We start from the raw sequence: 46452 nt of genomic DNA, 5'->3' as shown, positions 1-46452 counted from the left end.
CCTCCCGATACCCCGCCGCCCCCATCCCCACGGTGTCCCGGGATGAAGCGCTGCCGCTGTCGTTCGCGCAGCAGCGCATGTGGTTCCTGGATCGGATGGAGCCCGGCCAGGCCCTCTACAACATCCCCCTGGCCCTGCGGCTCTCCGGCCCCCTGGACGTGGAGGTGCTGCGCCGCACGTTCGCGGAGATCGTCCGCCGACACGAACCGCTGCGCACCACGTTCGAGGAACGTGAAGGCCAGCCGCTCCAGCGCATCCACGCGCCGCCTTCGGACGGGTCCCTGCCGGTGGAGTCCCTCCCCGAAGGCGCCGAGCGCGACGCCACCCTGCGACAGCGCATGCAGGAGGACGCGACCCGGCCGTTCGATCTGGGCACCGGCCCGTTGCTGCGCACGAGGCTGCTCCGGCTGTCCCCGGACGAACACGTGCTGCTCCTGTGCATGCACCACATCGTCACGGATGGCTGGTCCATGGGCGTGCTCGTGCACGAGGTGGCCAGTCTCTACCCGGCGCTCGCGGCGGGACGTCCGTCGCCACTTCCGGAGCTGGAGGTGCAGGCCGCGGACTTCGCCGCATGGCAGCGCCAGCAGGACGATTCCGAGACGGCACAGGCCCGGCTGGACACGCTCAAGGAGTCCCTGAAGGACGTGCCCGTACTCACCCTGCCCGCCGAGCAGGGACAGCCCGGGACCCGGTCGACGCGTGGGGACAGCCATGTCTTCACGCTGCCCGCGTCCCTGGTGCATTCGCTGGAACAGGTGGGCCGCGACCGCGATGCCACACTGTTCATGGTGCTGATGGCCGGGTACCAGGCCGTGCTGTCGCGCTACTCCGGGCAGGACGACTTCGCCGTGGGCACGCCGGTGGCCCACCGGACCCGGCCTGAGTTGGAGCCCCTCATCGGCGTGTTCCTCAACACGCTGGTGCTGCGCGCCCGCCTGGACGGAGCGCCTCGCTTCTCCGAACTCCTGGATCGCGTGCGCGAGTCCTCCCTGGCCGCGTACGCGCACCAGGACGTGCCCTACGAGCGGCTCGTGGAGGCCGTGGCCCAGGCGCGCGGCGGAGACCGCACCTCGCTGTTCCAGGTGATGTTCGTTCTCCAGAACGCGCCGCTGTCCACGCCGGCCCTGCCCGGCGTCCGAGTGGAGCGGCTGCACACCTCGACGGAGACCGCGCGCTTCGACCTCCTGCTCTCGCTCACCGCGAGCGACGGCGGCCTGGAGGGAACGCTCGAATACAGCCGGGACCTCTTCTCCGAGGACGCGGCGGCGCGGTTCGCCACCCACTTCCAGGTGCTGCTGGAGGCCGTGGCCCGCGATGCGGCGACACCCGTGCACCTGCTGCCGCTGATGGATGACGCGGAGCAGCGGCGGTTGCTGGTGGATTGGAATGCCACCGCACGCGACTACCCGCTGGAGGGCACGCTGCACGGGCTGGTGGAGGCGCAGGTGGCGCGCACGCCGGACGCCATCGCGGTGGACTTCGAGGGCGCGCGGCTGACGTACCGCGAGCTGGACGGCCGGGCCAATCAGCTCGCACGTGCGCTGCGGGCGCGCGGCGTGGGACCGGAAGTGCGCGTGGGCATCTGCGCGGAGCGGTCACTGGAGTTGGTGATCGCACTGCTGGGTGTGCTCAAGGCGGGCGGCGCGTACGTGCCCATCGATCCGTCCTCGCCAGCGGACCGGCGGACGTACCTGGTGGAGGACTCCGCGGTCGCGGTGTTGCTGACGCAGCAGCACCTGCGGCCGGTGCTGTCGGTAGGCAGCACGCCGGTGCTCTGCCTGGACTCGGACTGGCCCCAGGTGGCGACCCTTTCGCCGGAGCCCGTGGAGTCGGGCGTGGGCGCCGAGCACCTGGCCTACGTCATCTACACGTCGGGCAGCACGGGGCGTCCGAAGGGCGCGATGAACACCCACGCGGGCATCCGCAACCGGCTGCTCTGGGGGCAGGAAGCCTACGGGTTGGAGCCCCGCGACGTCGTGTTGCAGAAGACGCCCTTCAGCTTCGACGTCTCGGTGTGGGAGTTCTTCTGGCCGCTGATGACGGGCGCGCGGCTGGTGGTGGCGAAGCCGGGTGGGCACCAGGACGCCGCATACCTGGTGGACCTGATGGCTCGCGAGGGCATCACGACGGTGCACTTCGTGCCGTCCATGCTCCAGGTGTTCCTGGAGGAGCCAGGGCTGGAGCGCTGCACGGCGCTTCGCCGCGTCGTGTGCAGCGGAGAAGCGCTGCCGCTGGAGCTGAAGGACCGCTGCCTGGAGCGGCTGGGCGTCCCCCTCCACAACCTCTACGGCCCCACGGAGGCCGCGGTGGAAGTGACGGCCTGGACGTGCGAGCGCCATGACGGACGGCGCTCCGTGCCCATTGGCAGGCCGGTGGCGAACACGCGGATCCACGTCCTGGATGCATCGTCGCAGCCGGTGCCGGTGGGCATCGCGGGAGAACTCCACATCGGCGGCGTGCAGGTGGGCCGGGGATACCTGGGCCGTCCCGCGCTGACGGCGGAGCGGTTCATCCCGGATCCGTTTGGCCCTCCGGGAGCGAGGCTCTATCGGACGGGAGACCGGGCCCGCGTCCTCGCCGACGGCACCATCGAGTACCTGGGCCGCCTGGACTTCCAGGTGAAGCTGCGCGGGTTCCGCATCGAGCCCGGCGAAGTGGAGTCGGCGCTGCGCCAGTGCGAAGGCGTGCGCGAAGCCGTGGTGGTGGTGCGCGAGGACGCGCCCGGCGACAAGCGCCTGGTGGCCTACGTGGTGGGCCAGGGCGTGACGGCGGAAGCCCTGCGCGAGGCGCTGAAGGCGAAGCTGCCGGAGTACATGGTGCCCACGGCCTTCGTGGCGCTGAACGCGCTGCCGCTGTCCCCCAACGGAAAGGTGGACCGCAAGGCCCTGCCTGTTCCGGACGCGCGTCCGGCAGCCCTGGCGCCGTCGAAGCCCCAGCGGATGACGCCCTTCCAGCAGCGGATCGCGGACCTGTTCCGAGACGTGCTGCGGGTGCCGAAGGTGGGCGTGCACGATGACTTCTTCGCCCTGGGCGGACACTCGCTGCTGGCCACGAGGCTGCTGTCCCGCGTGCGCTCCACGTTCCAGGTGGAACTGCCCCTGCGAGGCCTCTTCGACGGAGCCACCGTCGCCGAGGTCACCGAACAGGTGGAGGCCCAACTCCTCTCGCGCACCGGCCTCCCGCGCGTGCCCGCGATCCGCAAGGTGCCTCGCGACGGCGAACGGGTCCTGTCCTTCGCGCAGCAGCGGCTGTGGGTGATGGAACAACTCCAACCCGGTGCCACGCCCTACGTCCTGCTGGGCGCCGTGCGGCTGGACGGCGCACTGGACGTGGAGGCCCTGCGCCTCGCGCTGGAGCTCCTCGTCGATCGCCACGAAGCACTGCGCACCACGCTCGCGCTGAAGGGCCGCGACCCCGTCCAGACCCTCCAGCCGACACCGGTCTGGGCGCTGCCCGTGACGGACCTGGGCGACCTGCCGGACCCCGAATCGGCGGTCCAGCAAGTGGCGCGCGAGGAGGCGGGCCGGCCCTTCGACCTGGGCACCGGGCCGCTGCTGCGCACGCGCCTGCTGCGGCTGACGTCCACGCAGCACGTGCTGCTCCTGGGCATGCACCACGTCGTCGCCGACGGCTGGTCCCTGAGCGTGATGGTGCGAGAGGTGGCCACGGCCTACACGGCCTTCGCTTCCGGTTCGGCCCCGGTGCTGCCGGAGCTACCCGTGCAGTACGCCGACTTCGCCGCGTGGCAGCGCGGTTGGCTCCAGGGCGACGTGCTCGCGGACGAAGTGGCGTGGTGGAAGGAGCAGCTCGCCGGTGCGCCTCGCGTCCTGGAGTTGCCCACCGACAAGCCTCGGCCCACGACGCGTTCACCGCACGGCGCGCTGATGCCCGTGCATGTGCCTCGCGACCTGACGGACCGGATCGCGGGGCTCGCCCGGCGCGAAGGCTCGACGCCGTTCATGGCGCTGCTGGCCGCGTGGCAGGTGCTGCTGTCCCGCTACAGCCGGCAGGAGGATCTGCTCGTCGGCGCTCCCATCGCGGGCCGCACCCACGGTGACGTGGAGGGGCTGGTCGGCTTCTTCGTCAACACGCTGGTGCTGCGTGCACGCGTCCGTCCGGAGACGTCCTTCCGCGCGCTGCTGGGACAGGTGCGGGACACGACGCTCGCGGCCTACGAGCACCAGGACCTTCCGTTCGAGAAGCTGGTGGAGGAGCTCCAGGTGCCTCGCGACCTGGGCCGCACGCCGCTGGTGCAGGCGGTCTTCGCGCTCCAGAACGCTCCGGCCGAGGCGTTCAATGCGCCAGGGCTGAGGATGGAGCCCCTGGAGGTGGACGCGGGCACGGCGCACTTCGACCTGAGCCTGCTGCTCACGGAGACGCCGGACGGACTGCGCGGCTCCATCGAGTACAGCACCGACCTCTTCGAACGCGAGACCGTGGCCCGGCTCGCAGGCCATCTGCTCGTGCTGCTGGAGGCCGCGGTCGCAGGGCCGGACGTGCCCCTCTCACGGCTGCCGTGGCTCACGCTGGAGGAGCGCCAGCAGGTGCTCGTCGCGTGGAACGACACCGCCCTGCCTTATCCCTCCGACAGCACGCTCGCGGAGCGCTTCGCGCTGCAGGCCTCGCTGCGCCCGGACGCCGTCGCGGTGGAGGACGGGGATGAACGGCTGACGTACGCGCAGCTGGATGCCCGGGCCAATCAGCTCGCGCATGTCCTGCGGGCTCGGGGCGTGGGACCGGATGTGCTGGTGGCGCTGTGCCTGGAGCGCTCCGTGGGCTTCGTCGTCACGGTGCTCGGCATCGTGAAGGCCGGCGGCGCGTATGTGCCGATGGATGCGTCGTATCCCGCGCAGCGGCTGAGCTTCATGCTGGAGGATGCCCGGCCGCACCTGCTCGTCACCACGCGCGAGCTGCGCGGCCGACTGCACCTGCCCGACGCATCCCTGCCGTGCCTGTTCCTGGAGGAACTGGCGCTGGCCGACCAGCCCGTCACCGCGCCGGAGACCGGCGTGGGGCCGCGCAACCTGGCCTACGTCATCTTCACCTCCGGCAGCGGCGGACGGCCCAAGGGCGTGGGCGTCGAGCATCGCGGCCTGCTGCGAGTGCTGCACGCGGCGCCGTACCTGCACTACGGGATGCGCGACACGGTGCTGCTCTTCGCGCCCGTGTCCTTCGACGGCTCCGTGCTGGAGCTGTGGATGCCGCTGGTGCATGGAAACCGGCTCGTCGTCTTCCCGGGCCACGTGCCCGCGGGCGACATGGACACGCTGGCACGACTGGTGGAACGCCACGGCGTCACCTTCATCCACATGCCCGCCGGTCTCTTCTCGCAGTTGATGGAGCACCGGCCGGACATCCTCGGGCGGCTGCGCGAGCTGCACACGGGCGGCGACATCGTCTCCGCGCCGCACGTGCGCCGCGCGGTGGAGTCGCTGGGCATCCCCTTCACCAACGGCTACGGCCCCTCCGAGGGCTCCATTGTCGCCACCGCCTTCACGGTGGAGCGGCCGGAGCAGGTCGGCACGACGGTGTCCATTGGCGCACCGCTCGCCAACACGTCCGTGTACGTGCTGGACGCGAAGCTGGACCCGGTGCCCGTGGGCGTGCCGGGCGAACTGTTCCTCGGCGGTGACGGCGTGGGCCGGGGCTACGTGTCGCGGCCGGACCTCACGGCGGAGCGCTTCGTGCCGGATGCCTACGGGGCAACGCCGGGCGCACGGCTGTACCGCACGGGGGACATGGGCCGCTGGCGTCCGGACGGCACGCTGGAGTTCCTGGGCCGCATCGACACGCAGGTGAAGGTGCGCGGCTTCCGCATCGAACTGGCGGAGGTGGAGGCCGCCCTGCGCGACCTGACCGCGGTGCAGGACGCCGCGGTGGTGGTGCGCGAGGACGTGCCCGGGGACAAGCGGCTCGTGGCCTACGCGATGCCTGGCCCGGGGCAGGTGCTGGACGCGTCCGCGCTGCGAGCGGCGCTGCGGCAGCGGCTGCCGGAGTACATGGTGCCGTCGGTGTTCGTGATGCTGGACACCCTGCCCCTGAACCCCAGCGGCAAGGTGGACCGCAAGGCGCTGCCCGTGCCGGACGCCGCGTCCACCGGACGTCAGGGCCGCTTCGTGGAGCCCACGCACCCGCTGGAGCAGCGCCTGGCGCCCGTCTTCGCCCGCGAGCTGAGCACGGACCGCGTGAGCGCGCAGGACCACTTCTTCGAGGACCTGGGCGCCACGTCGCTGACCGTGGTGCGGCTGGCCGCGCGCCTGCGCGAGGAGCTCCAGCGCGAGGTGCCCGTGGTGTGGCTGTTCGAACACCCCACGCTCGAAGGGTTCGTCCAGCGGCTGGAGCGTGAGTCCCAGCAGGGCCCGGGCACCGTACAGCCCGTGTCTCAAGCCCCCGGTCACCGTCCGCGCGAGGCACCGAAGGCGGGCGAGTCCGGCTCCATCGCCATCATCGGCATGGCGGGCCGCTTCCCTGGCGCGATGACGGTGGCGGAGTTCTGGAGCAACCTGCGTGGAGGCGTGGAGTCCATCACGCGCTTCGCCCCGGAGGAACTGGAGCACCTGTCCGTCCTGCCGGAGGGCCTGGAGCTGTGGCACCAGCCGGCCTTCGTCCCAGCCGCGGGCGTCATCGACGGCGCGGACCGGTTCGACCACGCGTTCTTCGACATGTCGCTGCGCGAGGCGCAGTTCACGGATCCGCAGCAGCGGCTCTTCCTCCAGACGGCATGGGCCGCCCTGGAGGACGCGGGCATCGACCCGGAGCGCTTCCCCGGGGCCATCTCGCTGTACGCGGGGGCCACGGGCTCCGGGTACACGGACGCCGTGCGGCAGGCGATGCCGCTGGACGCGGCGTCGTTCATGGAGCTGCATGGCACCGCCACGCACGAGAGCCTGGCGACGAAGGCGTCCTTCAAGCTGGGGCTCACGGGCGAAAGCGTGCTGCTGTACACCGCGTGCTCCACGGGCCTGGTGGCGGTGCACCTGGCCGCCCAGAGCCTGAGGACGGGCCAGTCCGACGTGGCGCTCGCGGGCGCGATGCGGTTGTCGCTGCCGCAGCGCACGGGCTACGTGCACGAGGAGGGGCTCATCTTCTCCCCGGACGGCCACTGCCGCGCGTTCGACGCGAAGGCGGGAGGCACGCTGTCCGGCAACGGTGTGGGCTCGGTGGTGCTCAAGCGCCTGGAGGACGCGCTGCGGGATGGGGACTCCATCTACGCCGTCATCCGGGGCTCGGCGCTGAACAACGACGGCCGCAACAAGTCCGGCTTCACCGCGCCCAGCGTGCAGGGCCAGGCGGCGGTCGTGTCCCAGGCGCTGGCCAACGCGGGCGTGGCACCGGAGGCCGTGGGCTACGTGGAGACCCACGGCACCGCGACGCCCCTGGGTGACCCGATTGAAGTGGCGGCGCTGACGCGCGCGTATGGACTGGGCGCTGAGCACCGGGGCCGTATCGCGCTGGCGTCGCTGAAGACGAACGTGGGCCACCTGGACACGGTCGCGGGCCTCGCGGGCCTGATGAAGGCCGCGCTGTCGCTGCACCACGGGGAGATTCCCCCCAGTCTCCATTTCGAGAAGGCCAACCCGCAGATCGACTTCGACGCGGGACCGTTCTTCGTCAACACCACGTTGCGGCCGTGGCCTCGGGGTGAGACGCCCCGTTTCGCCGCGGTCAGCTCCTTTGGCATTGGCGGCACCAACGCGCACGCGGTCCTCGAGGAAGCCCCCCTGCGGCGGAGCGGTCCCACCTCGCGGTCCCATCAGCTGGTCCTGCTGTCCGCGCGCTCGCTGGAGGCATTGCAGGCCGCGGCGCGGCAGCTGGATGCGCACGTGGCGGAGGGCGTGGATGCGCAGGCGTTGGCGGACCTGGCGTTCACGCACGCCGTGGGCCGCAAGGCGTTCGAATACCGTCACGCGCTGGTGGTGAGGGACGCGGCGGACCTGGTGCGCCAGCTGCGCAAGCCGGTGGTCGCGGTGAAGACCGAGAAGCGCGCGCCTCGCGTGGCGTTCGTGTTCTCCGGCCAGGGAGCGCAGCGGGTCGCGATGGGGCGCGAGCTGGCGGAGACGTCGCCCCGGTTCCGAGAGCACCTGGACGCTTGCCTCGCGTTGTTGGAGGCGCCGCTGCGAGAGCGCGTGTCGCGGCTGCTGTCGCCCGAGGCCAGTGCTGAGGCGGAGTCCACGGAGGCCCTGGCGGACACGCGCGTGGCGCTGCCCGCGCTGTTCAGTGTGCAGGTGTCACTGGCGCGGCTGTGGCAGGACCTGGGCGTGAAGCCGTGCGCGGTGCTGGGGCACAGCTTCGGCGAGTACGCGGCGGCGTGTGTCGCGGGGGCGTTGTCCCTGGAAGACGCGATGCGCCTCGCGGTGGCGCGCGGTGAGCTGATGCACCGCATGCCGTCGGGGGCGATGCTGGCGGTGGCGCTGCCCGCGGCTCGGGTCCAGCCGCTGCTGTCGGGCCGGCTGGAGTTGGCGGCGGTGAACACGCCGGACCGCTGCGTGGTGTCTGGTCCGGTGGAGGAAGTGGAGCGCCTGGAGGCCGAGCTCAAGGCCCAGAAGGTCGGAGCGGTGCGCATGCCCGCGCCTCATGCGTTCCACTCGGTGGACGTGGAGCCGTTGATGCCGGAACTGGCGCGCGTGGTGGGCACGCTGCGCTGGTCAGAGCCGACGGTGCGGTACGTGTCCAGCCTCACGGGGACGGTGGCACAGCCCGGGCAGCTGGCGGATCCGCGCTACTGGACCGAACAGATGCGCAAGCCCGTGCACTTCACCCGCGCGGTGGAGACGCTGCAGGAGGAAGGCTGCGCGGTGATGTTGGAGGTGGGCCCCGGTCAGGACGTGACACCACTGGTGCGCGCGAACCTGATGGCGGTGGAGAGCGGCGCGCCTCGAGTCCGAGGCCTGCCGTCGCTGCGTCTGGGTGGCACGACAACGGAGCAGATGAGCTGGCTCCAGGCCGTGGGCGAGCTGTGGACCGCGGGCGTGCCCGTGGCCTGGAGCGCGTTCTACGCGCACGAGCAGCGCCTGCGGCTGCACCTGCCCACGTACGTCTTCCAGGAGAAGACCGTCTGGGTGGAGCAGAAGGCGCAAGGCCGCATCACGGTGACGGCGCCGTCTCTGGTGGAGATGTCCACACAGGCCGTGGAGGCCGTTGCCCTCTCCGCTTCGAGCACGAGTCCGGCCCCTGTCGAGGCTGCCCCCCTGCCCCCGCAGTCCGCGCGCGACGATGCCCCTCGTGGCGATGTGGAGGAACGCGTAGCCGCGCTGTGGCGCGCGCGACTGGGCCTGGAGTTCGTCGGCCGCCACGACGACTTCCTGGAGATTGGCGGCAACTCGCTGACGGCCGCGCAGCTGCTCAACCAGGTGCGTGACGCGTTCGGCGTGAACCTGCCGCTCGCCGCCCTCTTCGAAGCGCCCACGGTCGCGGGCATCGCGGAGCGTCTGGTGCCCCTGCTGCGTCAGTCGCCGCAGGCCCCCGTCTCCGTGGAGCTTCCGCTCGTGCCGCTCGCGCGCACCGGCGAGCTGCCGCTGTCCTTCGTGCAGGAGCGCGTCTGGCGCCTGGAGCAGCACCTGCCCGGTCAGTCCGCGTACAACATCCCGTTCGTCCTGCGGCTCGAAGGCGACCTGAACGCGGACGTGATGGAGCGCGGCATCCAGGAGATCGTCCAGCGCCACGAAGCGCTGCGCACGACCTACGACGCCGTGGACGGCCGCCCCGTGCAGCGCTTCCACGCGCACATGCGAGTCCCGCTCACCCGCGTGGAGCTGCGAGGCCCCGCGGAGACCCGTGAACCCGAGGCCCTCCGGCTCGCCCGTGAGGACGCCGCGAAGCCGTACGACCTGGTCCACGGCCCCGTGCTGCGCACCACGCTCGTGCGAGTGGACACGCGGCTGCACCTGCTCCTGTGCGGCATCCACCACATCGTCAGCGACACGCTGTCCATCGCCCTCTTCGTCCAGGAGCTGGGCCAGCTCTACGACGCCTTCCTCCAGGGGCGTCCGTCTCCCCTGCCCCCGCTGCCCGTTCAGTACGCGGACTTCGGCGCGTGGCAGCGCAACAGCATCGCGGGCGGCCGGCTGCCCGAACAGGACCAGGGCTGGCGGCAGCGGCTGGCTGGCATGCCGCGCAAGCTGGACCTGCCCACCGACCGCCCGCGCCCCACCGAGAGCCCGCTCACCTCCGAGCGCATGACGGTCGAGTTCCCGCCCGCGCTCGCCCGCGAGTTGGTGGCCTTCGCACGCCGTGAGGGCTTCACCGGCTACATGACGGTGCTCGCCGCGTGGCAGACGCTGCTGCACCGCTACAGCGGCCAGACGGACGTCATCGTCGGAACGCCCATCGCCAACCGCACGAGGCCGGAGCTGCTACCGCTCATCGGCTACGTGGCGCACTCGGCGGCGTTCCGGACGCGCTTCACCGAAGGCCTCACGTTCCGCGAGCTGCTGACCCAGGTGCGTGACGAGGTCGCCGACGCACAGACGCGTCCGGACGTGCCCTTCGAGTACCTGGTGGAAGCCCTCATCCCGGGCCACGACATCGGCCGAGGAAGGCTGACGGACTCCGTGTTCGTCTACCACACGGGTGCGGCCGCGGGCGCCGGGACGCTGAACCTGACGGGCCTGCGCGGCTCGCTGGTGGAGGTGCCGGGCACGCCCGTGCAATGGGGCGCCACCCTGGCGGACCTCACGCTCCTGCTCTCCGAAGCTCCCGGTCGCGTCCACGGCGTCCTGGAGTACGCGACGGAGCTGTTCGACGCCGCCACCGTGGAGCGGCTGATGGAGCACTTCCAGGTGTTGCTCGGAGCGGCGCTCGCCCGGCCTGAGACGCCTGTCGCTCAGTTTCCCCTGACCACGGAGGCCGAGCGCCGCGCCTGGCCCGCGCCCCGTGCCTCACCGGGCATCACCTCCGTGCCGGCCCTCCTGGCGGAGCGGCGTGCACGCCACGCGAACGCCACCGCCGTCTCGCGTGGGGATGCGCACTGGACCTGGGCCGAACTTGGCGCCCGGGCGGATGCCCTGGCCGAGCGGCTGAAGGCCCTGGGCGTGACGGCAGGGACACCGGTGGCCGTGTGCCTGCGCTCATCGCCGGAGAAGCTGGCCGCGCTGTGGGGCGTGCTGGCCGCGGGTGGCGCGGGCATCGCGCTGGGCCCGGCGGACCTGACGCAGCTGCCTGTCTACGCGCCAGAAGGCACCCGCGTGCCGGTACTCGTCACCACGCGCGCGCTGGTGGCCTCCGTGCGAGTGGAGGCATCGCGCGTCGTCTACGTGGAGGACGTGGACGCATCGGGTGCTCCCCTCCGCGCAGGAGAGGACGCGCACGCGCTGGCGTGGCTGTTGCCCACGGGCGCCGGACAGCCCGCCTGGGCGCTGGGCCACCGCGAGCTGTCGGAGTTCTTCACCGGCATGGACTCGCGGCTGTCTCCTCCGGACGGCGGCGCATGGCTGTCCGCGAGCGAGGCGTCCGCGGACCGTCCGGAGCTGGAGGCTCTATGGGCGCTCACGCGAGGCCTGCGCGTGGTGTACCCACCGGAGCGCATCACCGCGCGGCTGGTGAGTCTGGGAGGCGGCGGGCCTCGCGCGAAGGCGATGGACCTGAGCCTCATCTACTTCGCCAACGACGAGGACGCGCTCCAGGGTCCCAAGTACGAACTCCTGATGGAGGGAGCGAAGTTCGCGGACGCGAACGGCTTCTCCGCGGTGTGGACGCCGGAGCGGCACTTCCATTCGTTCGGAGGCTTGTACCCGCAGCCCGCGGTGATCTCCGCCGCGGTCGCGGCCGTCACGAAGCACCTGCACGTGCGCTCCGGCAGCGTGGTGCTGCCGCTGCATGATCCGCTCATCATCGCGGAGCAGTGGTCCGTGGTGGACAACGTGTCACAGGGCCGAGTGGGTCTCTCCGTGGCCACGGGCTGGCACACGCAGGACTTCACCTTCGCGCCAGCCAACTTCGAGAAGCGCCGCGACATCCTGCTGGAGAAGCTGTCCACGCTGCGCTCGCTGTGGCGCGGCGAGCGCTTCAAGCGCCCCGGCGGCGCGGGCACCCTGGTGGAGGGAGCGCTGCGGCCGAAGCCCGTGCAGAAGGAGCTGCCTGTGTGGCTCACCGCCACGTCCAACCCGGAGACCTTCCGCATGGCGGGCGAGCTGGGCGCGGGCGTGCTCACGGGCCTGCTGTCGCACTCGCTGGAGGAGCTGAAGCCGAAGGTGGCGTTGTACCGCGAGGCATGGCGCCGCAACGGCCACCCCGGCCGAGGCCACATCACCTGCATGCTGCACACGTACCTGGGCGACGACGACCAGGAGGTGTTGCGCCTCGTGCGCAAGCCGCTGCTCGCGTACTTCCGCAGCTCGGTGGACATCGTCACGTCGCTGCTGCTCACCCAGGGCTACCAGGGCGACATCCAGAAGCTGTCCCCGGAGGACATCGACGCGCTGCTGGAGCACACCTTCGAGAACCACGCCAAGACGACGGGCCTCGTGGGAACGGTGGACGGCGCGGTGAAGCGTCTGCGCGACGTGCGCGCGGCGGACGTGGATGAAGTGGCGGCGCTCATCGACTTCGGCCTGGACACCCCGGTGGTGCTGGACGGTCTGCGTCGCCTGGCCGTGGTGCGCGAGCGCATGGCCGCCGAGGCCACCGCCCGCCAGGAGCAGGTGCTGGTGGAGGCCGAGGCGGGCGTGGAAGGACTGCTGGAGCTGGCGCGCCAGTCCGGCGCGGTGCTGGTGCATACGTCGGCCCGGCTCGCGCGTTCACTCAGCGAACTGCCCGGAGCGCGCGAGTCCCTGGCTCATGTTGGCGCGCTGGTGTTGGAAGGCGCTTCGGCGGAGTTGGGCGCGGCGCTGCACAGGGCCGCGGGCGTGGAGGTGTGGCTGTCGGGTGACGCCCAGGAAGGCGCGCTGTTGCCGCGCACGCTGGGAGAACGCATCCCCGCGAACCTCCAGGCGTGGGTGTTGGACGCGGCCGGTCAGCCCGTGCCCGTGGGCGTGGTGGGCGAACTGGCCCTCGCGGGCGCGGGGCTTCCCACGGCGCTGTGGCGCGCGGGCGACGAGGACCGCCGCCTGGTGCCGCACCCCCGAGAGGCCTCGGCGAGGCTGTACCGCACTGGCCGCCATGCCCGGTTGCGCGCGGATGGCCGCGTGGAGCCCGTGGCGTCACCGTCCCACCTCCCCCCTCCGCCCGTGGCGCGTCCCGCCGTCGTGGAAGCGCCGCGTCCCGCCGTGGCGCCCGTCGCCGCGCGCCCCGCGACTCCAGTCGTGAACGAGGGCCCGCCGCCCATTCCGCGCGTGGGCCGCGACCGGCCGTTGCCGCTGTCCTTCGCCCAGCATCGCCTCTGGTACCTCCAGCAGATGGCGCCCGGCAGCGGCGCCTACAACAACCCGTCGCTCTTCCGCCTCGTCGGGGAGCTGGACGTGGACGCGCTCCAGGCCACGCTGGACGCGCTGGTGGCGCGGCATGAAGTGCTGCGCACCACGTACGCGCTGGAGGGCGACCGCGCGGTGCAGAACATCCACCCGCCGCGCGGCCTGCCGCTCCCGCGCCGCGACGTGGAGGGTGACTCGCCCGAAGCCCGCGAAGCGGAGATGCAGCGCTTCTGCAGGGCCTACGCGCTGTTGCCCTTCGACCTGGATCAGGCCGTGGTGCGTGCGACGCTGCTGCGCCTGGAGCCCCAGGTCCACGTGCTGGCGATCGTCTTCCACCACGCCGTGTCCGACGCGTGGTGCAACATGGTCGTCGCGCACGAGCTGACGGCGAACTACGCCGCGTTCCACGCGGGCCAGCCGTCGCCCCTGACGGAGCTGCCGGTGCAGTACGCGGACTACGCCGTGTGGCAGCGCGCCTGGCTGGACGGCGGCGTGATGGAGGCGCAGCTCGCCTGGTGGAATCAGCAGCTGGCCGGGGCGCCCACGCTGGAGCTGCCCACGGACCGGCCACGTCCCGCGCTCCAGTCCTTCGCGGGCGCGCGCTACCGCTTCGCGTTCCCGGCCGAAGTGTCCGCGCCGCTGCTGGCGCTGGGCCGCAAGCAAGGCGCCACGTCGTTCATGGTGCTGATGGCGCTCTTCCAGACGGTGCTGTCGCGCTACTCGGGCCAGGACGACTTCGTGGTGGGCACGCCCATCGCGGGCCGCACGCGCCCGGAGGTCGAGTGGCTGATGGGGTGCTTCATCAACACCCTGCCATTCCGCTCGAAGCTGTCCGGCCAGCCGTCCTTCGTGGAGTTGCTGGGCCGCGTGCGCACCCAGGCCCTGGAGGCCTACGCGCGCCAGGACGCTCCGTTCGAGCGCGTCCTGGAGACACTTGAGCTCCCTCGCGACCTGAGCCGCACGCCGGTCTTCCAGGCCGTCCTCAACGTGATCAACACGCCGGAGGCCCGGGGCCAGCTGCCGTCGCTGGCACTGAGCCAGGTGGAAGTCCCCAACGACACGGCCAAGTTCGACCTGTCCCTGGAGGTGCTGGAGAGCCGCACGGGCATCGTCTGCCACCTGGAGTACGCCACCGCCCTCTTCGACGCAGCCACCATCGAGCGCATGGCGGAGCACCTGGTGGTGCTCGCGAGGGAGATCATCGCGACTCCGGAAGCATCGCTCGCGACGCTGTCGTTGCTCACGCCGGCCGCCCGCGAACAGGTGCTGCGCGGCTGGAACGACACGCGCGTGGACTTCCCCGCTGGGGCCACGCTGCACCACCTCTTCGAGTCCCAGGCCGAACGCACGCCGGAGACCATCGCGCTCCAGTTCGAGGACCAGCGCCTCACGTACGCGCAGCTCGACGCCCGGGCCAACCAACTCGCGCACCACCTGCGTGCGCGCGGCGTCGGCCCGGAGACGCTAGTGGGCGTCTGCATGGAGCGCTCGCGGGAGATGGTCGTCGCCCTGCTGGGCGTCCTGAAGGCCGGAGCCGCCTACGTGCCGCTGGATCCGGCCACGCCCGCGGAACGGCTCGCCGGGATGTTGGAGGACACCGCCGCGCCCGTGCTCCTGGTGCAAGAGCGCTTCCGTACCGCGCTGCCTCCGAATGCCGCGCACGTCATCGCGTTGGATGAGCAGGCGGACCTGCTCGCGAATGAGTCCACGGCGCGTCCCGTGCCGTTGGCTGGGGATGACTCCCTGGCGTACGTCATCTTCACGTCTGGCAGCACGGGCCGTCCCAAGGGAGCGATGAACGCGCACGCGGGCATCGTCAACCGCCTGCGCTGGATGCAGGGGCGCTACGGCCTGACGCCGTCGGACACGGTGCTGCAGAAGACGCCGTTCAGCTTCGACGTCTCGGTGTGGGAGTTCTTCTGGCCCCTGATGACAGGCGCGCGGTTGGTGCTCGCGAGGCCCGGCGGTCACCAGGAACCGGACTACCTCGTGGCGCTGATGGCGCGAGAGGGCGTCACGACCACGCACTTCGTGCCCTCCATGCTGCGCGCCTTCGTGGAAGAGCCCGGACTGGAGTCCCTGCCGCGCCTGCGCCAGTTGATGTGCAGCGGCGAAGCCCTGCCCGCGGACCTGGTGCTCCGCGCCCAGGCGCGCCTGCCGCACACCACGCTGCACAACCTCTACGGCCCCACCGAGGCCGCCGTGGACGTGACGTCCTGGGAGTGCCCGCGCGACGAAGCCCTGCGAGTCGTGCCCATCGGCCGGCCCGTGGCCAACACGCGCATGCACGTGCTGGATGCCCGCGGTGAACCGGTGCCCGTGGGCATCCCAGGAGAGCTATTCATCGGCGGCGTACAGGTCGGCCGAGGCTACTGGCGCCGCCCCTCGCTCACCGCCGAGCGCTTCCTTCCGGACCCCTTCAGCACGGAGCCCGGCGCGCGCCTGTACCGCACGGGCGACATCGCCCGGTGGCGCATCGACGGCACGCTGGAGTACCTGGGCCGCGCGGACTTCCAGGTGAAGCTGCGAGGCTTCCGCATCGAACTGGGCGACATCGAAGCCGCGTTGCTCACCCACCCGGATGTCCGGGAGGCCGTGGCCGTGGTGCGCGAGGACGCGCCCGGTGCGCGGCGCCTGGTCGCCTATGTCGTCTCGGGCGCGGACCTGGATCTGGCCTCGCTGCGGCCCCTCCTGTCGCGGCGGCTGCCCGAGTACATGGTGCCCGCGATCTTCATCCCGTTGCCGGCGCTACCGTTGACCTCCAGCGGCAAGGTGGATCGCAAGGCCCTGCCCACGCCAGAGGGCCAGCGCGCGGCGACGCGCGAGTACATCGCGCCCCGCACGGAGATGGAGCGGACGCTCGCGGAGGTCCTGGCGCAGGTGCTGCGCGTCGAACGCGTGGGGCTCGATGACAACTTCTTCGAGCTGGGCGGCGACTCCATCATCAGCCTCCAGGCCGTCGCGAGGGCCCGGCAGGCCGGCATCCAGCTGTTCGTCCGCGACCTGTTCCAACATCCGACGCTGGAGGCCCTGGCCTCCGTGGCTCGCGTCAGCGGGGGCCGCCTCGCGGAACAGGGACCGGTGGTGGGCGAGGTGCCGCTCACGCCCATCCAGCGCCAGCTGCTGGAGCGCGATCCCACGCACGCCCATCACTTCAATCAGGTGCTGCTGCTCCAGGCGCGCCAGCCGTTGAAGGCGGCGTGGGTGGAAGAGGCGATCCAGGCATTGGTGGTCCACCACGACGCCCTGCGCATGCGCTTCATGCGTGAGGACGGTGGCGCCTGGCGCCAGCAGGACGCCGCGCCCGATGAGGCCCAGGTTTCCCTGCTCCAGTTCGACCTGTCCGAACTGCCCGCGGAGATGCGTGCGGCGCGGCTGGAGCAGGAGGCCGAGCGCCTCCAGGCATCGTTCGACCTGGCCCGGCCGCCCCTGCTGCGCGCCGCCCTCTTCCACTTCGGCGCCGGACAAGAGCAGCGCGTGCTGCTGATCTTCCATCACCTGGTGGTGGACGCAGTGTCCCTGCGGGTGCTTGTCGAGGATCTGGAGACCACCTACCTGCGCTTGCGCGCGGGCCAGTCTCCCGCGCTTCCCACGAAGACGACCTCGTTCCTGGCCTGGGCTCGCAGGCTGGAAGTCCACGCCCTGTCCGACGCACTGCATGCGCAGACGTCCCTCTGGCTCGACGAGGCCCGGCGGGACGTAGCGCCGTTGCCCACCGATGGCTCCGGGCCCGGGACGGCTGGCTCGCACCGCACCGTGTCCGTGCGGCTGGACGCGGAAGAGACCCGGCTGTTGCTCCAGGAGACGCCGGGGGCCTGGCGGGCGCGGATCAACGAGATCCTGCTGACGGCCCTGGCCCAGGCCCTGCGCGAGTGGACGGGCCAGTCGCGCCTGCTCATAGACCTGGAGGGCCACGGTCGTGAGGAACTCTTCGCGGACGCGGACGTGTCCCGCACCGTGGGGTGTTTCACGTCGCTGACGCCGGCCCTGCTCCAGTTGCCGGAGGGTGGCTCGACTGGAGACTGCCTGCGCGCGGTGCGCGACTCGCTGTCCACATGGTCCGACCGAGGCATCGGCCAGGTCCTGCTGCGGTTCATGGGGCCCGAGGAGCTCCGCCAGCGGCTCGCGGCCCTGCCGTCCGCGCAGGTGGTCTTCAACGAGTTGAAGCAACTGGACGGCTCCACCGGCGCCAGCACCCTCTTCGCCCCAGGCACCGAGCCCACCGGCATGACGGTGGCGCCCCGGTCCCATCGCGCTCACGCGCTGTCCATCGACGGCTTCGTCGCGGACGGACAGCTGCGGATGGACTTCGGCTTCAGCCATGAGTGGCATCACACCGCCACCATCGAAGCCCTGGCCCAAGGCTTCACGCGCGCGCTGCGCGAGCTCATCGCCCGACGCAACTCGGAGGACGCGAGCAGGAGGACGCCGAGCGACTTCCCCCTGGCGCGCCTGTCCCAGGCCTCACTGGACGCGGTGCTCGAGGCGCAGGGTCCCACGGTAGAGGACCTGTTCCCGCTCTCCGCGCTCCAGGAGGGCATGCTCTTCCACGCGCTGAATGATCCGGAGTCGGGCTTCTACTTCGAACAGGCCGCGTGGTCGGTCCACTCGGACGTGGACCTCGCGCTGTTCCAGCGGACATGGCAGACGGCGGTGGACCGCAACCCCATCTTGCGCACGGCCTTCGTGTGGAAGGACCTGGAGACGCCGCTGCAGGCGGTGCATTCACGCGCGGTGATGCCGTTCGAAGCGCATGACTGGCGCCACCTGCCGGAGCCGGAGCAGCAGGTGGGGCTGGAGCGGCTGCTCGCGGAGGATCGCGCGCGCGGCTTCGACGTGTCGCGCGCGCCCTTGTCGCGCATGACGGCGGTGCGGCTGGGAGACGCGCGGTGGCGCTTCGTCTGGAGCCACCACCACCTGCTCTTCGACGGCTGGAGCCTGGGCCTGTTCTTCCAGGAGGTCTTCGCCATCTACGACGCGCTGACCGCCGGGACGCCGCTGCCCGCCGCCGGACGTCCGCCGTTCCGGGACTACATCGCGTGGCTGGGCCAGCGCGACGTCGCCGAGGACGAACGCTTCTGGCGCAGCCAACTGTCAGGCCTGTCGTCGCCCACGCCCCTGCCGGCCATGCGCCCTCCGACCGCGATCCCGTCCGGCACGGTGAATCAGCCCAACCGGGTGCTGACCCTGCCGGAGGCACGCACCGCGGCACTGGAAGCCTTCGCCCGGCAACACCGGCTCACGGTCAACACGTTGACGCAGGCGGCGTGGTCCCTGGTGCTGGCGCGCCACGCGGACACGCGCGATGTCCTCTTCGGCACCACGTTCGCGGGTCGGCCGCCGGAACTCGCGGGCTCGGAGGCCATGCTCGGCCTGCTCATCAGCACGCTGCCGGTCCGCGTCGCGCTCCCCGACGAGGACGCGCCCGTGCTGCCCTGGCTCCAGTCCCTCCAGGCGAAGCTGCTGGACATCCAGCAGCACCAGCACACGCCACTGGTCGCCGCGCACGGTTGGAGCGACATCCCCCGAGGCCTGCCGCTCTTCCAGTCGCTGCTCGTCTTCGAGAACGCGCCCCTCGACGAATCGGTGCTGCGCCGCTCCACCGCGCTGGATCTGCGCGACCTGGAGCTCGGCGAGAGCACGAACTACCCGCTGTCGGCCACGGTGCACCCGGGCCGTGAGCTCCAACTGCACCTGGCCTACGACGAGAACCGCTTCGACGCGGCCGCCGTGCAGCGCGTGCTGGGCCAGTGGAGTCAGGCGCTCGAAACCCTCATCCAGCCCGGAGCCCGGCTGACGGACGTGTCCCTCCTCCCGGCCGAGGACCGCGCCTGGCTGCTGCGCACCGGCACCGGCGACGTCGTGGACTTCGAGCGCGACACCACCGTGCACGCGCGCTTCGAACGGCAGGCCGCCGAGACGCCGGATGCGGACGCAGTGGTGTTCGAGGAAACGACGCTGTCCTTCCAGCAGCTCAACGCGCGGGCCAACCAGCTCGCCTGGCACCTGCGGTCGCTGGGAGTGGGCCCTGAGGTGACGGTGGGCCTGTGCCTGGAGAGGTCGGCGGAGGCCATCGTGGCACTGCTGGCCGTGCTCAAGGCCGGCGGAGCCTTCGTGCCGCTGGACCCCAAGGCTCCGGCCGCGCGCAAGTCGTTCGTCCTCAAAGACAGTGGCGCGTCCGTCCTGGTGACGACGCAGGCGGCGCAAGAAGCGTGGCACCCAGAAGTGCCCCACCTGGTGCGGCTGGACACAAAACCTGTCGGACAGTCGGACAGGTTTTCGGAGAACCCGCCGCCGGTGGCGGGCGCGGGGAACCTCGCCTACGTCATCTACACGTCCGGCTCCACGGGCACGCCCAAGGGCGTGATGGTGCAGCACCGCTCGGTGATCCACCTGCACCTGGCGATGACGCGGAGCATCTACGAAGAGCTGCCGCCCGCTCAGCGCATCACCGTGAACGCGCCGTTGTACTTCGACGCATCCATCGAACAGGTGATCCAGCTGCTGGACGGCCACTGCCTGGTCATCGTCCCGGAGGACGTGCGCCTGGATCCAGAGACCCTGCTCGGGTGGATGGATGGTCAGCGCATCGACGTATTCGACTGCACGCCGTCGCAGCTCAAGCTCCTGCTGTCCGCGGGAATGCTGGAGCGTGCCCACCTCCCCGGGCGCTTCACCATCGGCGGCGAGGCGATGGACGAGGTGACGTGGCGGCAGCTCGCCGCGACGAAGCGCACGCGTGTCTACAACGGCTATGGCCCCACGGAGGTCACCGTGGACGCGACGACCATCGCCGTCCAGGGCGCGCCCCAGCCGTTGCCCGTCATCGGCCGGCCAATCACCAACCTGCGGGCGTACGTGCTCGACGCGAACCAGCGTCTGGCGCCCATCGGGACGCCGGGCGAGCTGTGCCTCTCCGGTGAAGGCGTCACCCGAGGCTACCTGGGCCAGCCCGCGCTCACGGCCGAACGCTTCCTGCCGGACCCCTTCAGCACGGAGCCCGGCGCGCGCCTGTACCGCACGGGCGACAACGCCCGCTGGCGCGAGGACGGCACGCTCGACTTCATGGGCCGCCTGGACTTCCAGGTGAAGCTGCGCGGCAACCGCATCGAGCTGGGTGAGATTGAATCCACGCTGCGCGCGCACCCGGGCATCCGGGACGCGGTGGTGCGGGTGCACGACGACCGGCTCGTGGCGTACGTCGCGCCCCAGGTGGACACGTCGCCCCTGCGCGAGCACCTGCTCCGTCACCTGCCGGAGTACATGGTGCCCGCGGTGTTCATCACGCTGGACGCCCTGCCGCTGACGTCCAACGGCAAGGTGGATCGCAAGGCGCTGCCGGCACCGGAAGCTGCTCCCGCCACGGAGCGCGTCATCGAACCGCCCGCGACGCCCACCGAGGCGGCGCTGATCCCGCTGTGGAGCGAGGTGCTGCGCGTCCCCGCCGTGGGACGCAACGATGGCTTCTTCGAACTGGGCGGTCACTCGCTGCTGGCCACGCAACTGGTGTCGCGCGTGCGCAATCACTTCGGAGTGGAGCTGCCCCTGCGCGCCCTGCTGGAAGGGCCCACGGTCGCGGCGCTGGCCGAGCGCATCGACGCCCTCCGGCAGCCCGCCTCCGAGGCCCTGGAAGTCCCCGAGTCCGCCCTGCCCGCGCTGGTCCGCGCGGAGCGGCCGGACGTGCTGCCTCTGTCATTCGCGCAGCATCGGCTCTGGTTCATCGAGCAGCTCGGCACGGCGGGCAACGCCTACAGCCTCCCGAGCATGCTGGAGCTGGACGGCACGCTGGACATCATCGTGATGCTGGCCGCATTCGACGAACTGGTGCGCCGCCACGAAGCGCTGCGCACGACCTTCAGTTCGCACGAGGGCACGCCGTCGCAGGTCATCCATCCGCCCTTCCCCATGCCCCTGCGGCATGAGGACCTGTCCGCGCTGCCGACGGCGGAGGCGCGCGAGGCGGAGGCATCGCGGCTGGCGCTGGAGGAGGCTCGCGCCCCGTTCGACCTGGAGCAGGGCCCGCTGTTCCGCGGGCTGCTGATGAAGCTGGGGCCCACGAAGCACCGGCTGCTGCTCAACACGCACCACATCATCTCCGACGGCTGGTCCACGGGAGTGCTGGTGCGGGAGATGGGCGCGCTCTACGCGGCATTCTCCGCGGAGCAGCCGTCGCCGTTGCCGGAGCTGCCGGTGCAGGCCGCCGACCACGCCCTCTGGCAGCGCGGCTGGCTCCAGGGCGACGTGCTGGAGTCGCAGGTGGCGTACTGGCGCGGGCAGCTGGACAACGCCGCGCCCTACCTGGAGCTGCCCTCGGACCACCCGCGTCCTACGCGCCAGTCCTTCCGGGCCGGCGTGCAGCCCATGACCCTGCCGCGCGAGCTGAGCGAGGCGCTGGAGTCGCTGGCGAAGCAGACCTCCACCACGCCCTTCATGGTGCTGCTCGCGGCCTTCCAGCTGCTGCTGCACCGGTACGCGGGCCAGGAGGACGTGCTCGTGGGGTCGCCCATCGCGGGCCGCCGCCACGCGGAGTCCGAGGACCTCATCGGCTACTTCGCGAACACGGTGGTGCTGCGCACGCGGGTCCGCGACACGCTCCGCTTCCGTGAGTTGCTGGAGCAGGTACGCACCACCACGCTGGGCGCGTACGAGCACCAGGACCTGCCGTTCGAGAAGTTGGTGGAGGCGCTCCATCCGGAGCGAGACCTGGGCCGCACGCCGCTGTTCCAGGTGACCTTCACGCTCCAGAACGCGCCCCTGCCTGAGCTGTCCCTGCCGGGGCTGACGCTGCGCCCACTGGAGTCCACCCCGGAGGTCATCCTCTTCGACCTCCAGTGGCTGATGATGCGCACGCCGGACGGCTTCGACGGCGGCCTCGTCTTCAACCAGGACCTCTTCGAACCGGCCACCGTGGCAGGCATGGCGGATCACCTCCGAGTGCTGCTGGAGGCCGCCGTCCGAGCGCCAGACACGCGGCTGGGGCAGCTGCCCTGGCTCACGGACGCCGAGCGCCAGCGGTTGCTCATCGGGTGGAACGACACCGCCCGGGACTACCCGCGCGACGCGTCCGTGGGCGCCCTCTTCGCGGAACAGGCCGCGCGCACGCCGGACGCCATCGCGCTGAAGTCCGGCGGGGAGACGCTCACGTACGCGGCGCTGGAGCGCGCGTCGAACCAGCTCGCGCACCACCTGCGGCGCCAGGGCGTACGGCCCGGCCACCGGGTGGGCCTGTGCCTGGAGCGGTCGTTCGACCTCGTCACCGGTCTGCTGGGCATCCTCAAGGCCGGCGCGGCTTACGTGCCGGTGGACGCGAAGACCCCCGCGGAGCGCATCACCTGGATGCTCCAGGCGGCCAGCGTGAGCGTGCTCGTCACGCAGGAGGCGCTGGCGGATGAACTGCCTCAGGTGACGGACCTCCAGGTCCTGCTGGACGCGGATGAAGCGCAGATCGCGCGGCAGCCGGAGACGCCACTCGACCTGAACGTGTCCGCCGACGCGCTGGCCTACGTGATGTTCACGTCGGGAAGCACCGGCCGGCCCAAGGGCGTCAGCGTTCCGCACCGGGGCATCACGGGTCTGGTGCGCGGCGCGGACTTCATCCACTTCGGACCCGAGGAGGTCTTCCTCCACCTGGCGCCCATCGCGTTCGACGCGTCCACGCTGGAGGTCTGGGGTGCGCTGCTGAACGGCGCGACGCTGGTGCTCGCTCCGCCCAAGTCCTTGTCACTGGAGGAGACGGGAGCGCTGCTGCGGCGTGAGGGCATCACCACGCTGTGGCTCACCGCCGCCCTCTTCGAACAGATGGTGCTGCACCAGGGAGACGCGCTGGCCCGAGTGAAGCAGGTGCTGGCCGGCGGTGACGTGCTGCCCGTGGAGCGCGTGCGTGAACACCTGAAGCAGCTGCCCCCGGGCGCCGTGCTGGTCAACGGCTACGGCCCCACGGAGAACACGACATTCTCCGCCACGCACACGTTGCGCGCCGGTGACACCGTGGGCCGTTCGGTGCCCATTGGCCGGCCGCTGTCGAACTCCACGGCGTGGGTGCTGGACGCGACGCTCCAGCCCGTACCGCCGGGTGTGCCGGGCACGCTGTACGTGGGCGGAGACGGCCTGGCCTGGGGCTACCTCCAGCGCCCGGACCTCACCGCCGAACGCTTCATCCCCCACCCCTTCGCCGCTGAACCCGGAGCGCGTCTCTACGACACGGGCGACCGCGTGCGCTGGCAGCGCGATGGGACATTGGAGTTCCTGGGCCGCGCCGACTTCCAGGTGAAGCTGCGCGGCTACCGCGTGGAGCCGGGCGAAATCGAAGCCGTGCTGCGCCAGTCGCCAGAGGTCGAGGAGGCGGTGGTCGTGGTGCGCGAGGACGTGCCCGGCGACAAGCGCCTCGTGGCCTACGTGGTGAGCGGTGAAGCGGAAGGCCTGGACACGGGAGCGCTGCGAGCATCCGTGCAGAAGCAGCTGCCGGACTACATGGTGCCCTCGGCCATCATGGTGCTGCCGAAGCTGCCCCTGAGCGCCAACGGCAAGGTGGACCGCAAGGCCCTACCCGCGCCCCAGACCCGTGTCACGGACGGCGCCATCGCCGCGCCCCGGAGCGAGCTGGAGAAGGCGCTCGCGGGCATCTGGGCGGAGGTGCTGCACCTGGAGACCGTGGACATCCACGGCGACTTCTTCGAACTGGGTGGGCACTCGCTGCTGGCCACGCAGGTGGTCTCGCGCATCCGGTCGACACTGGGCGTGGAGCTGCCGCTGGGCGAACTGTTCCATGCGCCCACGGTGGCGTCGCTGGCGGAGCGGCTGGTGAACGCGCGACGCACCCAGGCGCCACCGCTGGTCCGTGCCGCGAGGACGTCCGCGCCGCCGCTGTCCTTCGCGCAGCAGCGGCTGTGGTTCGTCGATCAGCTGGAGCCGGGCAGCCCGCTCTACAACATGCCGCTGCCCCTGAGCCTCACCGGCGACCTGGACGTGGACGCGCTGCGCGCCAGCCTGGACGCGCTGATGGCGCGGCATGAATCCCTGCGGACCACCTTCCGCATGGAGGCGGGCAAGCCGGTGCAGGACATCCACCCAGAGGGCCACGCCCCCCTGGAATTCGTGGACCTGACGGCCTTGGGCAGCCGCACCACGAAGCAGGCCGAAGCCCAGCGCCAGGGCCACGCGGAGACGCTGCGTCCGTTCGACCTGACGCGCGGGCCGGTGATCCGTGCACTGCTGATGAAGCTGGAAGAACGGGAGCACGTGCTGGTGCTGCACCTGCACCACATCGTGTCCGACGGCTGGTCCCTGGGCATCCTCGTGCGGGAGCTCACGGCCCTCTACGAGGCCCGGCGCGCGGGCCGCTCCGCCGCCCTGCCGGAGCTGCCGGTGCAGTACGCGGACTTCGCGGTCTGGCAGCGCGGCTGGCTCCAGGGCGGAGTGCTGCAAGCGCAGGTCGAGTGGTGGAAGAACCAGTTGGCCGGAGCGCCCTTCGTGCTGGACGTGCCCACGGACCGGCCAAGGACCGCCACCTCCACGCAGCGAGGCGGCCTGGTCCGGGTGACGCTCCCGCGTGTCCTGAGCGAACGCGTGGACGCGCTGGCCCAGGCCGAAGGCGCCACGCCCTTCATGGCGCTGCTGGCGGCGTTCCAGGCCGTGCTGTCGCGCATGTCCGGACAGGACGACGTGCTGGTGGGCTCGCCCATCGCGAACCGCAGGCACGCGGAGACGGAGGGCCTCATCGGCTTCTTCGTGAACATGCTGGTGCTGCGCGGCCGCTTCGGTGCGAAGACGACCTTCCGCGAGCTTCTCGCGCAGGTGCGCGCCACCACGCTGGGCGCGTACGAGCACCAGGACATCCCGTTCGAACACCTGGTGGAGGCGCTCCAGCCCGAGCGCGACCTGGGCCGCACACCGCTCTTCCAGGCGATGTTCGCGCTCCAGAACGCGCCCGTGCCGGAGCTCGCGGTGCCCGGCCTCACCGTGGGGCCGGCCTCCTTCGATGGCGGCAGCCCGACGCAGTTCGAGCTGGCGCTGGACCTGAACCGGACCCGCGACGGCTACGAGGGCCGCTTCCACTACGCCGCGGAGTGGTACGACGCGGGCACCATCGAGCGGTTCGCCGCGCACCTGCGCCGGCTGCTGGAGGCCGTGTGCGACGCGCCGGACCTGCCGCTGGCGGACGTATCGCTCGTGTCGCCGGAGGAGCTGGTGCGGCTGGTGCGCGTGGGCAGCGGCGAACTGCTCGACTTCGAGCGCGACGCGACACTGCACGGCCTCATCGAGCGGCAGGTGGCGCGCACCCCGGATGTCCCAGCCGTGGTGTTCGGGGAGACGGCGTTGACGTACCGGCAGCTCGAAACGCGGGCCAACCAGCTCGCGTGGCGGCTGCGCTCCGTGGGGGTGGGCCCGGAGGTGCGGGTGGCGCTGTGCCTGGAGCGCTCGGTGGAGTCCATCGTCGCGCTCCTCGCGGTGCTCAAGGCGGGCGGAGCCTTCGTCCCGCTGGACCCCGGAGCCCCGCCAGCGCGCAGGGACTTCGTGCTGAAGGACAGCGCCGCGGCCGTGCTCGTCACGACGGAGACCGCGTGCGGGGACTGGAGCCCCTACGGCGTCCAGGAGGTCTGGCTGGACGTGGAGCAGCCCGGCCTGGGTGCCCTCTCCCACGAACCCCTGCCCGCGCTGACGGGCCCGGAGCACCTGGCGTACGTGCTGTACACGTCCGGCTCCACGGGCACGCCCAAGGGCGTGATGGTGCAGCACCGCTCCGTGCTCAACATGCACCGGGCCATGGGCCGAGCGTTCTACGCGGGCCAGCCGCGTGGACAGCGCATCAGCGTCAACGCGCCGCTGTACTTCGACGCGGTGATTGAGCGCGTGGTCCACCTCATCGACGGGCACTGCCTCCACGTCGTCCCGGACGCGCTGCGCCTGGATCCGGAGGCGATGCTCACCTGGCTGGAGCAGCACCGCATCGACGCGCTGGACTGCACGCCCGCGCAGCTCAAGCCGCTCCTGGCGGCCGGGCTGCTGGAGCGGGCCTGGGTGCCGCCGGTCATCCTGACGGGCGGCGACGCGCTGGACGTGGAGACGTGGCGGCGGCTCGCGGCGACGGACCGCACGCGCGCCTTCAACGGCTACGGCCCCACGGAGTGCACGGTCGGCACGACGGGCGCCTCCATCCAGGGCAGTCCCCGGACGGAGCCCGTCATCGGGCGGCCGTTGGCGAACCTGAACGCGTACGTGCTCGACGCACGGCAGCGCCTGGTGCCCTTCGGCATGCCGGGCGAGCTGTGCTTCTCCGGCGAAAGCGTAACCCGCGGCTACCTGGGCCGTCCGGACCTGACGGCCGAGCGATTCGTGCCAGACCCATTCAGCGCGGAGCCCGGAGCCCGCCTCTACCGCACGGGAGACAAGGGCCGCTGGCGGCCGGACGGGACGTTGGAGTTCATGGGCCGCCTGGACTTCCAGGTGAAGCTGCGCGGCTACCGCATCGAGCTGGGCGAAATCGAAGCCACGCTGCGCACGCACGCCGGAGTCCGGGACACGGTGGTCCTGGTCCGAGAGGACACGCCGGGCGATGCGCGGCTCGTGGCCTACGTGGTGACGGACGGCGACACGGAGGTGCTGCGAGAGCACCTGCGCAAGCACCTGCCGGAGTACATGGTGCCGTCGGCCTTCGTCACCCTGCCCGCCCTGCCGCTGACACCCAACGGCAAGGTGGACCGCAAGGCGCTGCCCTCACCGGAGGCGCAGTGGCGCGCCGCGCGCTCGTACGAGGCCCCAGCGACGCCCGCGGAGGTGGCCCTGGCCTCGCTGTGGGAGGAGTTGTTGAACGTGCCCGTCGTGGGCCGCAACGACCACTTCTTCGAGCTGGGCGGCCACTCGCTGCTGGCCACACAGCTGGTCTCCCGAATCCGCGCCCGCTTCGGCGTGGACGTGGGCGTCCGCGCGCTGTTCGAGTCCCCCACCGTGGCGGCGCTCGCCCAGCGGCTGCCGGACGCGCCGGAAGCCAACGCCCTGCCCTCGCTGCGTCCCGCGACGAGCCCCGGTCCGCATCCGCTGTCGTTCGCGCAGCAGCGGCTGTGGTTCATCGATCAGCTCGACCCGGGCAGCGCGCTCTACAACATGCCCACCGCGCTGCGGCTCTCCGGCGCGGTGGACGTGCCCGCGCTACAGCAGGCCTTCGACGCCCTGGTGCAGCGTCACGAAGCGCTGCGCACGACGTTCGAGGCCCACGACGGCGAACCCCGCCAGCACGTGCACCCCGCCCCCACCGGAGTCCTGTCGGTGGTGGACCTGACGGGCCTGCCCGACGATGAGAGAGAAGCGGAGGCCGTGCGGCTCGCGAGCGAGGACGCGCTGCAGCCCTTCGACCTCGCCATGGGTCCGCTCACGCGGCTCACGCTGTTGAAGCTGGGCGAGCAGGAACACGTGCTGCTCCTGTGCCTGCACCACGCCATCGGCGATGGCTGGTCCATGGGCATCCTGGTGCGCGAAGTCACCGCGCTCTACGAGTCCTTCCGGCAGGGTCAGCCCTCTCCGCTGGCACCGTTGCCGGTGCAGTACCCGGACTTCGCCGTCTGGCAGCGCGGCTGGCTCCAGGGCGAAGTGCTGGACGCGCAGCTCGGCTGGTGGACGCAGCAGCTGGCCGGAGCTCCGCAGGCCCTGGCCCTGCCCACGGACAAGCCGCGTCCGCCCCAGCGTTCCGCCAGGGGTGCGACGTTCCCGGTGCGCCTGCCGCTGTCGTTGAGTGAGGCAGTGGAGGCGCTGGCCCAGGCGGAAGGCGCCACGCCCTTCATGGTGCTGCTCGCGGCCTTCCAGACACTGCTGCACCGGTACTCCGGGCAGGAGGACCTGCTGGTGGGCACGTCCATCGCGGGCCGCCGTCACGCGGAGACGGAGGGCCTCATTGGCTTCTTCGTCAATACGCTGGTCTTGCGCGCCAGGTTCGACGGCCGTCCGTCGTTCCGGAAGCTGCTCTCGCAGGTGCGCACCACCACGCTGGGCGCGTACGAACACCAGGACATCCCCTTCGAGCGACTGGTGGAAGCCGTGCAGCCCACGCGCGACCTGTCGCGCACGCCGCTCATCCAGGCCCTCTTCGCGCTCCAGAACATGCCGGATGCGGAGGTGCGCCTGCCGGAGCTGACGTTGCGTCCGGTGGAGGTGGACCTGCCCACGACGAAGTTCGACCTGGACCTGACGCTGAGCCGCACGGAGCGAGGCTTCGAGGGCGATCTCTCCTACGCCACGGACCTCTTCGAACCCGCCACGGCCCGCAGGTTGTCCGAGCACCTGGTCCAACTGCTGGAAGGCGCGGTCGCGAAGCCCGATGCCGCGCTGGACTCCCTACCCCTGCTGACAGCGGAGGAGCGCCAGTGGGTGCTGGAGGAGTGGAGCGGCGAGAGGATCCGCTTCGAGTCCGACCTGCCCTTCCACGCACGCTTCGAACAGCAGGTGACGCGCACGCCGAAGGCACCCGCCGTGGTGATGGGCGACACGACGGTGTCGTTCCACCAGCTCAACGTGCGCGCGAACCAACTGGCGCACTACCTGCGCTCGCTGGGAATGGGCCCGGATGTGCCGGTGGCCTTCTGCCTGGAGCGTTCGCCAGAGGCCATCGTCGCGCTCCTGGGCATCCTCAAGGCGGGTGGCGCGTACGTGCCGCTCGACCCCGCGGCCCCCGAAGCGCGAAGGGCCTTCATCCTGGAGAACAGCGGCGCGGCCGTGCTGCTGACCACCCAGGCCCAGTTGGAGTCGTGGCAGCCGGCGGTGCGGCACGTGGTGCGGCTGGACGTGGACGCGCGGCGCATCGAAGCGTCCTCGCCGGGCAACCCGCGCACGGCCACACGACCGGAGCATCTGGCCTACGTCATCTACACGTCGGGCTCCACGGGCATGCCCAAGGGCGTGATGATCCAGCACCGCTCGCTGGCGCACCTGCATCGTTCGCTGACGGAGGCCTGCTACACGCAGGCGCCCAAGGTGATGCGGGTGAGCCTCAACGGGCCGCTCTACTTCGACGCGTCCGTGACGCAGCTGCTGTTGATGGCGGACGGCCACTGCCTGTGCATCGTCCCGGAGGCCGTGCGGCAGGATCCGGAGGCGATGCTCACGTGGGTGGAGCAGCGGCGCATCGACGCGCTGGACTGCACGCCGTCCCTGTTCAAGCTGCTGCTGGAGGCGGGCTTCCTGGATCAAGTCCACGTGCCGGGCATCTGCTTCATCGGCGGTGAGGCGATGGACGAGGTGACGTGGCGCACGCTCGCGGCCACGAATCACACGAAGGCCTACAACGCCTATGGCCCCACCGAAGGAACCGTGGCGTCCACCATCGAGTGCATCCAGGGCACGGCGCAGCCCACGCCCGTCATCGGCCGGCCCATGCTCAACGTGGGCGTGTACGTGCTGGACGCGAACCTGAACCCCGTGTCCGTGGGAGTGCCCGGCGAGCTGTTCATCTCGGGCGAAGGCCTCGCACGCGGTTACCGCAGCAGGCCGGACCTCACGGCGGAGCGCTTCCTTCCCCACCCGTTCAGCACGGAGCGCGGAGCCCGCCTGTACCGCACGGGCGACCGGGTCCGCTGGAAGCAGGACGGCACGCTCGACTTCATGGGGCGCGTGGACTTCCAGGTGAAGCTGCGCGGCTACCGCATCGAGCCGGGCGAAATCGAAGCAGCGCTGCGCACGCACCCGGGCATCCGCGACGCGATGGTGCTGGTGCGCGAGGACGTGCCGGGCGTGCAGCGACTGGTGGCGTACGTGGCGCCGGAGGTGGACACCGCTCCGCTCCGAAGCCACCTCCAGCGCTCGCTGCCGGACTACATGGTGCCGGCGGCCTACGTCGCTCTGCCCGTCCTCCCGCTGACGCCCAACGGCAAGGTGGACCGCGCGGCCCTGCCCGTCCCCGTGGACGGCCCGGTCAGCCCCGAGGCCCATATGGGCCCCCGGAATGAAGCCGAGGCCCGGCTCGCGGCCCTCTGGGCCGAAGCCCTGGGCGTGGCCGCGGTGGACGTGCGCGCCAGCTTCTTCGAGCTGGGTGGGCACTCGTTGCTCGCGGTGCGGCTGATGGCGGCAGTGCACCGGGAGACGGCCCGGAAGCTCCCGCTGTCGGCGCTCTTCCAGGCCCCCAGCGTGGAGCGGTTCGCGGTCCTGCTGGCGGAGGCCGAGCCGGAGGAGCCGATGCCCTTCACGCCGTTGGTGCCCTTCACGAAGGAAGGCCCGGGCACCGCACCGCCGTTCTTCTGCGTGCACCCGGTGGGAGGCAACGTGCTGGCCTACGCGGAGCTCGCGCGGAGGCTGGGACCGGATCAGCCCTTCTACGGCATCCAGGCCCGAGGCCTCGACGGCACGCATCAGCCGCTGGACACCGTGGAGGCCCTGGCCGCCAGCTACGTGCGCGTTGCGCGAGGCGTCCAACCCCACGGCCCGTACCGCCTCGGCGGCTGGTCCCTGGGCGGCGTCATCGCCTACGAGATGGCGTACCAGCTCCGCGAAGCAGGTGAATCGGTGGAGCTGGTGGCGATGATCGACTCGTACGTGCCGGAGACCGTGCCGGACTCGGAGCCGGACCTGGACCGTACGCTGGCGGTAGCCCTGTTCGCACAGGACCTGATGGGCGTGTCGCTGACGGACCTGGATGTGGACACGGTGCTGGAGTCCGCGGCCCTGGCCGAAGCCCTGCCACCCGGAATGGACGCCACGGCCCTCTTCCAGGTCTTCGAGGCGAACCTCGAAGCGGCACGGCGCTACCACCCGCCCGCGATGGATCAGCGCGTGCTGCGCATCCACGCGGAGGAGCGGGACGAAACCCGCACGCCCGACGGCGGCTGGGGTGCGCTGGTGGGCGAACAGCTCGAATCGCACGAGCTGCCGGGCACCCACCACACGCTGCTGCGTGAGCCCACCGTGCAGTCCGTGGCGGAGCTGCTGACGAAGGCGCTCCACGACGCGGGCCAGGAGTGACGTAACCACCGAGGCCCGCAACGAAGAACCCCGCTCCCTCCTTCGAGGGGGCGGGGTCCGTGAACCACGTCACCGCTGCACGGTGACTACTTGTGCGCGTTCAGGTCCGGCTCGGACGCGGGCGCCTTGTCGGCGGGCACGTCGAAGAAGGCGCTGGGGCTGGCCGCGCGCGTCGACGACATGCTGTTCTCCAGCGTCTCCGGCACGGGCGGCAGGGCCACCGGCGTCAGCTGCTCCTTGGCGGCGGCCTCGGCCTTGAGCTTCGCGTTCTTGCGGCGACGGTAGACGAAGTAGCCCACCGCCAGCACCGCCAACGACCCCATCACCACGACCTGGCCGTCCTTCAGCTTGCGGATGACCATGTCCAGCTCGCCACCGAAGTGGAACCCGAGCCACACGAACACCGGCGCGGACAGCAGCGCCGCCAGCCCGTCCCAGAAGATGAAGCGCCAGTACGACATGTGCACGGAGCCCGCGGTGAAGTACGTCACCGCGCGCACGCCCGGCATGAAGCGGGCGATCATCACGATCTTCTGGCCGTGCGTGACGAAGAGCGACTCCACCTTCGCCCGCTTCTCCGGCGTGACGATCTTGGAGAAGAACCCTCCGCCCTTCGCCCCCGGGTCGCGCCCCAGCCTCGTGCCCAGCCGGCGCCCCGCCAGGTAGATGAGGCTGTCACCCACCAGGATGCCGAAGAACCCCACCGCCATCATCACCGGCAGGTGGGCCGCGCCCTTGTGCGCCAGGAACCCACCGAGGATGAGCGAGATGTCCTCGGGCAGCGGCACGCCCAGACCGCACGCCACCAGGATGGCGAACACGGACAAGTAGGCGAAGAGGCCCTGGGAGCTACCGAGCAGGTTGGTGAGCAGTTCTTCCACGCGTCGTTCCGTCCAATCACTTCCAGAAGGGCCGCTCGGCAACCACCCGGGCCGGCCCGTCCATCACCCAGCCATCAACCGGGTGAGGCAGTTGAAAACTCCGGCCGCCCAGCTTCCCACCTCAAGCGTCCGCGCCACATCACGAAAGCCGTCGGCCGTATGTCTACCCTCACCCACGGTGTGCGACAGCCTGGGAGCCTGGAGGGGCTCCTGGCGAGCACAGTAACCACCTCGGGTGCGGGTGGCAGGACCGTTCGCCTTTCCGGCCTCCCGGCACGAGCCCGGCGCCACCCGTCCGACAGCCGTTCAGGTCCCCGGGGCCCGCGCCACCAGCGTGCGCAGCATGTCCCGGTTGTCCCGGGCCTTCGCGCCGAAGTGGCTGACGATGCCCATCAGCAGCTTGATGCAGGCCTGCGGCTTCTGCGCGAGCAGCTTCTGGAAGTCCGCTGAACGGATCTCCAGCGCCATCACGTCCGTCTGGGCCGTGGCCGAGCACAGCCGCTCGCCCTTCTGCACGAGCGCCAGCTCGCCCAGGGGCTCACCGACAGTCACCTCGCCCAGGGGCACGTCCTCGCCCGAGGGGCTCCGGGCGCTCAGCCGCACCGTGCCCTCACCGACAATCAACAGCGAGTCCCCCGCCTTGCCCTCGGTGAACAAGGCCGTCCCCTTGGGGAAGGCGCGCGACACGGCCGCCGCCGCGAAGATGGAGATGCCGGTGTCGGTGAAGCCCTTGAAGAGCGGACAGGCCTTCAGGGTCGTCTCGGGGGCGAGCGCCATGGGGTGTTCCTAACACGCACAACGCGGCCACGTCAGCGGCTGGCGCGGTGTTCGGCGGCGGTGTGCACGTAGTGGAGGGCGGACTGCACCAGGAACTCACGTTCGCCGTCGTGGATGGGGCGCTTCACCTTGCCGGGCGAGCCCACCACCAGCGACCCCGGGGGAATCTTCGTCCCGGGCGTCAGCAGCGTACCGGCGCCGATGATGCAGTCGTCCCCCACCTCCACGCCATCCATCAGGATGGCGCCCATGCCCACCAGCACCCGGTGGCCCACGACGCACCCGTGGAGGATGACCCGGTGGCCCACCGTGCAGTCGTCGCCCACCGTCGTCGAGTCACCCTGGCTGGTGACGTGGATCATGGTGAGGTCCTGGATGTTGGTGCGCTTGCCGATGCGGATGGAGTTCACGTCCCCGCGCAGCACGGAGTTGAACCAGATGGACGAGTCCTCGCCCAGCTCCACATCGCCCACCACCTGGGCGGAGTCCTCGATGAAGCAGCTCGGATGGACGCGGGGGGACACCCCGCGAAACGGCTTCAACGGCATGGGGCTACCTCCGACGGCGGGACAGCGGCGGAAGCGTCAGGCCTCCGCCGGGACATGCAGCGGCACGGGCAACTCCACGGCGGGCGGCGCCACGGTGGGGGCCTGGAGCACCACCAACTGCTTGCCCCCGAGCTGGTTGGGCGTGGCGCGCTCCACGTGCACCTTCACGATGGAGCCCGCGGGAGCATCACCCTCGAAGTTCACCGTGCGGTTCTCCGGCGTGCGGCCGAAGCGCTTGGTGGCGTCGTAGCGCGAGCGCCCTTCCACCAGCACCTCCACGTCCAGGCCCACCTGCGCCTGGGTGTACTCGCCGCTGATGCGCCGCTGCAGCTTCTGCAGCCGCTCCAGCCGGGCCACCTTCACCTCGTGCGGGATGGGACCCCAGTCCTTCTCGCGCAGCGCGGCGCCCGTCTTGGGGCGCGGGCTGTACACGAAGGAGAACTGGTTGTCGTACTTCACCCGTTCGGTGAGCTGCATCGTCATCTCGAACTCTTCCTCGGTCTCCCCGGGGAAGCCCACGATGATGTCCGTGGTGATGGCGATGCCGGGCCGCGCGGCGCGCAGCTTCTCCAGCCGCTCCATGTACTGCTCGACGGTGTAGTCGCGGCGCATCATCTTCAGGATGCGGTCGCTGCCGCACTGCACGGGCAGGTGGAAGTGCGGGGCGATCTTCGGCTGCACGCGGAAGGCTTCGATCAGCTCGTCCGACAGGTCATGCGGATGGCTCGTCGTGAAGCGCACGCGCTCGATGCCCGGCACCTCCGCGGTGCGCAGCAGCAGCTGCGCGAAGCTGATGCCGCCCAGGTACGAGTTGACGTTCTGGCCGATGAGCGTGACTTCGCGCAGGCCCACGCCGGCCAGGTCCGCCACCTCGTTGAGCACCTCCGGGAAGTTGCGGCTCACCTCGCGGCCACGGGTGTGCGGGACGATGCAGAACGAGCAGACGTTGTCGCAGCCCTTCATCACGGTGACGAACTCGGTCACCTTGCCGCGGGACGTCTCCGCGTCGGCGCGCGGGAAGACGTACTCCTCGGAGTCCACGAAGGCCGTCTCCACCACGCGCTCGCGGGCGTCCTGCACGCGGGCGATGACCTCCGGCAGCTTCGCGATGTTGTCCGGGCCGAAGACGAAGTCCAGGTACGGGACCTTCTTGAGCAGCTTGTCCTTCTCCTGCTGGGCCACGCAGCCGCCCACGCCCAGGATGGCGCCCCGGCTGGCCTTCACGGCGCGGTAGCGCCCCAGCGCGGACAGCATCTTGTCCTCGGCCTTCTCCCGGATGGAGCAGGTGTTGAGGATGATGAGGTCCGCGTTGTCCGGCTCCGGCGTGGGGACGTAGGACATCTTCGACAACGCTTCGCTCATGCGGAGCGAGTCGTTGACGTTCATCTGGCAGCCGAAGGTGTGGATGAAGTAGCGCTTCATGGGTGGGCCTTGAAGGAAAACGGGCCGTTATGGAACGCCCGGACGCGGAATGCAACCGGGCGGACACGCCGGGTCATCCCCGGCTGAGCACCTTCGTGAGCCGGGTGTGCAGGGCCACCAGCTCCGCCTCGCGCTCCCGGAGCAGGGCCACCGTCTCCACGCCGTACCGCCGGCCCAGGGCGTCCGTCTCCCGCTCCTGCTTCACCAGTTCGCCCTGGACGCGCTTCTTCACCTCGTCCACCTCCGGCCCGGAGCGGGACTCCAGCTCCGTCAGCTTCGAGCGCAGCCGCTGCACGGTCCACCGCCGCCCGCCAAAGGCCCGGAGGACGGCGCTCCCCCACTCCGCGGCCTTCACGTCCAGGCCGCTGGTCTCCAGCGCCGCCTTCGCCGCGCCGGCCATGGCCTCCGGACCGGCGTCCACCTCCACGTGCGTCAGGAAGGTCTCCTGGTAGCGGACCAGCTGGTCGAGCAGCGCCTTGTCCACCGGCCGGGACGCCATGCGCAGCGTGCGGTCGTCGGCGGCGTCGAAGTCCGGACCGGTCTCCACGTTGGGGACGTCCTGGTAGTCGTCAAAGAAGGACGGGGCCATGGGGGCGCTCCTCGGGTGCGAAAGGGTTTTCAGACGGGGACGAGCTGTTCCGCGATACGGGCCAGGTCCGTCACGGAGGTGACGACCACGGCCTGGGTGCAGTGCTTCTCGTAGGTGAGCATCTCGCTGTCGCCGATGCCCCAGTTGCCCCGGTCCTCGGGGCAGATCCACAGCACGCGCTTGGCCTTGCGCTTCAGGTCCTTCAGGGCCCAGGCGTTGCTCGCGTTGTAGTTGTTGCGGCCGTCGCCAATGATCATCACGGTGGTGCGGCGCGTGATGCTGCCCAGGTGGTCGCGCGTGAAGTCCGCCAGCGCACGGCCGTAGTTGGAGTTGGAGCTCATGGACACGGTGCGCCCGGCGGTCGCCGCGTCGATGGCCTCGCTCACGTCCAGGTCCTTGAAGAACTGGGTGACTTCGCCCACGTCGGACACGAAGACGAACGAGCGCACGCGCACGAACAGCGACTGCATCGTGTGCATGAACAGCAGCATCATGCGGGACGCATTGCGCACGGAGTCGGACACGTCGCAGAGCACCACCAGCTCCGGGCGCTCCGGCCTGCGGGTGCGGAACACGGGCACCATGGGGATGCCGTCCCACGGCATGTTCCGGCGCAGCGTGCGCTGGGCGTGCAGCGACCCGCGACGGTGCGAGCGCTGCTTGCGGATCATCCGGCTCTTGAGCTTCTCCGCCATCGTGCGGACGGCGGCCTCCATCTGGTCCACCTCCGCCTGCGTGAGCAGGTGCAGCGGCTTCTCCGTGACGTTGTCCGTGCGGCGCCGGATGCGAGCCTCGGACTGACGCTTCACCTCCGCGCGAGCGGCGTCTTCAATCTTGCGCATCGCCGCGGCCACGTGGCGCGAGACGATCTCCACGCCCTCGGCATGGAGCCCGCGAGCCTTCAGCTCGTCCTCCATCGACTTGAGATCGGAGCGCGCCCGCTCCATGCCCGCGCCCGCGAGCATCCGCCGCGTAAAGAACCCCGTCTGCAGAGGGCTCTCCAGTTGCCCCAGGTCCAGTTGGAGCGACGCCTGACGGAAGATCTGCGCCAGCCGCGCGCGGTCACCCGCGAGGATGGCCTGCGCGAGCGGGGACATCTCCGGCGCCAGCAGGTTCATCTGGTAGATGACCATCTTCAGCAGGTCGCCTTCCAGGTAGCCCTCTTCCTCCAGCTGCTTCGCCAGCGACTTGTCGATGGCCTCGAACGTGCGGGCCGCGCCGGAGAAGTAGAAGTCGAACGCGCGGCGGAACGTCTCCACGTCCAGCTCGCGCTTCACCAGCGTGGCGCGCAGCACGGAGCGGAACAGGCTCCGGTCCTGGACGCCCACTTCCGCCGTGGCGCGCAGGGCGTCCTGCACCTCGGACGTGCTGACGCGCACGCCGTTCTGGCGGAGGACCTCGGCGAACTCGACGATGCGGGCGTCCATGGCGCGTCAGGCTCCCCGTTCGAAGGACATCACCGCTTCCACGTGGTGCGTCTGCGGGAACATGTCCACCACCTGGAGCGCCACCGGCTTGTAACCGGCCTCCACCAGCCCCGCCGCGTCGCGCGCCAGCGAAGCCGGGTCGCACGCCACGTAGACGACCCGGCGCACGTTCAGCGCGCGCATCCACTTGGCCAGGCCCGGCGCCCCGGCCCGAGGCGGATCCGCGAGGCACAGGTCGAACGAACGCCCCTCCGCCACCAGCCCGTCGCACACCTTGCGCGCGTCGCCCTGGATGAAGCGCACGTTGGCCACCCCACCCTCGCGAGCACTCCGCTGTGCCAGCTCCACGCCCACCGGCGACGACTCCACGCCCAGCACCGACCCGGCCGTGCCCGCCAGCGGGAACGTGAAGTTGCCGTTGCCGGAGTACAGCTCCAGCACGGAGTCCGTCTCCTGCGCGCCCAGCTCGTACAGGGCCGCGGTGACGAGCCCCACGTTGGCCTCCGCGTGCGCCTGCGCGAAAGCATCCGGCCGCAGGTACACCGGCACCTCGGGTCGCAGCGGGGACAGCGAGCGCAGCACCGGCCGGCCGATGAGCCGCGCCGAGCCCTCCTTGGGCACCAGCACCGCGCCCTCCAGCCGCAGCGCGCGCACCGCGGCCTCCGCCGCCTCCAGGTGCCGCGCCGTCACCTGGCCGCTGAGGTTCACCGCGAACGCGGCCTTGTCGCCCTCGGCGAGCAGCAGCACCTCCTCGGTGTCCTTGGCCAGCGGCTTGAGCAGCGGGGCCAGCTTGCCGGGCAGCGCCGTGAGCACGGGCGTGAGCGCGGGGCAGACCTCCACGGGGATACGCTCGTGTGTACGCCGGCCGAAGTAGCCGAGCGCCCCCTTCCCCGCCCCATGCAGCACCGCGCGGCGGCGGTAGCCCCAGTCCCGAGGCGCCACCATCAACGGCCGCACCGTGAAGGCCGTGCGCTTCAAGCGGCCCAGGTGCTCCAGGGTGGAGAGGACGATCTCCTGCTTCGCGGACCGCTGCGCCGGGACGGACAGTTCCAGCCAGTCACAGCCGCCGCACGCGTCGGACAGGACGCAGCGCGACGACACCCGCTCCGCACCGTCCGTCAGCACCTGGCCCAACAGGCCGCGCAGGACCTTGCCCTGGGCCTCCAGGCGCACGCGCACGGTGTCGCCAGGGAAGGCGCCGGGCACGAAGACGGTGCGCCCCTCCCACTGGGCCACGCCTTCGCCCAGCTGGCCCAGCCGTTCAATCGTCAGTTCAATGGGGGATTCGGGCAGCGTCGTCATCGCAGGCGCACTCGAGGGGGCCGCCTGGGTGGGGCCGCCCTACTTCCGGGTCGCACTGCCACGCTCGTCCGCCGGCAGGGCTTCCCGCAGGCGCTCCACGAACGCTTCGATGCGCGACCGCTTCTCGTCGTCAACGTCCAGGAACTCCACCGCCATCCCCGGCACCTCGGAGCCCTGAGTCCCCTGGGCATTGGTGCGGGTCACCTTCCCGGACAGGTCCACCGGGAAGCTGGCGCCCGGCAGCGACACCAACAGGCGCACCACCGTGCCCACCGGCAGCGGCTGCGGCGTGTTGATGTAGAGCCCGCCGCGCGACAGGTTCACCGCCCAGTCCGTCACGAAGCCCGCCACCGTGCGGTACGCCACGGGCAGCTCATGGTCGATGCGGTGCGCGCGAGGCGCGGGGACGGGCTTCTCCGAGGTATCAGCCATGCGGTGCTCCGTTCCCCGGGGAAAGGTGGCTTCCGTCCCACACTGGGAAACGGAAGCGCACCCTAGCACTCCACGTCAGGCCTGGAACTTCATCTCGCGCAGGTCGGGCGCGATCTTCAGCTTCGGCTCGGTGAGCTGCTGCACCCGTTCCACCGTCAGTCCGGGTGCCAGCTCGCGGAGGACCAGTCCCTCCGGTGTCACGTCCATGAACGCATGGTCCGTGACGATGTGGTGCACACACTTGAGGCCCGTCAGCGGCAGCGAGCACTTCTTCAGGATCTTGGGCTGCCCGTCCTTGTTGGCGTGCTCCATGGCCACGTAGATGCGCTTGGCACCCACGGCCAGGTCCATGGCGCCGCCCATGCCCTTCACCATCTTGCCGGGGATCATCCAGTTGGCCAGGTCACCCTCTTCGCTGACCTCCATGGCGCCCAGCACGGCCAGGTCGATGTGGCCGCCGCGGATCATCCCGAAGGACAGCGCGGAGTCGAAGAAGGCGGAGCCCTTCACCACCGTCACCGTCTCCTTGCCCGCGTTGATGAGGTCCGGATCCTCGCTCCCCTCCTCCGGGTAAGGCCCGATGCCGAGCAGGCCGTTCTCCGACTGGAGCACCACCTCCACCCCGTGCGGGATGTAGTTGGGCACGAGCGTGGGGATGCCGATGCCCAGGTTCACGTAGAAGCCGTCCTTCAGCTCCTGGGCGATGCGCTGCGCGATCTGTTCACGAGTCAGGGGCATGGCTCAGGACGCCTTCTTGCGGACGGTCCGCCGCTCGATCCACTTCTGGAGGTTCTGCGCCTGCACGATGCGGTGCACGAAGATGCTCGGGATGTGCACCAGGTCCGGGTCCAGCTCGCCCGGCTGCACGATGTGCTCCGCCTCCACGATGGTGACCTTGGCGGCCATGCACATCATGGGAGTGAAGTTCCGGGCCGTCTTGTGGAACACCAGGTTGCCCCAGGTGTCCGCCTTCCATGCATGGACGATGGCGAAGTCGGCCTTCAGCGGCGTCTCCAGGACATGGAGCCGCCCGTCGATCATCCGCGACTCCTTGCCCTCCGCCACCTGGGTGCCCGCGCCCGTCGGCGTGAAGAACCCGCCGATGCCGCAGCCCCCGGCGCGGATGCGCTCCGCGAGCGTGCCCTGCGGGTTCAGCTCCACCTCCAGCTCCCCGGAGAGGAACTGCCGCTCGAACTCCTTGTTCTCCCCCACGTAGCTGGCGACCATCTTCTTCACCTGCTTGTTCTGCAGGAGGATGCCCAGCCCCAGCTCCGTGGTGCCGCAGTTGTTGGAGATGATGGTGAGGCCCTTCACGTTCTTCTTGTGCAGGGCCGTGATGAGGTTCTCGGGGTTGCCGCACAGCCCGAACCCACCACTCATGAGGGTGATGTTGTCCGGGATGTCGGCGACCGCCTCATCCGCGCTCGCGTAGACCTTGTTCATGCGGTCAGGTCCTCAGCGCTCGACCATCAGCGCGATGCCTTCGCCGCCGCCGATGCAGAGCGACGCCACGCCGCGCTTCTTGTCCTGGTCCTTCATCGTCTGGAGCAGCGTGACGAGCACGCGAGCACCGGACGCGCCAATCGGGTGGCCCAGCACCACCGCGCCGCCGCGCACGTTCACCTTGGCCGGATCCAGGCCGAGGATGCGGTTGTTGGCGATGGCCACCACGGAGAAGGCCTCGTTGATCTCCCAGAGGTCCACGTCCTTGGCCGTCACGTTCTGCTTCGTGAGCAGCGTGTTGATGGCGTCCGCCGGCGCGATGGTGAACTCCACCGGCTTGCGGGCGGCCTGCGCGTAGCCCTTGATGCGGCCCAGGATGGTGCGGCCTTCCGCCTTCGCCTTCTCCTCGCTCATCAGCACCAGCGCCGCGGCGCCGTCGTTGATGGAGGACGCGTTGGCGGCCGTCACGGTGCCGTCCTTCTTGAACACCGGCTTCAGGCCCGGGATCTTGTCCGGCTTGGCGTTCTTGGGGCCCTCGTCCTCGGAGACGGTGGTGAACTCATCCGGCTTCTTTCCCGGAATCTGCACGGGGACGATCTCCGCCGCGAACAGGCCTTCCTTCTGGGCCTGGATGGCGCGGCGCGTGGACTCCAGCGCGAACTCGTCCTGCTGCGCGCGGCTGATGCCCTGCGAGGTGGAGCACTCCTCGGCGCAGTTGCCCATGTGGACGTTGCCGTACACGTCCCAGAGGCCGTCGGAGATCATCGCGTCCTTGAACTCCACGTTGCCCATGCGGGAACCGCCGCGCATCGTGTGGCTGATGTAGGGCGCGTTGGACATGGACTCCATGCCGCCCGCGACGACGACGTCCGCGTCACCCAGGGCGATGGACTGCGCCGCGGCGATGACGGCCTTGAGGCCGGAGCCACAGACCTTGTTCAGCGTGACGGCCGGGACGGACTCCGGGAGGCCCGCGAAGATGGTGGCCTGACGCGCCGGGGCCTGGCCCACGCCCGCCTGCAGGACGCAGCCCATGATGACCTCCTGCACGGCCTCCGGCTTCACGCCCGCGCGCTCCAGCGCCGCCTTGATGGCGATGGCGCCCAGCTGGGGAGCGGTGAGCTTGGACAGCGCTCCCTGGAAGGAGCCGATGGGGGTACGGGCCGCGCCCACGATGACGACTTCACGAGCCATGGAATTGCCTCCTGGAGAGGGAACCGTCTGTAAAAGAGAAAAGCGCCGGAAAGGCACTTATCACGGCCGCTTTCCGCCGAATCAAATGGAAACGGCCGGGCTCCCACTGGGGAACCCGGCCGCTATTCACGTCAAGACGTTGGGCTGATTACTTCTTCAGCTTGGAGGCCATGACGTCGCCCAGGCGGGCCTTGGAACCCTCGGCCTGCTTGCGCAGGTACTCGCGGTAGTCCTCGCCCTCGCCGATGAGCGCCTTGATGGACAGCGCCACCTTGCGGTCCGGGGTGTTGATGTCGATGAGCTTCACCTCGACATCCTGGCCCTCGCTCACCACGTCGCGGGGGTTCTCCACGCGCTCTTCCTTCAGCTCGGAGACGTGGACGAGTCCCTCGATGCCCGGCTCGATCTCCACGAACGCGCCGAAGTCGGTGACCTTGGTGACCTTGCCCTTCACGCGGCTGCCCACGGGCAGGCGCTCGGAGAGGGTCTCCCAGGGATCCGGCTGGAGCTGCTTGATGCCCAGGCTGAAGCGCTCGTTCTCGACGTCGATGTTGAGGACCACCGCCTCGACCTCGTCGCCCTTCTTGAACATCTCGCCCGGGTGCTTGATGCGCTGGGTCCAGGAGATGTCGGACACGTGCACCAGGCCGTCCACGCCCTCCTCGACGCCGACGAACACGCCGAAGTCGGTGACGTTGCGGATCTGGCCCTTGATGACGGAGCCGATCGGGTACTTGTCCTCGAGCAGCGTCCAGGGGTTCTGCTCGATCTGCTTCATGCCCAGCGCGATGCGCTTGGCCTTCGGATCGATGTCGAGGACGACGGCCTCCACCGTCTGGCCGACCTCCAGGATCTTGGACGGGTGCTTGAGGCGCTTGGTCCAGGACATCTCGGACACGTGCACCAGGCCCTCCACGCCCTGCTCGATCTCGATGAACGCGCCGTAGTCGGTGATGGACACGACCTTGCCGGCGACGCGGGTACCGACGGGGTACTTCTCGTCGGCGCGGTGCCACGGGTCCTCCTGGATCTGCTTGAGGCCCAGGCTGACGCGCTCCTGCGCGGGGTCGAACTTGAGGACGACGACGCGCACTTCGTCACCGACGTTGAACATCTCGCTGGGGTGACCGATGCGGCCCCAGGACATGTCGGTGATGTGCAGCAGGCCGTCGATGCCGCCGAGGTCGATGAAGGCGCCGTAGTCCGTGAGGTTCTTGACCACGCCCTTGAGGACCGCACCCTCCTTGAGGTTCTTGAGGGTCTCCTTCTTCATCTCCTCGCGCTGCTTCTCCAGCAGCACGCGGCGAGAGAGGACGATGTTGCCGCGCTTCTTGTTGAACTTGATGACCTTGAACTCGAATTCCTTCGAGATGTACTGGTCAAGGTTGCGCACAGGGCGGATGTCGACCTGGGAGCCGGGCAGGAACGCCTTCACGCCGATGTCGACGGAGAGGCCACCCTTCACGCGACCGACGATGGTGCCCTTGACGATCTCATCACGCTCGCAAGCGGCGGAGATCTCGTCCCAGATGCGCATCTTGTCGGCCTTCTCCTTGGAGAGGACGACCATGCCGGTGTCGTTCTCGCGGCTCTCCAGGAGGACCTCGACGGGGTCACCGGCCTTCACGGTGACTTCGCCGCGGGGGTTGGTGAACTCGGAGATCGGGACCTGACCCTCGGACTTGTAGCCGATGTCCACGATCGCGAAATCCTTCGTCACCTGCACGACCGTGCCCTTGACGATCTCGCCTTCCTTCAGGATTCCGTCGCCGCCACGCTCCTTGAGCGAGGCCTCGAACATCGCCGCGAAGTCTTCGTCACCGCCGTCGATCTGCTGGTTCACGTTCTGCTGCATGAATGGGAAGTCCTTGGAACGGTACAACTGCCCCCTGTTTGAATGGGTGCGCGGCCGCCTGCGGGGAGCGACGGGAGACCGCGGGTGTCCCCTGAATGGGAACGCAAGGCTGGTTGGAAGCCGCGCACCCTAGACACCTGGGTTTACAGGAGTCAAGCGGTGCACCGCCCCAAGTGATGATCCGTGTTCTATGAACGCCCGGCCGCGTCCGCATCTGTCCTACCCGGCCGGTGCCCCCTGCCCGCTCGCCCCAGGTGGGACAAGCGGAGCGTTACCCCTCGCGCCGGAATGTTTCCCGGGCGATGACCATCCGCTGCACCTCGCTGGTGCCCTCGTAGATGGTCTGCACGCGCGCGTCCCGGAAGTAACGCTCGACCGGGAACTCGTCGATGTAACCGTAACCACCGTGCAGCTGCACGGCCTTGTCCGCGACCTTGTTGCTCATCTCGCTGGCGAAGAGCTTCGCCATGGAAGCCTCGCGAGTGAACGGCTGGCCGGCCTCCTTGAGGGCGGCGGCGCGCAGGGTCAGCAGCTCGGCGGCGTCCAGCTGGGTGCGCATGTCCGCCATCATGAAGCGCGGGCCCTGCAGGTCCGCCACGGCCTGGCCAAAGGCCTTGCGGTCCTTGGTGTAGGAGACGGTCGCTTCCAGCGCCGCGCGGCCGGTGCCGCACGCCTGCGCCGCGATGCCAATGCGCCCGCCGTCCAGCGCCATCATGGCCAGGCGGAACCCGTCGCCCTCCTTGCCCAGGAGGTTCTCCGCGGGGACTTCGCAGTCCTCGAAGGTGAGACCCACGGTGTTGGACGCGCGCAGGCCCATCTTGTCCTCGTGCTTGCCCACGTGGAGGCCCTTGGCGCCGCCCTCCACGATGAAGCAGGACAGGCCCTTGTTGCCGGACTGCCCCGTGCGGGCCCACACGACGATGACGCCCGCGTAGGCGCCAGAGGTGATCCACTGCTTGCTGCCGTTGAGCACGTACTTGTCGCCGCGCTTCACGGCGGTGGTGAGCATGGCGCCGGGGTCGGAGCCCGCGTGCGGCTCGCTCAGCGCGAACGCGCCCACGACGGCCTCACCGGAGGTGATGCGCGTGACGAACTTCTCCCGCTGCGCGTCGGTGCCCACCGCGTGGATGAGCTCGCCGCACATGTTGGTGACGGCCATGGCCACGGACACGGAGGCGTCCGCGGCGGCCATCTCCATCATGGCCAGCGCGTAGGACACCACGCCGGCCTCCGCGCCGCCGTACTTGCCCGGCAGGTTCACGCCCAGCAGGCCCACTTCGGCCAGGGCCTTGAAGACTTCCGGGTCGAAGCGCTCTTCGCGGTCGGACGCGCGGGCGTGCGGGGCCACGCGCTCGCGGGCGAACTTGCGAGCGGTGTCACGGATGAGCGTCTGGGTCTCGGTGAGGTCGAAGTTCACGGGCGCGGGCGTCCTTGGGGGGCTCGGAAGCCCTACTCGATGGCCTTGAGGTTGAACGGGTACTCGATGGGGTGGTCGCGGCCGTCCGGGGGCTTGGGGAAGTCCAGGGACGACAGCACCGCCACCACGCAATCGTTGAGGCCCGCGTCCTTCAGCGTGCTGCCGTGCTTGTCGATCTTCGCGCTGCGCACGGCGCCTTCCGCGGTGATGGTGAAGGTGGTCCGCAGCAGGCCCTCCACCTTCTTGTCCTTCTCCACCATGTGGTCCTCGTAGCACTCCTGGATCCGAGGCATGTGGTAGGCGATCACCTGGCGGATGGAGTCCGGGGTGAAGGGCAGCTTGCTGACGTCCAGCCCGTCGTCCTTCTTGGGCGCGGACGTCGTGGCCGGAGCCGGCGTGGCCGCGGCCTTCTTCTTCGAGGTGCCCTGGGCGAGCGCCAGCGGAGACGCCAGGCCCAGGGACAGGAACAGCACGGGGAGGAGCGCGCGTTTCATGGCCGGGGGACTACTCCTTCAGCAGGTTGGCGGAGATGACGATGCGCTGGATCTCGCTCGTCCCCTCGTAGATTTCGGTGATGCGCGCGTCGCGCACGTGGCGCTCGGCGTCCATCTCCTTGCTGTAGCCCATGCCGCCGTGGATCTGCAGGGCCTTGTTGGCCACGCGGCTGGCCATCTCGCTGGCGTAGAGCTTGGCCATGGCGCTCTCCGGGCTGTGACGCACGCCCTTGTCCTTCATCAGCGCCGCGCGCCACACGAGCAGGCGGGCCGCGTCGATCTCCATGGCCATGTCCGCGATCATGAACTGGATGGCCTGGTGGTCGCGGATGGGCTTGCCGAACGTCTTGCGCTCACCCGAGTAGCGCACCGCCTCCTCGAAGGCCGCGCGCGCGATGCCCAGCGCCTGGGACGCGATGCCGATGCGGCCGCCGTCCAGCGTGGACATGGCGACCTTGAAGCCCTCGCCCTCCTTGCCCAGGCGGTACTTCTCCGGGACGCGCATGTCCTCGAAGAACATGGAGCAGGACCAGGCGGCGCTGATGCCCATCTTCTTGTCGGGCTCCGCGCGGGTGAAGCCGGGGGTGTTGGTGGGCACCAGGAACGCGGTGATGCCCTTGTTGCCCGCTTCCCTGTTCGTCATCGTGATGAGGACGATGGCGTCGGCCTTGGGGCCGTTGGTGATCCAGTTCTTGGAGCCGTTGATGATGTACTCGTCGCCCCGCTTCACGGCGACGGTCTTCTGGGCGGCGGCGTCGCTGCCGGCCTCGGGCTCCGTGAGGCCGAAGCAGCCGATCTTCTCACCGCTGGCGAAGGGCTTGAGGAACTGCTCCTTCTGCTCGGGGGTGCCGAACTTGGACACCGGGTCGCAGTAGAGCGAGTTGTTCACGCTCATGATCACGCCGGTGGAGGCGCAGCCGCGCGAAATCTCCTCCATCGCGATGGCGTAGCAGACGTTGTCCAGGCCCGCGCCGCCCCACTCCTCCGGCACCGCGATGCCCAGCAGGGACAGCTCCGCCAGCTTCTTCACCGCGTCCGTGGGCCACGCGTGCTGCTCGTCCCACTTGCGGGCGTTGGGGATGAGCTCCTTGGCGGCGAACTCGCGGCACAGCCGCTGGATCTCGCGCTGGATGTCGGTCAGCTCGAAGTTCATGGTGGACCTCCCATAGTACGGGGTCCGCCCCGGGGCTACTCCGAAGACGCCCCTCCATCGTCGGGGCCGGGGATCCGGGTCCCAAAGAACATCGCCAGTGGCACCGTCACGTCGAAGGACACGTCCGTGCGAGCCCCCGAGTCCGTCCAGGTCCTGCGCACCACCACCGACACCGTCCAGGGTTGGGTGTCCCGGTGCCGTTCAATCAAGTCGTAGGTGGGCCCCACCC

Annotated in this window: 16 protein-coding genes and 1 pseudogene; 1 reads left to right on the top strand and 16 read right to left on the bottom strand. The window is 70.3% G+C overall.

The genetic code is table 11. The features are described from left to right. Positions 1–31289: non-ribosomal peptide synthase/polyketide synthase (locus D7Y11_RS13415; protein WP_126933889.1), on the top strand; the 31289-nt coding region annotated here is incomplete at its 5' end. 86 nt (positions 31290–31375) lie between these two features. Here D7Y11_RS13415 and D7Y11_RS13410 read toward each other — a convergent pair. The 16 genes and pseudogenes from D7Y11_RS13410 to D7Y11_RS13335 all read right to left on the bottom strand — a co-directional run. Continuing rightward, positions 31376–32170, bottom strand: coding sequence for a DedA family protein (locus tag D7Y11_RS13410; RefSeq protein ID WP_120577620.1), 795 nt, complete (start codon positions 32168–32170; stop codon positions 31376–31378). 306 nt (positions 32171–32476) lie between these two features. Next, complete coding sequence (locus D7Y11_RS13405; protein WP_120577619.1) at positions 32477–32947, bottom strand: cyclic nucleotide-binding domain-containing protein; 471 nt, start codon at positions 32945–32947, stop codon at positions 32477–32479. Between the two features lie 32 nt (positions 32948–32979). Then, on the bottom strand, positions 32980–33495 hold the full coding sequence (locus D7Y11_RS13400) for a gamma carbonic anhydrase family protein (RefSeq protein WP_120563250.1): 516 nt from the start codon (positions 33493–33495) through the stop codon (positions 32980–32982). A 36-nt stretch (positions 33496–33531) separates the two neighbouring features. After that, on the bottom strand, positions 33532–34917 hold the full coding sequence (gene miaB / locus D7Y11_RS13395) for a tRNA (N6-isopentenyl adenosine(37)-C2)-methylthiotransferase MiaB (RefSeq protein WP_120577618.1): 1386 nt from the start codon (positions 34915–34917) through the stop codon (positions 33532–33534). 73 nt (positions 34918–34990) lie between these two features. Further along, positions 34991–35506, bottom strand: a complete 516-nt coding sequence (locus D7Y11_RS13390) for a hypothetical protein (protein WP_126933888.1) — start codon at positions 35504–35506, stop codon at positions 34991–34993. 29 nt (positions 35507–35535) lie between these two features. After that, positions 35536–36933 (bottom strand): VWA domain-containing protein, encoded by a 1398-nt coding sequence (locus tag D7Y11_RS13385; RefSeq protein ID WP_120577616.1) that lies wholly within the window; start codon positions 36931–36933, stop codon positions 35536–35538. A gap of 6 nt (positions 36934–36939) precedes the next feature. Next, entirely contained in the window at positions 36940–38235 is a 1296-nt protein-coding gene (locus D7Y11_RS13380) for a class I SAM-dependent RNA methyltransferase (RefSeq protein ID WP_126933887.1), read from the bottom strand. Positions 38236–38274: 39 nt separating this feature from the next. Further along, on the bottom strand, positions 38275–38667 hold the full coding sequence (locus D7Y11_RS13375; protein ID WP_120577614.1) for a TIGR02266 family protein: 393 nt from the start codon (positions 38665–38667) through the stop codon (positions 38275–38277). A 75-nt stretch (positions 38668–38742) separates the two neighbouring features. Beyond that, positions 38743–39405 carry a CoA transferase subunit B gene (locus D7Y11_RS13370; RefSeq protein ID WP_126933886.1) on the bottom strand — a complete coding sequence of 221 codons (663 nt, stop codon included), beginning with the start codon at positions 39403–39405 and terminating at the stop codon, positions 38743–38745. 3 nt (positions 39406–39408) lie between these two features. Further along, the gene (locus D7Y11_RS13365) at positions 39409–40110 is read right to left on the bottom strand and encodes a CoA transferase subunit A (protein ID WP_120563244.1); all 702 of its coding nucleotides are present in this window, start codon (positions 40108–40110) and stop codon (positions 39409–39411) included. Between the two features lie 12 nt (positions 40111–40122). Next, entirely contained in the window at positions 40123–41304 is a 1182-nt protein-coding gene (locus D7Y11_RS13360) for a thiolase family protein (RefSeq protein WP_120577611.1), read from the bottom strand. Between the two features lie 148 nt (positions 41305–41452). Then, a complete protein-coding gene (locus D7Y11_RS13355; protein ID WP_120563302.1) occupies positions 41453–43159 on the bottom strand; it encodes a 30S ribosomal protein S1 in 1707 nt (568 codons plus the stop codon). Positions 43160–43430: 271 nt separating this feature from the next. Continuing rightward, entirely contained in the window at positions 43431–44576 is a 1146-nt protein-coding gene (locus D7Y11_RS13350) for an acyl-CoA dehydrogenase family protein (RefSeq protein WP_121753109.1), read from the bottom strand. Positions 44577–44608: 32 nt separating this feature from the next. Then, entirely contained in the window at positions 44609–45070 is a 462-nt protein-coding gene (locus D7Y11_RS13345; RefSeq protein ID WP_120596118.1) for an AgmX/PglI C-terminal domain-containing protein, read from the bottom strand. 10 nt (positions 45071–45080) lie between these two features. Then, positions 45081–46223, bottom strand: coding sequence for an acyl-CoA dehydrogenase (locus D7Y11_RS13340; protein WP_120577608.1), 1143 nt, complete (start codon positions 46221–46223; stop codon positions 45081–45083). A 35-nt stretch (positions 46224–46258) separates the two neighbouring features. After that, positions 46259–46452 (bottom strand): annotated as a pseudogene (locus D7Y11_RS13335) (hypothetical protein); the annotation flags it as partial.

The organism is Corallococcus sp. AB018 (genome assembly GCF_003986945.1).
Classification (GTDB): domain Bacteria; phylum Myxococcota; class Myxococcia; order Myxococcales; family Myxococcaceae; genus Corallococcus; species Corallococcus exiguus.
Note: the sequence above shows the minus strand (reverse complement) of the source record. Positions and strands in the feature narration are given on the sequence as shown.

Coding starts and splice junctions, on each gene's coding strand:
- D7Y11_RS13380 (WP_126933887.1), bottom strand. CDS start 38,235: ATGACGACGCTGCCCGAATCCCCCATTGAACTGACGATTGAACGGCTG.
- miaB (WP_120577618.1), bottom strand. CDS start 34,917: ATGAAGCGCTACTTCATCCACACCTTCGGCTGCCAGATGAACGTCAAC.
- D7Y11_RS13385 (WP_120577616.1), bottom strand. CDS start 36,933: ATGGACGCCCGCATCGTCGAGTTCGCCGAGGTCCTCCGCCAGAACGGC.
- D7Y11_RS13370 (WP_126933886.1), bottom strand. CDS start 39,405: ATGCCCCTGACTCGTGAACAGATCGCGCAGCGCATCGCCCAGGAGCTG.
- D7Y11_RS13345 (WP_120596118.1), bottom strand. CDS start 45,070: ATGAAACGCGCGCTCCTCCCCGTGCTGTTCCTGTCCCTGGGCCTGGCG.
- D7Y11_RS13405 (WP_120577619.1), bottom strand. CDS start 32,947: ATGGCGCTCGCCCCCGAGACGACCCTGAAGGCCTGTCCGCTCTTCAAG.
- D7Y11_RS13400 (WP_120563250.1), bottom strand. CDS start 33,495: ATGCCGTTGAAGCCGTTTCGCGGGGTGTCCCCCCGCGTCCATCCGAGC.
- D7Y11_RS13390 (WP_126933888.1), bottom strand. CDS start 35,506: ATGGCCCCGTCCTTCTTTGACGACTACCAGGACGTCCCCAACGTGGAG.
- D7Y11_RS13355 (WP_120563302.1), bottom strand. CDS start 43,159: ATGCAGCAGAACGTGAACCAGCAGATCGACGGCGGTGACGAAGACTTC.
- D7Y11_RS13365 (WP_120563244.1), bottom strand. CDS start 40,110: ATGAACAAGGTCTACGCGAGCGCGGATGAGGCGGTCGCCGACATCCCG.
- D7Y11_RS13340 (WP_120577608.1), bottom strand. CDS start 46,223: ATGAACTTCGAGCTGACCGACATCCAGCGCGAGATCCAGCGGCTGTGC.
- D7Y11_RS13360 (WP_120577611.1), bottom strand. CDS start 41,304: ATGGCTCGTGAAGTCGTCATCGTGGGCGCGGCCCGTACCCCCATCGGC.
- D7Y11_RS13375 (WP_120577614.1), bottom strand. CDS start 38,667: ATGGCTGATACCTCGGAGAAGCCCGTCCCCGCGCCTCGCGCGCACCGC.